This window comes from Nostoc sp. LEGE 12454 (assembly GCF_056620565.1).
The window spans coordinates 1-45,352 of the sequence record NZ_JBWQXL010000053.1 but is presented as its reverse complement, the minus strand read 5'-3'; the positions used below and the strand labels follow the sequence as shown (position 1 = coordinate 45,352).

Sequence of the window (45,352 nt, the reverse complement as noted above, 5' to 3'; positions counted from 1 at the left end):
GTCGTACACCACACAAGCGTTTAAAGTCTTCTGGCTTTAAGATTTTTACTTGTTCGTATGTCATCAATGCTACCCAACTCTAACCTACTTGTCCCACGTATTTGGGACTTTTGCAAGAGGTCTAATATCGGCATTGATGAACTTCGCACCGCTATTTTGCAGCAAATCGCCAACCTCAAAGAAGTCTACGACCTTTTACCCCTCTCATGGTTTGAGGTTAAACAACAACTCGAATCCATGACTGAAGACTTCATCACCTACAGCAGCTATATCGGCATCTGCTACAAAAACAATATTCCCGAAGAACAAAACCAAGATCAACTCATCGATCTGCTCCATCGACTTGGCTTAGTTCTCAACTTCCGCGAGCATCCCATCCTCAAAGATACCAAAGTCCTCAAACCCAACTGGGTGACAGAAGGCATTTATGCGCTCCTGAGCGATGAAAACCTCAAAACTAAAAACAAAGGCATTTTCACCTCTGATGATCTCCCCTTTATTCTCAATCAAAAGCGCTACCCCACTGAGCGTCACAAATATCTGATCGGGCTGATGAAAGAATTTGAGCTTTGCTTTGAATTAGATTGTAAACCACCACAATTTCTAATTCCGGGACTTCTGCCCAAAGACCAACCAGACGAAACAGAACTAGAAGGCGAAACCCTGGAATTTCAATACCATTACAAAGTTCTCCCCGAAAGCATCATTTCCCGCTTCATCGTCAACACCCACGAAAAAATTTATAACCAAATCTATTGGCGCAGTGGCGTAATGCTGCAATATCAAGAAAACAACGAAATCTACAACATTGCTCGGATCAAAGCCGATCCAGAAGACAAAAAAATCTTCATCACTATTAGCGGACGCAAAGAAACTCGCCGCTTATTTCTCGGCATCCTCCGCGATGTCTTCCAAAAAATCCACAAAAGTCTCCCCAATCTCGAAATCACCGAATGGGTTCCCGTCCCCAATCACCCCAAACATCCGCCCCTCGACTACCAAGAACTACTCGGACTCGAAGCGATGGGCGTTCTTGAATATCCAATCGGTAAACTCAAAATAAACATCAATATCCGTCAACTACTAGATGGCTATGAATCACGAGAATCGCGTCAGAAAATACAAAAAGTTGATCCAGAAAGCGATCGCTCTCCAATTGTCAACATTTACAATAGCAATCACCAAGGAGATTTTAAACCCATGACAGAAAACACAAACAACCTTCAAGGTGCAAACATCGCCAACTTTGCCAACCAAGTTAAAGACAACGCCACTCAGCAAGCCTCTAACTTCAACCAAACAAGCGGCGCAAACATCAGCGAAATTCTGCAACTGATCGGCAACCTGCGCCAAACTGCCGCCCAATTCCCACCAGATATCCGCGACGACATCACCATTGATATTGATGATGTAGAAGCAGAAATTCAAAAGCCAGAAAAAGAACGCAATGTACCCAAACTCAAAAAGCGTTTAGTAGCTTTACTAACTGCTGCTACTCTAGTCGCTGGCGCGATCGCAGGTATGACAGATTTTACAAACAATGTTATGGAAATAGGGAACAAATTAAATATCGAACTAAAGCTTCCCTCTGCTAAATAGACTTTTCTAACTCCAGAGGCGATGCAACCTATTCTAGATTAATAATGATGGCATACAGCATTTTGCATTTAAATGAAGTACATCCTTTACCCCACCCTAACCCTTCCCTTGTAAAGTTGAAGTATTTGCTGTTAAATCAATTATCCATAGTACATCCTTTACCCCACCCTAACCCTCCCCCCTTCGACAAGCTCAGGGCATCGCTTGTAAAGGGGAGGGAACCAGATTTTTCTTGTTTCCCCCCTTTACAAGGTGGGATTAAGGGGGGTAATAATGTAATTAAAATTACAGCCAACTATTTTTCAAACAACCTCTTAGCAATGGGTTGACTATGAGGCTTATATTAGTTGAGGATGAAGTAGATTTAGGTGTAGCAATCAAAGAAGTCCTGAGCCATGAGGCATATATAGTTGACTGGTTTCTAGATGGTAATCAGGCATGGCAATATCTAGAAACTGGCTGGACTGAGTATACACTGGCGATTTTTGATTGGATGCTGCCTGGAGCTTCGGGGATAGAGTTGTGTAAATGGTTGCGCGATCGCCAATTAACTCTACCTATATTAATGCTAACGGCTAAAGACCGGATGGAAGAAAAGATTATTGGTCTAGATAGTGGTGCCGATGATTATTTAGTTAAACCCTTTGATATGGCAGAACTGTTGGCAAGATTGCGAGCATTACAACGGCGAGCCTCTTACGTCGGAGCAACGCTGACACCTCAAGTCCAACCGCGACGCTTACAAGTAGGTTGTCTGACGCTCAATTACAGCACTCATCAAGTTATTCGTGAGTATGTTCACGGAGAAAAGCAAGTGTTTTCACTAACTACCAAAGAATTTCAATTATTGGAATATTTCATCAGGCATCCTAACCAAATTATCAGCCGCGACCAAATTATCAATCAACTTTGGGAAATTGGTGCAGAACCAGTTAGCAATGTAGTAGCAGCACAAATTCGCTTATTGAGACGCAAATTAGGAGAAGAAGATAGCGAATCTTTAATTGAAACTATTTATGGTGTGGGCTATCGCCTAAATATTCATGCTGCTGATTTTTGCTAACTTGACAGCAATACTTTCAGCAAGGGTTTAAAAATATGGAACGCAATCCCATTTTCCACCAAACTCGGTTGCGGCTTGCAGCTTGGTATACCCTTGTCATGGGCGGTATTTTAGGGCTATCTAGTTTGGGAGTTTATAGTGTGGTTGCCCATACCTACTATGAAACCATAGACCAGGGATTGCAATCAGTCGCCAACGCACTCCATAAAAGTATTGAACCGGCTTGGCAACAACCCGGACAATTACAACGCCTTGCTAAAGAATTTTCTTTAGAATTATGTGTGGCTCAGACTAATTGTTTGCCTAAAACAACATCTATTAAAAAATCGATTGCAGAAGCGGCAAATCCAGTTAATTACTATATCCGTTTATTGGATCGCTCAGGAAAACTTTTTGCTAGTGGAGGCATGGAATTTGACAAATTACCGATGACCTCAACATTAGATAATTGGCAGATATTAACAGATTCCTCCGGCACTCGATACCGCGAAATCACTTTACCTTTGTATACTCAAAACCAGGTTTCGGGTTATCTACAAGTAGCGCGTAGTATCACTGATTTAGACCAACATCTTACTTATTTAAGATTAACTTTGGTATTGGGATTGCCAATTTCGATGATTTTCGTTGGTTTGTCTAGTTGGTGGTTGGCAGGAAGGGCAATGCAACCTGTATATCTTTCTTACCAACAAATGCAACAATTTACTGCTGATGCTGCCCATGAGTTTCGCACACCTTTAGCAGCAATGTACTCTACTATTGAAGCTGCTATCAAGTTACAGCAAGAACCAAAAGCCAATGGTGGAATTTTAGATGTACTCAAACGCCAAAATCGGCGCTTATCACAATTAGTTGGAGATTTGCTGTTATTAACGAGGATAGACCAGAAACAACTAATAGGAGAATATCAGCCTTGCTGTTTGAATGATATCATTAGCGATTTAATTGAGGAATTAGCATTTTTGGCGGTAGAGACTCAAGTCAATCTCTCTAAGCAAGTGCAAGTCTCAGAAAAATTGTATGTGATGGGAAATGAAGATCAGCTTTATCGCTTAATTTCTAACTTAATTGTCAATGCAATTCAAGCGACATCTAGCGGTGGAAAAGTCACGGTTTTTTTAGAAAAAAGTGAGCTTTATGCCATAATTAAAGTTCAAGATACAGGAATTGGTATTGCCCCAGAACATCAACAGCGAATTTTCGATCGCTTCTATCGAGTCGATCGCGATGCCTACGGTGGGCTGCGCCTACGCTCTCGCACCTCTGGCGGTTCGGGATTGGGATTAGCCATAGCGATCGCGATCGCCCAAGCACACAAAGGTAATATTCACGTTCAAAGTCAACCTGGGGTAGGTAGTACATTTACCGTTCGACTTCCTCTTTCACCGTGATTTATGGAAATAAATGTTGCTATTTGCAAATCTGCGATCGGCAAGGTGCGACTTTGAGTTGTTGCGTACATGGAGAGCGCACATTTATCTGTTAACAAATCCTAAAAGTGCTTTGATAGTTTTTCCACAGGATGATTAAGATATAGGTATTTGACCTGATCGGTGTCGATACTCATGGTGCAAGACCAGATTTTGCTGAATGATTGGCATGTAATAGCGCGATCGCAAGACCTCCAACCTGGAACAGTTCTGCACAAGCGCTTATTAGGCGAAAATCTAGTGCTTTGGCATAATGGCGACAAAGTTTTAGCTTGGCAAGACGTTTGCCCTCATCGTGGTGCTCGTCTTTCTCTAGGATATGTTGATAAAGAGACTCTTGTTTGTCCTTACCACGGTTTAGCCTTTAATAGCGAGGGAAAATGTGTACAAGTTCCGGCTAATCCCGAACAATCGCCCCCCACCCAAGCTTGTGTTAAAACTTACCAGATTCAAGAGCGTTACGATCTGCTCTGGGTTTGTTTAGGGACACCAAAACAAGACATAGCTCCGTTTTCTGAGTGGTACGATCCGGTCTATCAAAAGATTTTCTGTGGCCCTTACTACTATCACTCTAGCCCTCTGCGGGTGCTGGAAAATTTCATCGATCCGGCACACTTCCCAATTATGCATTCGGGATTATTTGCCCACGCCAGCCGTCCTGAGTTGACGCACTATGAATTAGAGTCTCTTCCAGATGGGATTAGTTTCAAATGTGGTTTGTGGGAACTAGATTTTAATTCCGGTAATCCTCTGTCAGCACCAATGATTTTCAACACTTACGATTACCGCATTTTCCGTCCGCTAGTGGCATACTTTAAACTTGGGCCTGGAGATCGTCGTTTAAATATCTTCTATACAATTACACCAGTCGATGAAGATGAGTGCGTGGTGCAATATTGGTTAATGGTAAACAGTGTCCGCGATCTAAAAGTGGAAGTGTATCTAGATATTCAAAATAAAGTTGCTAGTCAAGATATCGCCATTGTCGAGTCCCAGCAACCCCGACGCTTACCTTTGGATTTGCAAGCAGAAGTACATTTACCGAGCGATCGCTATTCTATAGCATACCGAAAGTGGCTCAAACAACAGGGTGTTACTTTCGGTACTATTTAGAACTTGGCGATGCTTGTCATTTGTATGATTAAGAAAAAATATTTAGATAAAATTGCTTTAGAAGCTAACTTCCTTAAAGAGTTTAAAAAACGGTAGATTGTTAATTAATCTACCGTTTTTTATGTATGTTGAATGCGGTAATCCAAACTCAAGTAATATTTTTGCAAGCTTTCATCTCAAGGTTAATTTTGGATATTTATCGATCCACAAGCGTTAGTTTTAAAGGATACAATGGCTCAGATCCATTTAATTGCCAAATTCTAAATACCAAGACAGCAGCTACAGTTAACCACACACAAGAAAATGATAAAGTCATTCCCGCTATAGGATTAGTTTGCCAATAAATTGCCGTCACCACTACAGCAGATAACCAAGGGCCTAAAATAACTACAGGTACAGCAGCACCTAATCTCCGTTCTACAGTAAAAATCGTATTCCAAGTATCCCCTAAAGCCAGATGTACCACAAATAAAATTAAAGGCAATACTAAAAACTGGTGATTCATTTGCTGCCAAACCAATACAGAAGAAATTACCCGCAAAACAGCAATTATCATCCAAACTATGGGAAATACTAAAGGTGGAGGAGACCATCTTGGTCTAACTACCTGGTCATAGGTCTGACGAGAACGGGTATTCTCTAAAAGAGAAAAAATTCGAGAACGGATACTTAATAGAGCAAAAAACAATCCAGTCAATAAAGTGCTAACCCAACTGGGAAAAGAAGAATTATCGATGAGCATTACTAATTTTTCCATTCCCAATAACACGAGAATCATAACTAATATTTGTAGGATAGTCCCTAGTGTATAAACTAAAACTGCCCTGATATCTAGTTCTTGTGTAGTAGCTATTGATGTGTTTAGAGACTGTGGTTTATTTCCAGTTTTTACCCCCATCACTGTATTAACAAACTGTTCAACTATTCCACTATTCTTGGATTTATTCATAATTAAGAGATGGCGCGTAGGTGGTAATTAGTAGTAATAAGTCATTATATGATACTCTAATAGGTAAAAATAATTTGGTTAGGCTCTTTTAATATCAGAGTTTATAAGTTCCGAATCTAATGTACAGTTTTTCGTAAGTGATGTTGAGGAAAAAACGTGGAATTTCAGAAGTTATTGTATATTTTTACTCTAGTAAATATTGCTACGTTTGCTCTGAGTGTACCTGTATTTGCTCAAATCGCGCAGACTCCCTTTAATTCTGCACAGTCAAATTGTCGTGCAACTAAAGTAAATACTCCAGTTTTCAAAGAACCTTCAACATCATCCAACGCTATCAGAATATTGTCGCCAAAAACAAGGATTACTTTAGCATATATACCAGCTAGTGGAGATAGATTTGTCAGAATTAAAGCTCCGACTTCAGGGTTTATTCAAACTGCTGTCCTGAAATTTTGTCAGCCGAATAACAACGCTCAAAATATATCGAGTAAACCTACTATTGGCAGTGTATGTCGGCAAATTGTACGACAGGAAACTATACGTCGCCAACCAAGTACACAAGAACCTTTTATTACAACACTTCCTCCAAACACAACTGTGTATGTGAACTTGGTTACAGGTAATGTTGTTAAGTCATACAAATCTGAAAATTATATTTGGGTAGAAATCGACCTTTCCAGAAGTTTCCCTGGAGAATTATCTGGTAATGGTTGGATAGTCAATACTGACTTAGTAAATACTCCTGGATTAAGCAGTCTGGCTTATTGTAGTTAGTAGCTTATTTATGAGTACAATGCTCTAGACAATTTTTAGTTGTGGGAATCGACAAGAAAGCCATCGAACCATTAAAGTGCTGATTAGAATAAACAAACACCTGCGGGTAGACTTTTCTATTGTGGTGGCCTATGAAAACGACCCGAAGCATGTTTTAGAGATTCTCAGGTAAGTATCCTAGCAATTGTATAACGAACCAGAATGGCGCGATCGCTTACCAGAATTGCCTGAAGTGCTAGGCATTGATGACCTCTCCCACACAGGTATGTTAGTCCGCGTCTGGATTAAAACGGCGAATGGCACGCTTGATAAGCGTAAATCCCTGATATTAGTGGCTTTTGGGTATAGGGTGTTGGGTGTAGGCTGAGTGTGTTTAAGAAAATTGAATTTTAGCGCATCAAATAGAACAACATCTTCTTCCAACCCTTAACCCCACACCCTACACCCTACACCCTGCCCTGACGAGGTTTCATCTTTTCTTAGTGCCATTCATTAAAACGGCACCGATGGAACAATGGCGCGTTGGGCGAGAGTTCTGTTTACGGGTGCGGCTAGCCTTTGAAGCAAACAATATCCAGTCAGTTACAACACTGATTTGGATGAATCTGTCTATAGCAAGGGATGCATTCATTGACTCCAAACGAGAGGAGCTACAGTAAAACTCTGGAGAATCAATTGTGAGGCAGACATACATCGTGCATTTCGATGGATATCGATGTCATTCTCGAATTAATCTGTGCTGAAAAATTTTTCCGCAATCGTAACTATTTCCCCTAGTTCTCCCCTATTTATTTCTAAATTCAAATCAGAAAAGCAGAGAACACCGCCCCAACTAAGCGCGCAATCTCTGCCGTATAAATAAATCAATAAAAATGGAGAACAAACCTATGCTACACCAAATTAAAGAATTGCTGCAAAACGCACAATTACAACAGCAAGTCAAAGCAGCAGCTAACCAAGCAGAAGCTATCAAAATGATAGCGATCGCCAGTGCAGAGAAAGGTTATAACTTCACAATTGAAGCTATTTCTCAAATGTTGGGAGAACTAACATTTGTGGACTCCAATGAACTGAGTGAAGAAGAATTACTTAGTGTTAGTGGTGGAATGATGGCTGATAGTGCGCCTAAGTTATGCCACACAGAAGGCTGTGGTGGCGGACACTGCTAAAAAAGGGATGTAGCTTCTCTTTCTCTTTGCCATTGTAGCTTCCAAGGTCAGTTGTTTTTCTAAAAGAGCTTTTTAGATCCAACTTTTCCAATATTTTAATTTGGATAATTTCCATACTTGGGACTGAGGTTAAACTCAGAAAAAGATGCTGCATAACAGATTTCCTCTTTAGTTTTTTAATCAAGGAAAAGAGGGAATTTTATTAACAACTACTATCATCAACTCGGAGAAAATACAATTATGTTGTCACAAATTCAAAGTTTACTCCAAAATAGCCAACTACGCGAGAATATGCAAGCAGCAGTTACCCAAACAGAAGCCATCAAACTGTTGCTAATTGCCAGTGCAGAAAAAGGTTATACTTTCACAGCCGAAAGCGTAGCTCAAATGCTGGCAGAACTGACCTTTGTGGATTCCAACGAACTGAGTGAAGAGGAATTACTCAGTGTTAGCGGCGGGATGATGGCTGATAGTGCGCCTAAGCTATGTCATACAGATTCATGCGGTGGTGGACACGCTGGTTGCTGCTAAAAAAGTATAGATCTCTTGCAAAAAGCACTTTTGGAAGAGGGGAGAAAAGGGTAAAGGTTTTTTCTTTTCCTTTTCCCCAAAACCCGACAAATATTGAATTCCTTCTTTGCTTTTTTATGAAGGTAAAGAGGGAATTCCATTCATAATTATCACCAACTTTAAGAAAATATAATTCTGACTTTTACCTTCTGCCTTATCCCATTGATATCTCTGTTTTAACTCCCACTATGAGAAATCCAGCTATGGTTCAACAAGTTGTTCGCTTATCTCCACAGAAAACATCAGACGATTTAAGGGCGATCGCAGCTAATGCTAGCTTTATTTGGGAACGGCTTGATGAAAGCAGATTTGCAATTAATGGCGATCGAGTCAACGAACAAGAAATTAACCGTCGTAGAAATCGCTGGTGCGAAGTTGCAGCAGAAGGTAAATTGGATACATTGCACAAACGCTTACAGTGGGAAGGGCTAAACCTCGATACTGTTAGTTCCAGATTGGGAACTATCGAGTTACTTGCCGATCGACCTTTGCCTGAGTGGGCAGAAACCTTGCAGCAAATCATCCAAACCGCTACAGGATTCAATTTTGCAACGCAAGTATTTCTACCAATCGATTCACAAAATCCGATCGCTTTTGAAGATGTCCTTTTGCCTGCTATCTTGGTAGCCAGACAGCAATTACTGACTCGCTGCGCCAGTCAATTCACCCAAGAGTCTCTTCCCTTATCGATTCTTTCCCAAGCTGCTTACACCTCTTTGGAACGTGGTCTACTGCAACGATTAGCAGGACTTTGCACTAAGACATTAGATTTTGAATTTTCTCAGGTGCGTCCCTTTGGTCAAAGCTTGCTCGGCTTACTGGGACTGGAGACAGAAAACAATAACACTCACTACACCAAGTTCGTCAATCAACTCCTAGAAGATGGAATGCTGACGTTCTTCCAGAAGTATCCAGTTCTCGGTCGGTTAGTGGCAACAGCGGTCAATTTTTGGGTTGAGTTCACTGCTGAATTTCTCCAACGTTTAGTTGCAGATAGGACAGATATTCAACGAACTTTTGATGAAGCGATCGCCCCATTTTCTGAAAACAAAGTTGCCGAAATTCAAGCCTCTCTTTCCGACCCACATAAACGCGGACGAACGGTGATTTTGCTCACCTTTGAGTCTGGACTTAAACTTGTTTATAAACCCAAAGATTTAGGACTAGAGGTTGTCTTTAATCAATTTTTGGATTGGTGCAATCAACACAGCAATCTTTTAGATTTTAAAGTCATTCAAGTACTTGAACGCAACGGTTATGGTTGGGTAGAACATGTTGAACAGTTGCCTTGTGTTGATGAAGCAGCTGCGAAACGATTCTATCAGCGTTCTGGGATGTTGTTGTGTGTGCTTTACGCCCTCAGAGCTACAGATTGCCATTACGAAAACTTAATTGCCAATGGCGAACATCTGGTGCTGATTGACATGGAAACCTTGCTACACCACGAACCGAATCTCATTGAAGACTCACCGCTTACCCAAGATTTAGAAACAACCGCCACACAACAATTTTGGGATTCCGTACTCCGCACCGGACTTTTACCGCGTTGGGACTTTAGTGGCGATCGCAGTGTCGCTTATGATATTAGCGGACTAGGCAGCACAGACCCCCGACTATCTCCCCGCAAAGTACCGCGTTGGCAGAACATTAATACAGATAATATGCATCTGTTGTCTGAGCCTGTAACCTTGCCGATTGGGAAAAATGTGCCGTTCTTGGGTGAAAATGCTCTGTCTCCAAACGATTATCAACTACAAATCACCACTGGGTTTGAGCAGATGTATCGCTTTTTGATGGCGCACAAAGATTTCTTACTTTCACGCCAAAGTTTGCTATCTGCTATGCAAAATCAGCAGGTGCGCTTTATCTTCCGCAACACCCGCATCTATGGCATCATCCTCCAAAAAGCTTGGGCACCCGATCACCTCAAACACGGTGTAGATTACAGCATTCAACTCGATGTTCTCAGTCGTGCCTTTCTAGTTGCTCAAAATAGACCGAACGCTTTTCCTGTTTTGAGCGCAGAACTCCGAGCGATGGAACAATTAGATATTCCCTTCTTCACGGCTAGCGCTGTGGTTGATGAACTGAGTTTAAACGGTTCTTCTTCCATTCCCAACTACTTCAAGCAATCCAGTTATCAAGACCTGCTCAACCAGTTACAATCTCTAGATGAAACCGATTTAGCTCGACAAGTAGCGATTATTCAAGGCTCCTTCGATGCCAAGATCGCAACCACTTCCAGCCGCCAAGGTGGGCAATGGCAAGGGGAATCGTTACCGTTGCTGAATTCGGAACAATTGATTGCTGAAGCCAAAGAAATCGCCACTCAACTGGAAACCAGAGCCATTTTTGATCCTGATGGCAGCGTTAACTGGATTGGCTTAGACTTTGTGCCTCGCGCCGAACGATATCAACTGCAAGTATTAAACAATTCTCTTTGTGACGGACGCTCTGGAGTTGCCTTGTTTTTAGCGGCACTGAGCCAAGTAACTGGTGATTCCCGTTACCGCGATCTAGCATTTAGAACAGTGCAATCTCTGCGTCGCCAAATCCACACCATCGATCCCGAAACTTGGGAACGCATGGCTCGTTTCATGGGCGTTGGGGGTGCGACAGGTTTAGGATCGATGATCTATAGCCTGGTGAAAATTAGTCAATTCCTCAACGATGCAACGCTATTGCCAGACGCTCAAGTATTAGCCAATTTGATGACACCAGAACTAATTGCTGCCGATGAACACTTGGATATTATGAGTGGAGCAGCTGGGGCAATTCTAGGGTTATTGTCCCTGCATCAAGCCACAGGAGAAGCAACCGTTTTAGAAAAAGCGATCGCCTGTGGACAACATTTACTCAACCGTCAAGTTAGTCACAATGGTGCGCCCAAAGCTTGGCATACTTATTGGGATAAGCCCTTAACTGGCTTCTCTCATGGAGCCGCAGGCATCTCTTATGCCTTGCTAAGACTTTATGCCGCCACCTTGGAGGGCAAATTCTTAGAAGCAGGTTTAGCAGGAATTGAGTATGAGCGTAGCGTCTTTTGCCAGTCCACTGCCAACTGGCCCGACTTCCGCAGAATGGGACAAGCAGGACAACCTGACTTTGCAAATAAGTGGTGTCATGGTGCAGCCGGCATTGGTTTGGGACGCTTAGGCAGTTTGAGAATCGTGGAAACGCCGGATATTCAACAAGAAATTGAAATTGCTCTCCAAACTACTCAGAATTTTGGCTTACAAGCGATCGATCACTTGTGCTGTGGCAACTTCGGCCGGGCGGAAGTGCTGTTAGTCGGTGCAAAAATCTGTTCACGTCCTGATTGGCATCAAATTGCTCGCCAGAATGCAACAAATGTCGTGGCTAGAGCCAAGCGAACTGGAGCTTATCAACTGTTCCCCAACTTACCCAATTCTGTATTTAATCCTGGCTTTTTACCCGGTATATCTGGAATTGGTTATCAATTGCTGCGTCTGGCTAACAATGATTTACCTTCAATATTGTTATGGGATTGAGCTTGTTATTCGCATCTTGAGTGCCAAGTAATACGCAAAAATTGCTTTGGCCGCTCACACCCTATTACCTCACTAGACGTTAATAGGGTATCTTTACAGGTAAGACTAATTCCAATACGCTTGGGTTAAGGATAATTGTAAGTTGGGTTGAACTTTAGTGTTACCCAACAAATGTTCGAGAATGTTGGGTTTCGTTGCTCAAACGCCACTTGCTAAGTAAGCGGGAACGCTAAGAGCGAACAAGTCCGGAAACCGCAAGGGCGCAGTGGCTACCCAACCTACGCAAATTTATTTTTCTGGCTTAACCCAAGCGCATTGAGACTAATTCATCATTAAGCTTTAGACGAAAAACCTTTTTTTGTATAATCCCAGCAATCCAACTACGCTAAGACCAAGTAATGCCGATGGATCGGGTACAGAAGTTTTTTGTGCTGTAAAGCCAGTTTCGTAAGAAATACTAGGGTTGGTAGCTGAAGCAACTGTGTAACTAGCCTCTATTTGTTGTAATCCTTCATCACCAATAGGAACCAAATAAGTACCATCTTGGTCGCCACTTAACTTTTTGCCCAAATATTCTACTGTCACATCTGGAATTTGTTTTCCTTGATAAAGAACTTGAACTTTCAAGTTTTCTCCTGGTTTGACTGCAAGAGGATTCTGTAATGAGATAATTTCTAACGGCAGATTGAATGGTTTAGCCAGAGTGTCAGACCAATCGTAAAGAGCTTTAGTATACTTCAGATAATGGCTAACGTCTTGATATTGTCCAATTTCTTGTTCGGAAATACTGCGAGATTCACCGCCTACATTAGCATAATAGCCATTATCAAAAAATCCAGTTAATGCTGCGATTTCACCATTAGAAGTTAGAGATAGCCCGTCTTTTTTCTGATTGATATCAAACGGAATTATTTGTCTATTAAAATCATAAGCTGTAGCTTGCTTAAATTTAGATGTCTGGTAAGGTTCTGGCCCGTCTTCTGGATGACCAAACAAGAGATTATATTCTCCATTATCATAGTCAAACCAGATAATATGTGCTGAAACTGGTTGAATAAACAAAGGTAACATTGCCACTGCTAATAGCAACTCTTTCCATTTTTTAATTAGCATCTAAATGTTCCTAAATCAGGTGTTAGATAATTAAAACCATAATATTTAATAACTTACAATCCCCCCGTCAGGGATATTTATGATTAAGGATAGGAGCTTTTTTATTTATTAATAATAAGTAAACTTTTTCTGTTAGCTGAAATACAAGACATACCTCTAAATAAATACGTCGTTTAGGGTATTGTATTTTTAGTATAAATAGGGTATGTAAAAAGCTATGGCAGGATACAGCAATCTTATTTAAAGACTTTGATTAATGTAGGCATTTGTTGGATTGAAGAACAAAACCCAACCCCAAAATCGTTTCGTACCCTTCTCTACGAGAGGCTGCGCCAACGGGAACACCAGGGGCGAACGCAATGACATGCAAAAAAGTGGGATACTCCCTAATTGAGGCAGTAAAAGCGATCGCTTCCTTAATTCTCCCCTAGTTCTCCCCGATCGCACTTTAATCTTAGAAGTCTAGAAAACTTGAGGCTCTAGGTGCTGTCAGCAAGAAGGAGAACAATGCAACTAAAACACAGCCACATCTTCCGTCAAGAAGCCCTAGAGCGCTTATCTTCACCAGAACAACTGGATCAAGCGATAAATGTGGTCAAGCCCCAAGCTTGGTTAACTTTATCTACTTTGAGTTTTGTAGTTGCTGTGGCTGGCGTTTGGAGTGTGTTCGGCAGAATTCCCCTCACCGTCACAGGTCAAGGTATTTTGATTAAACCGCACCACATTGTGGAATTTCAAGCACCTAGTTCTGGCCCGTTACTAGCTCTCAAGGTCAAGCCGGGAGATATTATTAAACAAGGTGATGTGCTGGGTATTATCGACCAATCAGCGCTAAAGCAGCAACTACAGCAAGAGCAAGTAAAGTTGCAACAACTGCAAACCCAAAATCAAGAGACTGACAGGCTACAAAAGCTGCTGATTGACCAACAAATTATCACCCTTGGGCAGCAAAAACTTGATCTGGAAAATAATCTGCGCCGAGAGCAGGATGCGCCAAAGTTACGCGATCAAACACAAAGAGCGATCGCTCAAAAACGCCAAAGCATTAATTCCCGCAAAGAACAAATTAATTACTTACTCAAAACTCTTAAAGGACGTGTTGATAATCGTCGTCAGCTTTTTGAGCAGCATGTGATCAGCCAAGATATGCTGGTGCAAGCCGAACAAGAATATTTTAATACTCAAAGTGAACTGTCGAATATTGATGTGCAACTCAAGGATCTCGAAATCCAAGAAACCACCACGCAACGAGAATATCTAGAAAATCTCAACAGAATTGACGAAATTAAAACCAAAATTAAAGATATTAATACTCAAAATACTAAACTACGCGAACAAGACCTGAAACAATCAATTGACAAAATAAATCAAATTCGGGAAGTAAAGCGGCGAATTGCCCAATTAGAACTGCAATTATCTCAAGAAAGTAGAATTATTAGCAAATATAATGGTCACATTCTCGAACTGAGTGCTGTCCCTGGACAAATGATCAATCCGGGTAGTCGCTTGGGGTCAATTGAGGCTGAACAGCCAAATTCAAAACTTATGAGTCTTGTTTACTTTGCTAATAAAGATGGTAAGCAAATCAAGCCTGGGATGCCTGTACAGGTAACTCCCAGCTTTGCTAAACGTGAGCGCGAAGGTGGCATTGTCGGAACCGTTGCAGATATTTCTTCATTTCCGGTAACTACACAAGATATTACAGCGATCGTTGGTAACAAAGAAATTGCCGTTAGTCTTGCAGGTAAAGGTGAAAATCAGGTGCAAGCTTTTATCCAACTTCAAGAAAACCCGACATCAGTCAGTGGCTACAAATGGTCATCCTCTGATGGCCCAGCCCTAAAAATATCTTCTGGCACAACTACATCAGTTCAAGTGAAAGTTGGAGAAAAAGCACCGATTTCTTATGTTATTCCTATGCTGCGCTCTTGGACGGGAATTTATTAAGGAGGCAGAATTAATACTAATTTGAAAAAATAATGCGACAAATAAACCATTTGTAGAGACGCGATTAATCGCGTCTTTACCCAATAATGTGTTGCAATTAATAATTGAATTGGTATAAGAATATTTAAAATTATCCATTAGAAATCAAAGTTTAAAATGGTCGCTTTCCCTCTATTTTCACAAATTAAACCAAATCGTGTCCGTACTTCTACACTTTTGCAAATGGAAGCGGTCGAATGTGGTGCAGCTGCTTTAGGAATAATTCTGAGCTATTACGGCCGAATTGTGCCACTGGCTAAACTGCGTGAAGAATGCGGTGTCTCGCGGGATGGGAGTAAAGCTTTTAATATTCTCAAAGCTGCCAAAAACTATGGACTCAATGCTAAAGGTTTAAAACTGTCTCTGGAAAACGTCAAAACTACTCGTCTCCCCTACATTGCCTTTTGGAATTTTAACCATTTTCTCGTAGTAGAAGGATATAGCAAAAAACGCGTCTACCTCAACGATCCTGCCAATGGTCGGAGAACAGTAAGTTGGGAAGAGTTCGATCGCGCATACACGGGTGTTGTGCTGACAATGGAACCAGGAGCGGATTTTGAGAAGGGAGGCAAAAAAAATCACATTCTCTCAGCCTTAAGTAGCCGCTTACAAAACTCACGAGTTACTATCTTATTTTGCTTGCTTGCGGGGTTATTACTAACACTGCCTCGGTTAGCTGTACCAGCCTTTTCTCAGGTATTTATCGATGAGATTTTAATCCAAGACCGACAAGATTGGTTACGACCTTTGCTGTTAGGAATGCTGTTAACTACTTTATTACGGGCATTCCTTGCCAGACTGCGACTTACCTACCTGCGGCGATTAATGGTTAAGTTGTCAGTCAGCACATCAGGACAGTTTCTCTGGCATATCTTACGATTGCCCATCGGGTTTTATGACCAACGGTTTGCTGGGGAAATTAGTAGCCGGGTGCAACTCAATGACCGGGTGGCAGAAGTACTTTCAGGGTCTTTGGCAACTACAGTAATTGACGCGGTGATGATGATATTTTACCTGCTAATTATGATTCAGTATGACCAATTGCTGAGTGCGATCGCAGTCGGTTTTGCTTTAATCAACATTCTCGCTCTCTTATTTTTATCGCAAACTCGTGTAGATGCAAATATGCGCCTAGCTCAGGAATATGGCAAAGTGGGCGGAGTAACGATTAGCGGCATCCAAACGATAGAAACCATCAAAGCTTCTGGGCTAGAGTCAGACTTATTTGCTCGGTTTGCGGGTTATTACGCTAAAGCCTTGAACGCCCAACAACAATTAGGCTTACAAACTCAAATTCTCACCACATTACCCACAATTTTGACAGCCCTAACCACAGCTTCTATTTTACTAGTTGGTGGTTTACAGGTAATGAAGGGCAATCTCAGTATTGGAATGCTGGTTGCCTACCAAAGTTTAACACTGAGCTTTTTAGAGCCAGTTAATAGCCTCGTTAATTTCGGCAGTACACTCCAAGATTTAGAAGCTGATTTAAACCGCCTTGATGATGTATTGCAAAATCCCGTTGATTTGGAAGTGGAGGGGAGGCAGGAGGCAGGAGGCAGGGGGCAGGGGGCAGGAGGTAGAGGGCAGGGGGCAGGGGGAAGAGAGCAGGAGGCAGTAGCTATTAGTGATTCTCCCTCATCTCTTTGGCAATTACAGGGTCACGTTGAGTTACGGAATGTCACTTTTGGCTATAGTCGTGTAGAACCTCCGTTGATTGAGAATTTGAGCTTGAGTGTCAAGCCAGGGCAAAGAATAGCGCTTGTGGGGGGAAGTGGTTCTGGTAAATCCACAGTTGCTAAATTAATTTGTGGGCTTTATCAACCGTGGGATGGGGAAATCTGCTTTGATGGTGTAGAGCGATCGCAAATTAAGCGTTCTGTTCTGGCTAATTGGTTGGCAATGGTTGAACAGGATATCTTTTTATTTGCCGGGACTGTGCGTGAAAATATCACTCTTTGGGATTCAACTGTACCAGAAGCTGATTTAGTGCAGGCTTGCCAAGATGCAGCGATTCATGATGCGATCGCATCTATGCCTGGGAAATATGACTTTGAGTTGATTGAAGGCGGTATGAATATTAGTGGTGGACAACGCCAGCGTTTAGAAACTGCCCGCGCTTTGGTGAGAAATCCCACAGTCTTAGTACTGGATGAAGCAACCAGCGCCCTGGATGCAGAAACCGAGTTGATTATTAACCGTAACTTGCAACAGCGTGGTTGTTCGTGTATTGTAGTAGCCCACCGCCTCAGCACAATCCGCGATTGTGATCAAATTATTGTGCTAGAGCAAGGTAAAATCGTGCAGCGTGGCACTCATGAAGAATTATGGCAGCAAGGTGGAACTTATCTTCGCTTACTTCACGCGGCAGAGGCATAATAATATAGAGTTAGAAGACGTTGCTGAATAATGAGATGATTGAGCCTGATGCGGGGACGCTCTTACGTGGAGAGTTTTGAATAATAAGTAATTATCCGAACTTGATATCAGTCCTAATTATAAGTCTTTAACCGAACCCGATCTGCATAGCTTAGAGCTTTTCAAGCGTGCCATTCGAGTCAGGATGAGATTGGGTAAAGTTAAAAGTTTAGCGTTGCGGTCGCTATGGTGAACTGAATAATCAGGTATTCAATCCACCATTGTTGAGTTGCTAATGATTGCCGAGGCAGTTAAACCTTGACTCAGCGTCAAAATCAGCTTTACTCTTGATCGATTTTTTCGATATCATCAGGTGTACCAGTGGCAGAAATTTTTGATGTGCCAGATTTACCTGCACCCGAGTTGCCACCAGAAGCGCCAGCACCGCCTGAATGCTTAGAATCAGTGTTGCCTTGTTCTTCTTGAAGCTGTTCAAGGCGGTTTTTTTCTTGAGCTTTATCTTTTTGGTCAGCCATATCTTATTTACATTTTTCGCTATGCGATCGCCTTTAACTCTATCATTTTCCTTATTCAAGCGACATGAAAGGCAAATCTTCTTCAGCAATTCTAAATTTACGTGAGTCTCCAACGGAGGCGCACGTTAAATTACTCAATTTTTCCATCCAAGACGATTATCAGATTTTTCTTGCCCTGCTTTCCTTGCTGACTGAGCAATTAATTATTTTTATTTGCAAGTCCCTTATACCAATTCTTTCTGAAGCTGCATAGAATTCGATCCCCCCTAGCCCCCCTTAAAAAGGGGGGAATTCAAAGTCCCCCAATTTATCGGGGGATTTAGGGGGATCAAGATATGTGCAACTTCACATTAAATTGGTATTAGGCTGATGTCCTCTAAAGTAATATAGCAATCCTAGATGAGTCGTGAAAATCCCCGATTATTCTCTCTGCGTTCTCTGCGTCTCTGCGGTTAATTTATTTTTACAAATAATTTAGGACTGCTATATCATCATCACAAAAAATCTGTGTTACATTCAGCCGGGATACAATAATTTTTCTTATATCTTTTTCCAATCGTCGAACTCACATCGATTTACCTTAAGTGAATCCTCTTTCCAAACCATACCTCTCTCAGGCAAACGAACCATTACTGTTGAATAACCCAGAAACATTCTGGATAGTGCAGTCTGGAACATTGGCAGTGTTTGCGACTATTGAAAACAGTTTACCAAAGGAGCATCGCCGCTATCTGTTTCATGTCAACACTGGTGAAGCATTGTTTAGTGCAGCGTTATTACCGGAAGTAATAACACAAAGCCAATGGAATTTTGTAGCGATCGCAATTGAACCTACCCAATTATGCCAGATGTCAATGGTTGATTTGGTTAAGGGAATCGGAGCGGCTGACTCTCAAGCCATAGAACTTTTAGAAGGTTGGATAAATCATTTAGGACAATCTCTTAGTGCCCAGCAAACAGTTGTGACAACGCCATTAAACCTTGTGCAGACATTAGGGCAGGATTTTTCATTATCCCCTGGTGAAACGCTACAGTGGAGGCAACCAACACTTCTATGGGTGAAGTTGCAGCAAGGCAATACTCACTGGATGGGAGTTGAGGAATTAACCTTGAATTCTACCTCACCAGCGTTTCCACTCACGAGTGATATGTGGCTGGAGGCAGAAAATACGGTTATCGGAGAGATGTTGCCAACGGCAGATTTAGAAAATTTCGAGGAACTTCTGGCAGGTTTAGCCAGTTTGCATACTTATTTCTTTCACTATTTCAGTTTGCTGGCAAACAAAGAAACAGAAGCAGAATTTCGGCAGTTTCAGGAACGCGAACAATTTAATCAGCAAGTTATAGAGGGGGCACTCTCTGATTTAGCAACAGTATTGCAGCCACAGCAGGAGGCGGTTTTTTCTCAGGAAGGGCCGCCCTTATTGGTAGCATTTGGTGCAGTTGGACGATCGCTGGGAATAGAGATTCGTCCACCAGCAGAGGATTTGAATTCTATTAAAGACCCTGTAGCCGCGATCGCACAAGCATCGCAAATTCGGATTCGGCGTATAACTTTAGCAGATGGCTGGTGGCGTCAAGACCAAGGGGCAATGTTAGCTTATACCCAGTTGGAAAAGCGCCCAGTGGCATTGTTACCTAAAGAGAATCGGGATTATCTAATCTTTGACCCCGTAGCGCGGACTCGGACACCTGTAAATGAATCAATAGCAAAAACACTGTCACCATTAGCTTACGTTCTGTATCGACCATTACCTCAAATTGCGCTCAACGCCATCGATCTGCTACGGTTTGGGGTCAAGGGTTATGAAAAAGACATCGCCAGTATTTTAGTGGTAGGGCTACTGGGCACAATATTGGGGATGGTTGCACCACAAGCAACAGCAATTTTAATCAATCATGCCATTCCAGATAGCGATCGCGCTTTGCTGTGGCAGATAGGATTAGTAATGTTTGCAGTCGCCTTTGGACAGTTAGCTTTTCAAGTTGCCCAAAGCATTATTACTCTACGAGTGGAAAGCGCCACTGATAGCATATTACAGCCAGCCATCTGGGATCGCCTGCTGAGATTAAGTCCTAGTTTTTTTCGTCAATATACTTCTGGTGATTTAGTCAACCGCGTCATGGCGGTGAGGGAAATTCATCAAAAACTTAGCGGTGCTACCCAACGGACTTTGTTGAGTGGAATTTTTGCTCTATTTAACCTAGTGCTGATGTTTATTTACAGTTGGCAACTAGCGCTTGTGGGCGTGGGTTTAGCAATATTTGCCGCTGTGGTTACGACTATTGCAAGTTTCCTCTTGGTGAAGAAATCGAAAAAAGAGCAAGAACTCAATGGTGCAATTCAGGGACTCACGGTACAACTAATCAACGGTGTTGCCAAACTGCGAGTCACAATGGCAGAAGAACGCGCATTTGCAGCTTGGGCAAAAAAGTACAGCCAGCAGATCCGACTGAAAGCGAGTTGGCAAGAGATTAAAGATGGTATTTCTATATTTAACGAAGCACTCCCTTTGATAAGTTCTATACTGCTGTTTGGGTTTGCCATGCTGTTGATGCAGACACGCCTAACACTGGGTACATTCGTTGCTTTTAACTATGCTTTGACGATTTTTATCAAAGGAGTAATTGACCTGAGCAATACTGTATCGGAAATTTGGAGTATTGTGCCAATATGGGAACGAGCAAAACCGATTTGGCGATCGCAGCCTGAATATGACTCAACCAAGGTTAACCCCGGTCAATTAAGCGGTCGCATTGCCCTAAATCGTGTCAGCTTTCGCTACTCGGAAAATGGCAGCTTAATCCTCAATGATGTCAGCCTCCATGCCGAACCAGGGGAATTTATCGCGATCGTTGGGTCTTCTGGAAGTGGGAAATCAACGATATTGCGGTTGTTATTGGGGTTTGAAACTCCATTGACAGGTAGCATCTATTATGATGGCAAAGACTTAGCAGAGATGGAACTCCAGGCTGTGCGAAGACAGTTAGGAGTGGTACTGCAAAATGGTAAAATCGGCACAGCATCAATTTTTGATAACATCAGCGCCGGGGCTTTGGTTTCGCTAGAAGAAGCTTGGTCAGCCGCACAAATGGCAGGTTTTGCTGATGATATCAAGAAAATGCCAATGGGGATGCATACGATCGTTGCCGAGGGTGGTAGTAATCTTTCCGGTGGACAACGGCAAAGATTATTGATTGCGCGATCGCTTGTTTCCAAGCCTAAAATTATCTTGATGGATGAGGCGACTAGTGCTTTGGACAATCGCACCCAGGCAATTGTAACTGAAAGTTTAGCTAAGTTAAATGCTACCAGAGTGGTAATTGCCCATCGCCTCAGCACGATTCGTAATGCCGATCGCATCTATGTTATTGACGCAGGTCATGTCGTACAGGTAGGTACTTTTTCGGAATTGATTGCCCAATCAGGGTTATTTACCAAACTGGTAGCCCAACAGTTAGAAGGGGAGCTTTAGTTTTGCTTCAGCATGGAATTAGTAGCTTGGTATAAAGATTGGCTGTTAAATCCATCATTAAGATTGAAATAAAAATTGCTTTCTCTCAAGGGTGACTAATATCAAGTCCGGCTAATTAATACTTTGCTCCCGTTCAAAGACAAAAATAATGGAAATCGGTTTATTTGTCTTGGGATCGGATGGCTCATATAAATTTAGCAATCGGTAATTCAAAGCATGGAATTCGTCGATCCATGATTCCAGGGTTCTGAAATACCAAGGAGTAGGGTAAAATGGTCGATCTGCATTTGGTTGCCATGAAGTTTCGCGCCACCCATTAGAGTATGGAGAGTCACCGCAAGCAATTATCGGATGAAGTGTTTGAATGATTATTTTGCCTTTGTCCTCTAACAGGCTATGACCTGCCTTAGCGATCTCATCAAGAGCGCATTCGCCTAGAATTGAAAAGTTGCAGATCAAGCAAGAGAAATAGTTAATAGTGCTAAATCTTTGTGATGCAAGATCCGAGTACGAACAGACAACAAAGCGATAATCACCACTATCCTTTGCTGTCTCAATGAGATCGGTGCAAAAATCAACACCCCAACCATCGATTCCTAAAGAAAAAAGCTGTCGAGACAACCATCCCTCACCGCATCCAATATCTAAGAATGTTTTTGGATTAAGTTTGGTTATCGCTTTAACTATAGCGGCATCTGTGGCGATCGCACGGCTTTCAATTTGTTTATTACGAATTGCTTGTGTCCATAATTTAGCATTCATCTGCCATGAGTCAAGGATTCGTTTTTCATTTTCGTCCATAAACACCGCTCAAATAGCACGAACAATCTTCTCTTTTAAAACATAAGCGATAATGCAGCCAGATGCAGGATTTACACTATTTCCAATAATCGCAGTTGTAACTCATGCCTATACATGATTACAGCAATTCTTTAGTGTTCTATCGATTAGCTATAGTACACATTAAATCCGTAGTTGTTTACGCAATTTGAGTATATTGTGTTACACAAAATTCAGTACAAAAATTTTTTGAGTCGCAGGAGAAACTGAAGGCTTTTTAGGATTTTTCGAGTTTAATAGACGAGCGTATCATTAGTAATTGCAACGCTATGTTAATTAATGAATTAAGAAATATTAATTTGATTATTTTTCCTGACTGGTCTAATTTAGAAACTGCGATGCCTTCGGCGAGCTTCGCTAACGCAGAAGACTTGACGAATGTTCTCAGAACTCTTTTCACACATCCAGCTAGACAAGATATACTATGCATTGCTGGACTCCGTTTAGCGCCGATTCAATGTATGGCTTGGGGGCAACCTGTAACTTCTGGATTACCCACCATTGACTATTTTTTATCTAGCGAACTGATGGAGCCTGTGAATGGCCAATATCACTACACCGAAAGCCTTATACGTTTGCCTGGTGTTGGGATTTCCTATCCTACGATCGAAGTTGACTCAGTTAAGCGCAACCGATTATTTTTTGGATTACGAGAAGATGCTATCGTCTACATCTCTAGTCAAGCTGCTTATAAATATCTACCGCAGTACGATTACGTTTATGCAGAAATTGCCCGTCAAGTTCCCAATGCTCAGTTTATGTTTCTTCGCTCTGGGATTTCTCAAGAACGTCTGAAACGGGCATTTGCGGCTGTCGGGTTAGATAGTCTTGACTATTGTGTATTCTCTCCTGTTCTACCGCGTGATGATTATTTTGACTTGCTTTCTTTGGCAGACATTTATTTAGATACCTTTGACTGGGCGGGTGGTAACACAACACTGGATGCGATCGCCTGTCATTTACCAATCGTCACTTGTCCTGGTGAGTTTATGCGGGGGCGTCATTCCTATGGTTTTTTGCAAGCGATCGCTGTAACACAGACAATTGCAGATGATACCTCGCAATATATTCAGATTGCAGTGCGATTAGCCAGAGATATTGATTGGCGATACTCAGTTCGTGAAGCCCTAAAACTCTCAAGCAAGGTTCTGTTTGACAATCCCACTGCTACCCAAAATTTAGAAGCATTCATCAAACAGGCGATCGCTGCAAGAAGTTAAAGAAAGTATATTTTGACTTTAACTGAAAAATAAGTAAGTATTAACAGTGATATTCAAAGGCTATGAAAGTCGAAAATGAAACGTCCAAATCGCCTTGCTTGGATGGGAGCGATCGCACTCGCTGCGATCGTTTTACTGAGTTTGTTCGCGGCTCCCAATAATACTAAAATTAACACTGGCTCTACCTATAACCGTAACTCTGATGGCTATGGTGCTTGGTACGCTTTTATGCAACAACAGGGAATTTCTATCAAGCGTTGGCAAAAGCCTTTTAGTGATATTCAGCCAGAGAACAGCCCAATTACCTTGCTCCAAGTAGGCGGCTATCCCAGAGAAACCACACTGGATAGTCAAGAGCGGGAATGGGTAGAAAAAGGGAATACTTTGGTAATTTTGGGTGCGAAGGCGCGGGTTACAGAAGCGGAGTTTAGCACTATGCAAAAATCTCCTGAAGGTGATATTAAAATTGATACACGTAGACGATATAAAAAAGCTAACTCCCAGCAAGTTAATTTAGGCGATCGCTTTGGTGCTGTTGTCTGGAAAGAAAATTACAAAAAAGGAAAGGTGATTTTTTCTACCACTCCTTATTTAGCTGCCAATGCCTACCAAGATTATTTAAGTAATTTCAAGTATTTAGCTAGTTTGGTTACTGAAAAAAGTAACACAGTCTTTGTCGATGAATACATCCACGGCTATAAAGATGCCGATATCAGGAAGAAAGAAAGCGAAGGAGATTTATCTAGCTTTTTTGCCAAAACTCCTTTACTTCCAATATTGATACAGGTAGGTATCCTGCTATTAGTGCTAGTTTGGGCGCAGAATCGCCGCTTTGGCAAGCCAGTAGCTTTAGATACACCAGTTGTAGATAATAGCGAAGCATACATCCAAGCTTTAGCCGGGGTGTTGCAGAAAGCTGATACCACCGACTTTGTTGTTGAAATGGTGGGTAAACAAGAACAACTACAACTCCAAAAAGCCTTGGGGTTAGGGCAAATACTTTTAGAACGTCAAGCCTTGATCGAATTCTGGATGGAAAAAACAGGTGCAAGTGCAGCAGAACTAGATGCAGTTTTAAAGCTACAATCTCGCAAACAACCCATCAGTGAAGGAGACCTGTTAAGCTGGTTGGGGAAATGGCGAAGCATTAGGGAAATTCGTAATTCGTAATACTTCGGCTACGCTCAGTACAAGTTCGTAATTCGTAATTAATTTTTTGGAATTGTGCATAATATCTCTGTGCCTGAGTACTTCTAAGTAAATAATTTATAAATACAAATATGAGCGAAACTCATCCTATCTTAATTCGTCTAGGTCAAGGTCTTAATCAAGTAATTGTCGGACAATCTAGCTTAATACAGCAACTCTTAGTAGCACTGCTAGCGGGTGGGCACGTAATTTTAGAAGGAGTACCGGGAACTGGGAAAACTCTACTCGTAAAAGTGTTAGCGCAGTTAATTCAAGGGGATTTTCGCCGGATTCAATTAACACCAGATGTTTTACCTTCAGATATTACTGGTACAAATATTTTTGACTTGAATAGCCGCAATTTCACTTTGAAAAAAGGGCCAATATTTACTGAAGTATTGCTAGCAGATGAAATCAACCGTACTCCGCCCAAGACACAAGCGGCGCTGCTAGAAGCAATGGAAGAGATGCAGGTAACACTGGATGGTGAAAGTTTGCCTTTACCAGATTTATTTTGGGTAATTGCAACCCAAAACCCCCTAGAATTTGAGGGTACTTATCCTTTACCAGAAGCGCAGTTAGACAGATTTTTATTTAAGTTGGTGGTAGATTATCCAGATCAAGCTGCTGAAAAGCAAATGTTACTCAATCGTCAGGCGGGTTTTGCAGCACGACGTTTAGATATTAGCCGTTTGAAACCAATCGCAACAGTAGCCGATATTTTGCAAGCACGACAAGCAGTCAAAGAAGTTAAAGTATCAGAAGCGATCGTTGATTATTTGTTAGCGTTGGTGAGAACATCGCGTCAATATCCTGATTTAACTTTGGGTGCATCACCCCGCGCTACCGGTGCTTGGTTGCAGACATCTCAAGCTCTAGCGTGGTTAGCGGGGAGGGATTTTGTAACGCCAGATGATGTAAAAGCAGTTGCATCACCGTTGCTACGTCATCGTCTCATATTGAAACCAGAAGCGATGCTGGATGGTTTACAAATGGATGCGGTAATTGCGTCGGTAATTAATCAAGTACCAGTTCCCAGGTAAAAAAATTAAACCTCTAACGTAAATCCCCTTTCTCCCAAAATTGGGACAAGGGAGTTGTTTCACCAAGACATAGCGATCGCCATCACAACATTACTGATAAAATATGCAAAATGCGAGAACTTTACCCAGCGATCGAGCCTTACTTAGAAGGTAGTTTACAGGTTTCCGAACTTCATACCATTCATTTTGAAGAGTCAGGAAACCCGCAAGGTCAACCCATCGTTTTGCTGCATGGGGGCCCTGGTGGTGGATGTCCAGCTTTTTATCGGCAATATTTCCACCCCGAAAAATGGCGGTTAGTGATGTTTGACCAGCGCGGTTGTGGTCAAAGTACGCCCCATGCAGAATTACGAGAAAACACCACTTGGGATTTAGTCAGTGATATCGAAAAACTGCGCCAACATTTAGGTATAGAAAAGTGGGCGGTTTTTGGTGGTAGTTGGGGTAGCACTTTGTCATTAGCCTACAGTCAAACCCATCCCTCTCGCTGCGCGGGATTAATTCTCCGTGGGATTTTCATGCTGAGACAAAAAGAGTTGCGCTGGTTCTACCAAGAGGGTGCTAGCTATATTTTTCCTGATGCTTGGGAAGAATATCTCAAACCAATTCCCATAGATGAACGTAACGATCTGATCGCAGCATATTACAAGCAGTTAACAGATCCAGATTTAGAAATTCAATTAACAGCAGCGCGTGCTTGGTCAATTTGGGAAGCTAGTACCAGTAGACTTTTCTTCGACCCAGAACTCATGCAAAAGTTTGGCGAGAGTGAATTTGCTTCAGCTTTCGCTCGGATTGAATGCCATTACTTTATGAATAAGGGATTTTTGGAAACTGAAGATCAATTACTCTTAAATATAGACCGCATCCGCCATATTCCGGCTGTAATTGTTCAAGGACGCTATGATGTAGTCTGTCCAATGATCTCAGCTTGGGAATTACATCGCGTTTGGCCAGAAGCGGAATTTATAGTGGTTCCTGATGCCGGACATTCGATGAGCGAACCAGGAATTCGTAGTGCTTTGATTGAGGCAACAGATAATATTTAATTCGGTTGAATATTTAGTCTGTGGGACGGGGGAGTTTGCTAAAGGAGTGGATGTAAGACAAACTCACGACAAGGAAATCCTTAGCAAAATGCGAAGGGATTATGCAGCAATAAGGTTCAGTTAACGCCAAAAACCTTAAACTGTGTAGCGACTGTTTTAAAAGTCAAGCGTAGGCGTAGCCCGCACCTGTGTACTCTATGCGGTGCGACAAAGTTTGAAGTACTCCAACACGACTTCGGAGTACCTCAAAACGACTTCGGAGTACCTCAAAACGACTTTGGAGTACCTCAAAACGACTTTGGAGTACTTCAACACGACTTCGGAGTACCTCAAAACGACTTTGGAGTACTTCAACACGACTTTGGAGTACCTCAAAACGACTTTGGAGTACCTCAAAACGACTTTGGAGTACTTCAACACGACTTTGGAGTACCTCAAAACGACTTTCAAGTACTTCAACATGACTTCGAGGTATCTGTTGCTTATATAGCAGCCCTAAATCATTCCTGAGAAATTGAGATCGTTTTAACCCCCCTGTAGTCCCCCCTTGGTAAGCTACGGTGTACACATAAGTCTGAAGTAGTTTACGAGTCTGGTTTTTACCCTACCCTAACCCTTTCTTTAGAACTACAGTGTATACACAAGTCCTTCTGATCCCCCTTAATCCCCCCTTATCAAGGGGGGAAACAGAAAATTTAGTTCCCTTCCCTTGACAAGGGGAGGGTTAGGGTGGGGTAAAACCGTGATTTATCAGCTATTTCAGACTTGTGTGTACAAAGTGCGATGCCTGCTCTGGGGTACGCCATCGCACTTGACATTCAAGACAAGTCGCTACAATTTTTCACAAAGCCAAGCGTATTGAATTATGCAGTACCTTCACTTCGGATACTGGCTCCCTTCAAATTAGCTTCGATTGTAAATTTGGAAACTTACAATGTATATGAAGCATCAGTGTAAGTAGTTCACTACAAAAAAAGAAGATATGCGAATTCTAATTGTGGAAAGCAGTATGTTGTTGCTCCTAACTGCGATGACAACTGGCTGTGTCGGTTCTTCCTCTGTTACAAAACAGCCGCAAGCCTTACCAGCAAGCACTGAACAGCCGACGAAAGAAGCTGTGTTGAACTCAACAGCTACACCGACTGCAAAACCTATAGAGCATTCTACCCCCGAAGCCACTACTGCCACGAATCTGACACGCTGTGAAACTAGTCAATTGTCAGTGCGTCGAGTCTCTGAAGATGCTGGCGTTGGGAATGTTGCACTTACCTACGCCTTCACTAATAACGGCTCATCTCCTTGCACCCTCAACGGTTATCCGGGATTGGGACTACTTGATGCAAAAGACCAACCTTTGCAAGGGATTAAAGTTATTCGCTCCAAGGATACTTACTTTTCGAGTAAGCAACCTCGACAACAAGTAACTCTAGCTCCTGGAAAACAAGCCTCATTTCAGATAGCTTACAACCACATTAGTTCTCCAGATCAAAACTGCCCAATGTCTAGTAAAATTCAAATCACACCTCCTAATGCTTACGAGCACTTTACCCTTACAGAACAAATCAAGCCTTGTACAGGCAAAGTTAGAGTGACTCCAGTACGAGCCGTTAACACTCAACCCTAGTAAATTTCTGTAATTTACTCAAATACCCAGAAAAAGCATAAATTTAATCAAAGCCTCTGATAGTTCAGGATTGTACTAATCAAAAAGGTTAAAAAATTTTATGGAAGGAATTGATGTTGCCGATCAAGATGGCAGAGTAGATTGGACGGCAGTAAAAAACTCTGGTAAAACCTTTGCGTTTGTCAAAGCCACAGAAGGAGTAAGCATCAAAGATTCTGCTTTTGCTCATCACTGGCAAACCATGAAAGCTGTTGGTCTGATTCGGGGTGCTTATCATTTCTTTCACCCCCATACATCTGACCCGGTTCAACAAGCGAAGGAATTCTTAAAAACGTTGGGGAAATTAGAACCGGGAGACTTGCCACCAGTTCTGGATGTAGAAGTAACTGATAAAGGAAGTAGCCAAGCTGTAATTAATGGAGCGAAGTTGTGGTTAGCAGAGGTGGAAAAAGCCCTTTTGCAACAAACAAAAAAACCAATCAAACCAATTATTTATACCTTCCCTAGTTTCTGGACGGAACTTGGTAATCCATCTGATTTTGCTAGTTATCCTTTATGGATTGCCCACTACGGAACTAGGAACCCAACTATTCCTGGTGCTTGGCAGGGACAATACTTAATCCATCAATATGAAGGTGATATATCTGGTGTAACTGGTGTTAGTGGTCGAGCCGATTTGAATAGATTTAATGGATTGCAGCTAGGAGATTCTGGGCTAAGAGTAAAACAATTACAACAGCAATTAAAAGATATTGGTTTATATACTGGTGCTATCGATGGGCGTTTTTCTGAGTCAGTTAAGAATGCAATTGTTAGTTTTCAAACATCTAAAAAATTGCAAGCCGATGGAATTGTCGGTATAAAAACTTGGATAGCTTTGCTATGGATTTAAGTAAGTAGGTGTGAATAAACAAAGGTTTGCGATCAACGGCTCCAAACCTTTAATTAATTTTACGTTGTATATAATAGTTGGATTGATTGTAGTTATTACTTAACATCGTAATGAACAAAATTGAGATTCGACCTGGAAAAAACCTTTAAGGATTCGTTTGAGTGAATTAAACTTAACCCGCCTAATAGCTTTATTCACTTCTACCCACTGCCGTTTTCTTTTAGTTGCTTCTGGATAATCTTCACTCAGCATATCAACTGATAGTAAATACATCTTGACGCAGTAAATTTTGCCTTGTTTGCGGTACTTGTAAGTTCCCAGTTCATTTGCATCCACTTGCCCAATTATCCCTGCTTCTTCCCACGCCTCTTTGGCTGCGGAATCAGGTGGACTCATGCCGTTAGGAATATCTCCTTTTGGAATCACCCAGTGTTGAAAGTCACGAGTTGTAATTAGCAAGATTTCAACTTTACCATTGTTTACTCTGTAAGGAATTACCCCAGACTGTATAAACACTTTACTGGCTTTTCGACTCATGTAATTTACATCCTGTACGTCCTAGCTTTTTTGTACAATGTTTACTTCAGAAATTCTAGAGCTGATACCGGATAAATTTGGGTTAATCTTAAGTTATGAAAAGGTTAAAACTATTTTTTGCTTATAAGAGTTAATTATTCAAAAAACTTCCAGCGTAAGTGTTTGCGCGGGTAATGATGGTTTTGATGCCGCAGTTACATCTATTATCAAACTGGTTTTATAGCAGGAGGCAGGAGGCAGGAGGCAGGAGGCAGGAGGCAGGAGGCAGGAGGCAGGAGGCAGGAGGCAGGAGGCAGGAGGCAGGAGGCAGGAGGCAGGAGGCAGGAGGCAGGAGGCAGGAGGCAGGAGGTAAAAACCTTGCTATTCCTGAGATTTACGCTTGTCATTATGTCCTAATCTACCTGGCAACTGCTATATGTTGAAGAGTCAGACCCCTATTCGTCAGTTGTCTCTATAAAAGTTATCAGGAATCTGGGCAGCACTTTTGTTCAACTAACTGTAATAACTGTTCCCGCACTCTCGTTAGCTAATCTATCTACTGCACACACGGCATAGCTTCCCGCTTGTTGGACGGTAGCAAAGGTTGTGCCAGCAGATAAAATTCGCTGAATTGTCCAAGTATCGCCACTCAGCCGATAAAGTGTCCAGGAACGAACTGGCTGATTATCACCAGGCTGCCAACTCAGTTTGCGGTTATTGACTTGTAGTCCAATGGGTGGAGATGGTGGTGTTGTATCTTGCCAGGGCAAAGTTGGCGGTAGCGCGGGTTTGTTATACAGCAGACTTTGAAATTTATCAGCAATGCCCTGACTATTTTCTGTCAAAACACTGAGATTAAAGAAAATATTCCCCAGTGACAACTGTCCAGCTTGGCTACGACTAATTTTCACCTGCTTTTCAATCTCATCACTTTCCCGACTCTTGTTGCTTGGTTCTGTCAGATTATTACCAGTGTAAACGTGTCTTTGTTTTGTGTTTACTTGTGTCCACCATTTTAGCAACGCCGGATAACTTTGTTGTGGTTGGTCTGTGCGCCAGTAAAGTTGAGGAGCGATATAATCAATCCAGCCTTCTTCTAACCATTTTTTTGAGTCAGCATACAGCACGTTGTAAGCATCCAATCCAGTAATACCCGCCGGTTGTCCGGGGCGATAAATCCCAAAAGGACTAATACCAAATTTAACGTCGGGTTTGGTTGTTTTAATTCCCTGCCAAAGGCGCTGTACCATTTTGTTAACATTATCCCGTCGCCAGTCGCCAAGGCTGAGTGTACCACCAGCTGCTTTATATGCAGCGTAGGTTTTATCATCGGGGAAAGGTTGTCCCTCGATGGGATATGGATAGAAATAATCATCTAGGTGAATGCCATCAACATCGTAGCGCTTCACTACATCGAGAATTACGTTATACGCCCTATCCTGAACTATTTTTAGTCCTGGGTCCATCCAGCGTTGTGTTTTCCACAAATAAACGCTTTCTGGATTGGTAGCTGCAATGTGGGGACGGACTGTTTTTGCTGGGTCGGTGGAAGTGCTAGCGCGGTAAGGGTTGAACCAAGCATGGAGTTCAATATTGCGCTTGTGACATTCTGCGATCGCAAATGCTAAAGGATCGTAAAATGGTTCCGGTGCTTTCCCTTGAGTTCCTGTAATCCAAGCACTCCAAGGCTCTAATCGAGATTCATACAAAGCGTCTCCCTCTGGTCGCACCTGAAAAATCAGGGCATTGAAGTTTAGCGCTTGCAATTTAGTAATAATCTCGGTAAGTTCTGCTTTTTGTTGAGCAACAGAAAGTCCCGGTTTGGAAGGCCAATCACCATTCCACACAGATACTACCCATGCCCCCCGAAATTCCCGGCTATGATTTACCCTAACGCTGCCGATAGGTGTGGGCGTTGGAGTTGGAATTGGAATTGGCGTTGGAGTTGGCGTTGGCGTTGGTATTGGAATTGGCGTTGGAATTGGCGTTGGAGTTGGTATTGGCGTCGGCGTTAATATTGGCGGCTGTACTAGGTAACTAGAGGCGATTTTTTCTGCCTGACCTAAATACACCAAGGCTTGATAAATAATCACTGCCACATCTGCACGGGTGGCTGCGAGATTAGGATTGAGCAATTTAATATTTGGAAAACTAACCACCAATCCAGCGCTGGTGGCAATAGCTACGTGATTTCTACCATACTCAGGAATCTGAACAGAATCCTGATAAATTTGTGAAAGTTTTGAAAGCAGGTCAGGTTTTACCTTGGTAGCAATTTCTAAGCCTGCTACCAAAGAAACCAAGACTTCTACTCTAGTAATTCGGTTAGCAGAACGGAAAGTTTTATCAGGGAACCCGCTAATAAATGCTTTTTCGTAAGCTGTTTTAATGGCTGCTGCTGCCCAATAATTCGTAGGTACATCAACAAAGGGAACATACTGCCGCTTCTTGGAAACTGTCCCAAATGCGTTAGCGATAATAGCGGCAAATTCAGCACGGGTAAGTGAATTATCGGGGCGATAAGTGCCATTAGGCAACCCACTGACAATACCGCGTTGGGCTAAGGCTGTAATAAATAAACGTGCCCAATGGTTTTGAATATCCGAAAATGGAGTAGCAATAGATACCATTGTTAATTGCAGCTAGCTGGCCTTGATTTTGATTTCCTTTGTTAATTTAGCAATTTTGTTGGCGTAGGCATAGCCAGCACTTCGGCTGCGCTCAGTGACCACCGTAGGCATCGCTGCTGCAATGTCGTCTTCTAAACTTTGACTACTTAAGTTTGGGAATGGGGTATTGGGCACAAGAGGGAGAGGGGCACAAGAGGCAGAGGAGCAGCACGCCTTTACGAGAGGCTGCGCTCTGTTACCGAGGTGCAGAGGAGAAAACTGACTGTAACTTCTTTCTTGCTCCCCTGCTCCCCACTCTTATCTACTAAGTAGGATTTGCAGCTTCATTAGTAGGATTCGAGGTAGAACGCGTATTCAACGCCAGCATCACGCGTGAAATGCCAGTGAAAATAATGCTCACACCAACTAGTGTACCCAGAAGCCAGGGTGCATTGAAGGGCCACTGGAACCAAATCATTGCGCCTAATACCAGCGTAATAATCCCATCACCGAGTATCCACGTCCAGTTTTCTTGTGGACGCAACTTGAATGCCAGAATTAACTCGAATGTACCTTCAGCCAGTAAAAAGCTGCCAAGCAACAGAGTTAGTGTGAGCACACCTGTAAAAGGATAAACAAACAGCATAATGCCGGTTGCAATATAGAGTCCACTCAATAGAAGTTTCCAAATAAAACCTCCTTGGTGGCGGGTTTGAGTGGCATAAACTAGTTTTGTAAATCCGGCGAAAATTAAAATGACTGCAATCCAAGTTTCGGCGAATATGGTGGCGAAATTAGGTGCTGCGATCGCAATAACCCCTAAAATACTCAAGAGAACACCTGTTATCAGTGACCCATTCACATTTTTGTTAGTATTTCTAGAAACATCGGTTGTCATAAAAATCCCTTTCCTATTCTTAGACTAAACTCTACATTTAGGTTAGGGAATTTTTAATTAACACAGTATGAACCCTAAGATAGACTCATCAGTATTAACTTCATTGCGATCGTGACTAAAATTTACGACTATTGAGATACTAAATCAATCATCAGATCGCAACTGCATTGTCTCTAAGTAACTCTTATAAGAGTTCTGCAAGATTGCTTAGACGTTCATAAACAGAAATAAGACGATCTCCTTCAAGTTCAACAGAAGTATTTGGATAATTCTGAATGGCTCCAAGTAATGTAACTTCACCATTTTGTTGAATAGATGTACTTAAAGCACTTCGCAACGCTTGCTGGTCTAATTGTCCTGCGGGAGGGTGAACTACCTCACCAATTTGGTTAACTAAAATTGGCCCTGCCCAACTAGCTAGTAAGCTATTTAAAAAAGCAGCATCAGCTTTGATTGGGGCTTTCAGTGCCTTACGAGCTATTGCGGGGTCTTGTTGCGCCGCCTCTAAATAAGCTCTTAATGTTGGGGTAGTCTTGCCAGTTTCTGTAAACTGACTTAATTCTTCAACAGATACTTGTCCCTGAAAAGTACCGTATTTTAAAACAACTTGCTCGGCAGCATTAGCATTAGTAGTTGAGAATAGAACAATAGCGCCTACACCTAAAGCTACTGTCTGTGTGAGTAACTTAGTAAATTTCTTATTATTTAATCGATTGAAAAGTTGCGAAATCTGCATTTTTTAAACTTGATAATGGTATGGAGCAGACATAAGCAAAAAATGCCTATGTCTTAGGATTAAACTTTGTCATTAGGCGAAGCTGCATGAGGTAGAATTGATTGATCTGCGTCTAAAGTTGGTGCAGGTACGCCCAAATGCTTCCTTGCAGTTTCTTCAGCAAGCTTTCGGTCTTGTTCAGTCTCGAACTGGCTCTCATCTAACAAATGAGGATTTTTTGCTGCTTCGTCTCGGCTTGGTCGATAACCATTTTTCCACCTGTACTTCCAGTCCATAATTAAAAAGGCAGATATACTGCAATTTGATTTCCTAGTTGTTTATAGTAGACGCTGAATGGAAAGTGATACTCCTGCTATGGGTTGAAGAGGCTCATTCAGAAGGTATAAATTTAACTTACTAGAGTAAGAATACTTGTTTATGTAAATTTTAATACTTTAATAAGTAAATAACAAGTCATTAGTGGCGATCGCAAATGTAATAACTATTGTCACGAGATGCGATCGCTACTGGTATCTAAGCGTCGGCTTTGTACCCTTCTCTACGGAACGCTAAGGGCGAACGGGAAGCAAGCTATGTACAGCCGTAATTTTTAATCGTTAGGTATATTTATTGATTACTTTATCAAAAAACCTAATTGCTTTATCAAAAGATTAAAATACTTTCTCAAAATACTGAAATGCTTTCTCAAAAGGCTTAACTGTTTTCTCAAAAGGCTTAAATGCTTTCTCATTTCGGTGTTTTCAGCAAGCAAAAGGCTTAAATGCTTTCTCATTTCGGTGTTTTCAGCAAGCAAAAAGCTTAAATGCTTTCTCATTTCGGTGTTTTCAGCAAGCAAAAGGCTTAAATGCTTTCTCATTTTGGTGTTTTCCGCAAGCAAAAGGCTTAAATGCTTTCTCAAACACCAGTTTAGTTATTCATTTCAGTGTTTTCCACAAGCAAAATGGCATTTGACTTTTTCAAAATACTTAAATACTTTCTGAGTAAATAAATCGGCGAGAATAAATCAAACTACAAAATTTCAGCGAAAACCATTTTAAAACCTCGTTTCTAGACTCTAGCTAGAAATGTTCCTCATTGCACTGCTGCCGCAAATCAGGGAGGCGGCAGCCCCAAAATAGTTATTTCCCACTGGAAAGTCAGCAGTTACCGATTGCCGTGTAGTATGCCTGCTAAGTTATGATTTCATCACCCTAAAGTTACAGAGGCAGTTTGAATTTGTGCCAAATTTATCAAATTTATGTCTAAAGAAATAAGCACATAATTAACCTGACTATACTTAAAAAGGCCCTATGCACAGAATAGTCATTCTCAACAAATATCTCTATAGATATAACTAAAAAAGATAGTTTTATTATAATTACACCTTTAGGATCACGCAATTTAAACTAAAAAGGTTAATACTAAAAAATAACTTTATCAAAATTAAATCTGGTCGTAATCAAAAATTGCAGCCCAGACAACAAACAAATAGATAAATACAGAAAAAAGTACAAACAATGGCAACTTCTACAGACCGGGATCAACAGATTCAAAAACTGCGTGAACTCATCAAGGATATTGATTATGGTATGTTTACCACAGTCGATGATGATGGCAGCTTGCATAGTTACCCCATGTCCAAGAGTGGTGAGATTAACTCTGAGAGCATACTCTGGTTTTTTACTTATGCTGGTTCCCATAAGGTGACTGAAATTGAACACCATGAGCAGGTGAATATTAGTTTCTCATCACCCGAACAGCAGCGATACGTTTCTATCTCAGGTACAGCACAACTTGTGAAAGAGCGCAACAAAATGCGAGAGCTATGGAAGCCGGAACTTCAAACCTGGTTTCCTAAAGGGCTAGACGAACCAGATATTGCTTTGCTAAAAGTGAATATTAACCAGGTTGATTATTGGGATAGTGTATCGAGTTTCAAACCACAAACAATTAGTTTTTTGACAACATCACGTCTCTAAGTAATTAATGATTCGTAATACTTTGGCTACGCCCTTCTCTACGAGAGGCTGCACTTCGACTACGCGGTAGTTGAGCGCAGTCGAAACTCAGGACAAGCTCAGTACAAGTTCGTAATTCGTAGTTAAGAATTCAATGACGAATTATTTTAAGACGTGTAATTGTTGAAAAAAATTAGCACTCAAGAAGCCATCTGCGATGCCATGAGTTTACCGATCGCTACACTTGTCAGTGGTATTGATGCTCTGAAAATACTAAGGCAAAATTTAGCGATCGCCGCTCAGATAGCCTACCCCGATCGCCAGTGTGTTGCCTTTGTGGGCGATCGCGGTTTTTCAATGCTGATGGCAGAGTTTGCCACCTGTGTGAAATATCGTTTGCCCATCAAGATAGTGATTATCAAAAATGGCACATTGGGGCAGATTAAGTGGGAACAAATGATGTTTCTCGGCAATCCAGAGTATGGCTGTGAATTGGAATCAATCAACTTTGCAGCCTTTGCCCAAGCTTGTGGTGGTGTGGGGATGACGATTGAAGATCCGGCTGAATGCGGTGAAATTTTGGATCGAGCACTTGCGACACTAGGGCCAGTAATTGTAGAGGCGATCGTTGACTCTTTGGAACCACCTTTACCTCCGAAAATTACCCTACACCAAGCAACTAAGTTTGCCGAATCACTTGCCAAAGGCGAACCTAACCGCGAGAAGATTGCTCTGACAATCCTCTCAGATCGAGTGCGACAACTGATTTAAGTATAAATTTGGAATTTAATTCAGAGGTGTATTTTATGCCTTACAAACAGATTGCAGACTTACCTGATTCAGTCAAAGAGCATTTACCTAAGCACGCCCAAGAAATTTTTCGGGCTGCATTTAACAATGCTCAAGAAGAATATGGGGGAGAAGAACGTGCCTTTCGTGTTGCTTGGAGTGCGGTAAAGCGCGATTACGAAAAAGGCGATGATGGGCATTGGCACAAAAAGCCAGAATAGTTCATACCATTTGGGATTTTGGATTTTAGATAGGGAAGGAGTTCCGCGAGGTCTTATGAATTACCTTGTTGCAGTTTTACCAGATCGAATACAAGCAGAAACCGCCTACTCTGCTTTGGAAAAAGCAGGCTTGCCAACTTCACGAGTCAATATTTTGGGCGATGGTTATCTAAGTGCTGATGAATTTGGACTAATCGATCCCGAGAAGCAAGCCCGCAAACAATCAACTCGGCTCTTTTGGTGGCTTGTACCCTTTGGATTTGTTGCAGGTTATGCCTTCAACTATCTCACACAAATTGAAATATTTCCCGAGGTTACTCGATTTGGCAATGAATTTCTTGCTGGGATATTAGGAGCTATAGCCGGTGCCTTGGGCGCTGGTTTAGTCGGTCGAGGAGTCGGCTTAACAGTTGGCAGTGGCGATGCTTTAGCGTATCGTAACCGTTTGAATGCTGGCAAATACCTAATTGTAGTTACCGGAAATGAGGATTTAATACGCGAAGCTACCCGCGTACTGAGTCCATTTGAACCAGAAAATATTCAAGGCTATACAGACTATTTACAAAATAGCAAACTTGTAGGGAAAGAGATGGGCAAACAAATCTAAATGGCAGGTATTTCTGAATCAAAATATAAATCATGGAGCGATCGCCTTAAAAAAAGCGATCGCTCCTTTAAGGTATTTTTTATTTAGAAAAACCTTGTAGTTATGATGGATAAGGAATCGCTTTTGCTTTATAGGATAATGTAAATACATAGCACTGCTATGTTTCTACAAGGGTTATGGATAACACATATTTAATTTTACTCATATCTCTTTTATCTAAACTCGTAGTCTTTTTAAACGCTAAGAGGCGTAAAGTAAACGCAAAGTGTTTTGGAAGCAATGTTGTATTTAGGAAGTATCAGATGTCACACAAACAATTGATTTATTGCTGGCAAAAATGCTTACTTCCCATCTTGATGTCTGCTACTGTGCAAATAGTGGTTCTAACATTAGGGGTGTTGAGCATCTTGGGAAGTACTGCTCCGATGAGTCATGCTCAAGCTGTTTTTAGCAGTAGTCACATCCAGGAGCAACAGACACCATCAAAATCAACAGTACTAAATGCCACTGTATATCACAGTCCCGATTGTAACTGTTGTGGCGGGTGGATTGAGCACTTAAAGACACAGGGTTTTAAAATCACAGATTTTTCTACGCCTGACATCGAAACAGTCAAACAAAAGTACAACGTGCCGGATAACTTGTCATCTTGCCACACAGCAATTGTTAATGGATATGTTATTGAAGGACACGTCCCAGCAGACGACATCAAACGTCTGCTTCAAGAAAAGCCAAATGTTGTTGGTTTGTCTGTTCCTCAAATGCCTGTAGGCACTCCTGGGATGGAAATGGGGAATCGAAAAGACCCGTTTTCTGTGCTTTCTTTCGATCGCAAGAACTCAGTTGCAGTATTTAATAAGTATCCTGGTGAGTTTTGAGTGAATTAAAAGGGTCTTTTAACTCGAAACTCAGCACTCTTTATTTAGAACCAGTTTTGATCGACTGGGACAAATGACTTAACCATCTCCTCAACCAGAAAGTAGATGGTGCGCTTGCAACATTTTGAGAAAGAAACTCAATGGCATGGTTACAATCTTGCAGGCTGGCATCGAGTCCCATTGCGCGATAAATTTCACGAGCATTGCAAAAGGCATCCATCGCTTCTGATTCTCGATTGATTTTTTCTAACACCAAACCCAAATTAAACCAGGCATTTGCTTCCCCATTTCGGTCATTAAGATCCCTTCCGATCTCTAATGAATGCTGATAAAACTCCAACGCCCTTTGGTATTTTCTTAAAGCCTTATAAGCACTGCCCAATCCACTCAAGGCCATGCTTTGACCATTGCGATCGCTGATGAATTTCGCCAGCCCTAACCATTGTTGGTAAAATTCAATAGCTAGTTGGTAAGATCCCAACGATTCATAAGTGTTGCCCAAACTTCCCAGGCAAATGCATTCCCCAGTCCAGTCGCCAATTTTCTTCGTTACACTCAACCATTGTTGGTAAAGCTCTATCGCTTGCTCGTACTTACCCAGGTATTCATAAGTATTACCCAAGCTTCCCAAGCAAATGCCTTCCCCAGTGCGATCGCCTATTTTCCTGGTAATACTCAACCACTGGTGATAAAATTCAATCGCTCGCTGATATTTGCCCAGTGATTGGTAAGCGTTACCCAACCCAGATAAAGATTTGGCTTCTTCTAAGCGATCGCCTATTTCTTTAGCTATATCTAACCACTGTTGATAAAACTCAATTGCTAGGTGGTACTCGCCTAGTGACTGGTAAGCATTGCCCAAACTTGCCAAAGAAATGACTTCCCGATTGCGATCGCCTGTTTCTCTAGCTTTTTCTAAGCACCGCTCTTCATACTCAATGGACTCAATATTATTTAGTCCCCCGGATCTTATTACTTCTGCCATTCTCTATAGAAATTTTTGATCGATAAGCTGTCGATTATACAATTTTCTGTGGCTTTAGCACAGGATCAGTGCAACTTATGTCAAAATCGAGAAATTCTCTTCAATATCAAACTTGATTATAAGTAGGTCGGTGTTGAAAATTGTCGTTATGACAAGGCAGGAGGCAGGAGGAAAGAGCTTTTTGAGCAACTTTACTTTTCGTTATATATTTTGGCTTTTTTGCACCATGTTACTTATACGCAACATCCCGATGTATAAAAGGCTTTTATTTGTTTGCTAATAATTACACGAATATATCATACTGAAAAATTTAGCTTTCTTAAACAATATAAGAAAAACCAAATTAATCAGCAGCAGCATAATCTGGCAATACGTTGAGTTCTAGATTAACAGCACTTAAATAATTTTGATCGTTTAAAACTTGTGATGGTAATTTATCTGCATTCACAGCAGCTTTAACCAAATCTTTCGCAAGAATATTTCTATTCAGAGTTTTAAGTACTAGCGCTTCTCCGCTAGGAATACCATGTTGTTGTAGACCTCCTTGATAAGCAAAAGTAACTAGATTCAAAGGCTGGAGGTAATTCGCAGAAGTCGAGTTAGTGGATACATTATTAGAGTTAACAGCTATTGTTTCACTGTTGTTAGTAGTAGCTGTTTGAGCGCCAGCAATTCCAGGTACAAAAGTAATAGAAGCAAAAATCAGTGCAGAATTTATTAAGTTAATAAGTTTCATAAGTTATATTTAGGTAAAATGCGATCGGTGTTCCTTAGTAATAGAGTCCTCTTTATTATTAATCTCAGCTTCCTTCAGTCAGGTCATCTGATCGGTTGATCTATGGCTCACCCAAAAGGGTGAGCTAATCGAGTGACACAAAGAGCAATAGAGACTTGTTAAGCCTAGACACAGAAAAGATTGGCTGAAATTTTCAAGTACTGAACTGAGGTGAGTTGCACATTTATACAATTTTTCAATTCGCCTCTTGAGTTCCCCTAAGAAAGCAGAGATTGCTGCAACAGGTGACTCAAACACGCCCATTCTCTCAAGCTGAATTGTGAGTATTTCCCAGGATGTCAGAGAAAAACACTTCCTGCTGCTTTGCTAAAGCGTCTCTACACACCTAAAATTTTCCCTTGGGAGAAAAAACTTGACGGCAAAGTGCTTTTATAGTATAAACGTACTATAAAAACACTTAAATGTTGCATAAAACTTTAACACTCCCGAATATGCTAATAGGAGAGTACAAAAGAAATGAAGCTATCTAAGGTAGACTTGAGCAGTTTAGTAGCGATCGCTCACTCTGATGGATATTTGCAGTTGTTGCTCGACCGAGGCAACGAACTAGAGTTTTTGGAAATTCCGGCACCGATACAAGCTTATGAAGGATTGCAAGAACTGAACGAGGCGATTGCCGAAACGACTGCATTACCCTTTGAAGAAGAACCAATTGTCATGCTACCAGTTGTCTCATCAATGGCGATGGCTGTAGGCTACGATCGCAACGAACAGATTTTGCAAGTTGAGTTTCAAAGTGGAGCGGTTTATCAGTACTTAGGCGTAGACGAGGATACTTGGGAAGATTTACATTCCTCGGACTCGATTGGCAGCTTTTTCAATCAAGAGATTAAAGGTAGATATGACTGCGATCGTCTAGATTGTGCAGATTAGTGACTAATAACTGTATGTAGGGTTTTTAAGAATTCTTGCGTTGTATAAGGTTTAGGTAAAAAGGCTGTAAAAAACTGGTTCACAAACTACTGTTACTGTATTTCCTAAACCAGCAATCTGATGTAATTTAGGTTCTCTGAAACGGGAGAAGTTTTTATAATTACTATGAAAGCTCCTTTGTTGTGTACAAAAACATAAATTATTATCGATTTGCGGTTAATTTAAGTCTAACCAAAATACTAGATTTGAGTGCGTGGTAAAGTTCGATCTAAAAGATAATTAGTCAGAAAGTAGAATAGGGCAATTAAGATAATTGCAGGTAATGTAACTGATAACAAATTTCTTGTTTTTTCTGAGCCTGCTACTTCAATAGCAACTGTTAACAAAATTGCAGTCATGCCATTTTGATGACCAAACATAACTCTTGCTTTGTTTGCCATAGACTCTTTTAAAAACAGGAGGGTGACAATAACTTGTCCTAAGAAAAATGTGGAAAATCCCAGGATTCCCCCAGAAAGCCAATCGAAGGTTAGATTAGTAGACAATAAACCAATAACAATCACACTAAAATAAAAAATAGGAGAAACCATTATTTCTAGTTTATCTGATGCAGGTGGTCTAAGAAAGAGTCCGGCAAATGCAGATAAAATAAATGAATCAGATAAAACACTATAAACAATAATTATGATTACACCAATTATTTCTAAAAAGTTTTTTAGATTAGGACGTATTGTCTTTATCCACTTGCTCAAGTAATAAACTGTAAAACAACCAACAATATCAGCACCCATCCGTACAAAATATTGACTCCAACTAAAATTAGTTGAGACTAGTAGTGGTAAAAAAATATAAAAAGCAAATAGTATACTAATTGGGTCATCAAAACTAGTCCAAGCTCTTAAAATAGTTTCCGACTTTTTGCTAATATTGCTAGTATCAAGAGATTTAGCTGAGGCAATTGGGTCTATTTGAGCAATCACTGTTGCACATAAGTAGGCGACAGGAGCTAGATTTGGTGAAAGAAGAGCTAGAATAAAACCCGGTAAGACAATTTTTATTGGGACTCCAAGAACTAAAATCCTGATAATTAATCCTAAATGTCTTTTAAATAAAGTTTTATCAATATTTAATACATTGATGTATAGGCTTAATGCGATGGCAGTATTCATTATTTCTTCAAGATAGGGAATGGTTGTAGCATTGATCCCAAATGCAACTGCAAACCAATGAGCTGCAAATCCCAATCCGAGTGACAAAATACTTAATTTAAGCATCACATTTTAACAATAGTAGTAGAGATGGTAGGCCAGGGTAGCCGCATCATGTTAACAAGAAGAGTATATTATCAACAGAGTCTAAATTAATTTCATTAATCTATGCTTATTACTAAAGGTTTAAGCGAGTCCTCTGAGTTCTGTAAACTAAACTAAGCGAGAAATACTCATTCTTTCGTTGATTCTTAATCTTGGTCGAGGTATCACCTTGAGAGTAAGCCAAAACTATTTTTTCTCGTAAGTCGATAGAGTAAGCTTTTCTTTTCTGAGTTGATGCACCAAATTGTTACTGTACCTCATTTACCTGCAATATGCTGTATATCTTGCAATGTGCGAATGGTTGTTGCTCCATCCATCTTAGCCACTCAACATAGACTAGTAATGCTTTCTTCAGAGACAATAGAAAAAGCCTATATAATATCAACGCAGTTATGACAACCACACTTACCTCTGCTGTTAAACCAAGAGCCGAAGATAGTTTTGCCATTACCTTTGCACCGTTATCTCTGGAAGAAATCTACGCCAAATCTGACGATCCAGCCAATGGTGCTGTGGTTGTGATGAGTGGCATGGTTCGCAATCAAACCGATGGTAAACCTGTGATTGCTCTAGAGTATCAAGCTTATGAACCGATGGCGTTGCGGATATTTTATCAAATTGCTGCTGATATTCGCTTATCTATGTCTGATGTGAATCGAGTCGCGATTTATCATCGCGTTGGACGTTTGCGAGTTGGGGAAATCAGCGTTTTAGTAGCTGTGGGTTCTCCTCATCGGAGTGAGGCGTTTGAAGCTTGCCAATATGCTATTGATACGCTCAAACACAATGCCCCTATATGGAAGAAAGAACATTGGCAAGACGGTTCTAGCACCTGGGTGAGTATTGGTGCGTGTGAAACATCAGGAGAAAATTGTTGATTTGAAAAAGAATTCAGAATTCAGAATTCAGGAGTCAGATTGATAAAATTTTGACAAGCACAGGTAAGATCCTATGCTCTTTTTCCAAATGTATTGAACTCATCGACACCTCTCGCCAGAACCTTGAAAACCGTTATAACTTCTCTACGAGACGCTGCGCGAACGTTGACTGGTGTCGATTGGTTCTACAGTAAGGGTTTCAGGCTACAAAATCGATTGTTTGTCGCTGTCCAAAAGTACTCTTAACGAACTCTGCAATCTCTATACGATTCCCGCCGGGATCTCGGAGGAAAAACCGCACGCATCCTGGAAGTGGTCGTCGATCGGGAATAATTTCTATTCCATGCTCTTTTAGGTGTTCTTCAAAGGCGTTCAAGTTATCGACTTGGAAACAAAAATGCCGTCTAGATGCTTGGTTATTGGCGTTTTTCTCTCTACTAACGTGCAGTTCAATGTCTCCCAACTTGTACCATGCTCCTGAATCAATTTTGATGACATCAGGTCTGGGAATTTCAGTCAATTCTAAAACTTTACTATAGAAAAACAGCATTGCATCCTCCACTTCCAGAGGATAGGTAACTTGAATATGATGAACTGCATTAAGCTTCATAAATTTTTTCCTAATTTAGGTTTAATTTGGTAATGCTACAACCACTTTTTGCCATAATACTGGCGTATTTCTAAAGTTTTTCTGTTCCGACTCCCCAAACATCTATACGATAAGCTTGCCCATACTGATGCGTTCTTCAATGAGATAGCCAAGTTTTCTATAAAACTCAACTACTTCTGCGTTGGAGACACGAACTTGGAGATTGATTTTGAGGCATCCCATCGCTATCAATACCTTCTCTGCGTGCTGCACTAGCTTGCTACCAATACCCTGCCGTTGATACTGAGGACTGACCGCAACTGTGTATAGCCAACCGCGATGCCCGTCATATCCTGCCATGATAGTGCCTACAATTACAGAGTTCATCTCAGTAACGAAAAATAACTCAGGCTGTACAGCAAGCTTCTGACTGATTACCAATTTTGGGCTGCTGTGCGACGGGTTATTAGGAAACACCTCATCCCACAAAGCACTGACTAATTGAGCATCAGATTGTTTGTATGGTCTTATATTCATCTACATCTCTAAATCGAATGGCACTAAGAAAAGCCGAAACGCTTGTGTATTAAGCAGTTTGCAACTGCTTTCGTAATTCGTGCCGGGGTTTGGTCATTAAGGGATAAGCTTTCGGGCGGCGTTTACGGACTCGTGGTTCGTTTCTAGCAGGACGGTCAGGAACAGCCTTGTGAGCAATAACTTTGAGTAGAGTGCGATAAATTTTAAGACGTGTTGTTGAAGTTGTAGTTAATAATTTGGGAATAAAGTTAATTAAATGGTGGTGAGTACCTTGCAACGATAGGCGTAATGGAGGAGTGGTGTAAGTAGTTCCGGCATCCCACATCAAACTACGAAGTAGATTATAAGCAAGCAAAAAAACGTAAATTTCTTTGCGTACCATTGAGGGGCTTTTACACCGCAAAATATCCATACCCAAGGTAGTTTTGAGATGTCTTAAATTTAGTTCAACATCCCAGCGTTGGCCGTAAAGCCCAACAATTGCCAGAGTAGAATAAGTTGCTTCATCTAAAAGAGTGGTAATTAAGCTAACTTGTTGAGTCCGAAAACCAGAAATAACAATATAATAGTAAATCTCTCGCACAGTTATGGAAGGAGGTAAAGCATTAAATTCATCTTTATCCAATCCTTTGGGGCAAGTTTTTGGCTTATACCAAGTAACTAATTTGTCGCAATCTCCAACAATT

42 protein-coding genes and 1 pseudogene are annotated in these 45,352 nt (G+C 41.4%); 26 read left to right on the top strand and 17 right to left on the bottom strand.

Annotated features, from left to right (window positions below):
• Positions 1-117: 117 nt before the first annotated feature.
• From AC1F2U_RS30380 to AC1F2U_RS30365, 4 genes and pseudogenes are all read left to right on the top strand, one after another.
• Positions 118-1,599: pseudogene (locus AC1F2U_RS30380) on the top strand (COR domain-containing protein); the annotation flags it as partial.
• Between the two features lie 331 nt (positions 1,600-1,930).
• On the top strand, positions 1,931-2,662 hold the full coding sequence (rppA, locus tag AC1F2U_RS30375) for a two-component system response regulator RppA (RefSeq protein ID WP_480264514.1): 732 nt from the start codon (positions 1,931-1,933) through the stop codon (positions 2,660-2,662).
• A 35-nt stretch (positions 2,663-2,697) separates the two neighbouring features.
• Positions 2,698-4,053: a two-component system sensor histidine kinase RppB gene (gene rppB, locus AC1F2U_RS30370; RefSeq protein WP_480264513.1), complete on the top strand. Its 1,356-nt coding sequence runs from the start codon at positions 2,698-2,700 to the stop codon at positions 4,051-4,053.
• A 174-nt stretch (positions 4,054-4,227) separates the two neighbouring features.
• Positions 4,228-5,205 carry an aromatic ring-hydroxylating dioxygenase subunit alpha gene (locus tag AC1F2U_RS30365; RefSeq protein WP_480264512.1) on the top strand — a complete coding sequence of 326 codons (978 nt, stop codon included), beginning with the start codon at positions 4,228-4,230 and terminating at the stop codon, positions 5,203-5,205.
• A 196-nt stretch (positions 5,206-5,401) separates the two neighbouring features.
• Here the strand turns inward: AC1F2U_RS30365 and AC1F2U_RS30360 are convergent, their stop codons facing one another.
• Positions 5,402-6,154: a TspO/MBR family protein gene (locus tag AC1F2U_RS30360; RefSeq protein ID WP_480264511.1), complete on the bottom strand. Its 753-nt coding sequence runs from the start codon at positions 6,152-6,154 to the stop codon at positions 5,402-5,404.
• A gap of 156 nt (positions 6,155-6,310) precedes the next feature.
• Here AC1F2U_RS30360 and AC1F2U_RS30355 point away from each other — a divergent pair, with 156 nt between their 5' ends.
• The 6 genes from AC1F2U_RS30355 to AC1F2U_RS30330 all read left to right on the top strand — a co-directional run bounded on the left by AC1F2U_RS30355 (position 6,311) and on the right by AC1F2U_RS30330 (position 12,179).
• Positions 6,311-6,928 (top strand): hypothetical protein, encoded by a 618-nt coding sequence (locus tag AC1F2U_RS30355; RefSeq protein WP_480264510.1) that lies wholly within the window; start codon positions 6,311-6,313, stop codon positions 6,926-6,928.
• A 184-nt stretch (positions 6,929-7,112) separates the two neighbouring features.
• Complete coding sequence (locus tag AC1F2U_RS30350; protein ID WP_480264509.1) at positions 7,113-7,295, top strand: hypothetical protein; 183 nt, start codon at positions 7,113-7,115, stop codon at positions 7,293-7,295.
• A gap of 139 nt (positions 7,296-7,434) precedes the next feature.
• On the top strand, positions 7,435-7,587 hold the full coding sequence (locus AC1F2U_RS30345; protein ID WP_480264508.1) for a hypothetical protein: 153 nt from the start codon (positions 7,435-7,437) through the stop codon (positions 7,585-7,587).
• Positions 7,588-7,815: 228 nt separating this feature from the next.
• Positions 7,816-8,097 carry a Nif11-like leader peptide family natural product precursor gene (locus AC1F2U_RS30340; RefSeq protein ID WP_480264507.1) on the top strand — a complete coding sequence of 94 codons (282 nt, stop codon included), beginning with the start codon at positions 7,816-7,818 and terminating at the stop codon, positions 8,095-8,097.
• 240 nt (positions 8,098-8,337) lie between these two features.
• On the top strand, positions 8,338-8,628 hold the full coding sequence (locus AC1F2U_RS30335; protein WP_480264506.1) for a Nif11-like leader peptide family natural product precursor: 291 nt from the start codon (positions 8,338-8,340) through the stop codon (positions 8,626-8,628).
• A gap of 242 nt (positions 8,629-8,870) precedes the next feature.
• Positions 8,871-12,179 (top strand): type 2 lanthipeptide synthetase LanM family protein, encoded by a 3,309-nt coding sequence (locus AC1F2U_RS30330; protein ID WP_480264505.1) that lies wholly within the window; start codon positions 8,871-8,873, stop codon positions 12,177-12,179.
• A 339-nt stretch (positions 12,180-12,518) separates the two neighbouring features.
• Here AC1F2U_RS30330 and AC1F2U_RS30325 read toward each other — a convergent pair whose 3' ends face one another.
• Positions 12,519-13,292 (bottom strand): DUF4198 domain-containing protein, encoded by a 774-nt coding sequence (locus AC1F2U_RS30325; protein WP_480264504.1) that lies wholly within the window; start codon positions 13,290-13,292, stop codon positions 12,519-12,521.
• Between the two features lie 507 nt (positions 13,293-13,799).
• Between AC1F2U_RS30325 and AC1F2U_RS30320 the strand changes: the two genes are divergently transcribed.
• On the top strand, positions 13,800-15,239 hold the full coding sequence (locus tag AC1F2U_RS30320) for an NHLP bacteriocin system secretion protein (RefSeq protein WP_480264503.1): 1,440 nt from the start codon (positions 13,800-13,802) through the stop codon (positions 15,237-15,239).
• A gap of 156 nt (positions 15,240-15,395) precedes the next feature.
• Positions 15,396-17,657 (top strand): NHLP family bacteriocin export ABC transporter peptidase/permease/ATPase subunit, encoded by a 2,262-nt coding sequence (locus tag AC1F2U_RS30315; RefSeq protein WP_480264502.1) that lies wholly within the window; start codon positions 15,396-15,398, stop codon positions 17,655-17,657.
• A 320-nt stretch (positions 17,658-17,977) separates the two neighbouring features.
• Here AC1F2U_RS30315 and AC1F2U_RS30310 read toward each other — a convergent pair whose 3' ends face one another.
• Positions 17,978-18,172, bottom strand: a complete 195-nt coding sequence (locus AC1F2U_RS30310; RefSeq protein ID WP_138502135.1) for a hypothetical protein — start codon at positions 18,170-18,172, stop codon at positions 17,978-17,980.
• 584 nt (positions 18,173-18,756) lie between these two features.
• Here AC1F2U_RS30310 and AC1F2U_RS30305 point away from each other — a divergent pair.
• A complete protein-coding gene (locus AC1F2U_RS30305) occupies positions 18,757-21,648 on the top strand; it encodes an NHLP bacteriocin export ABC transporter permease/ATPase subunit (protein WP_480264501.1) in 2,892 nt (963 codons plus the stop codon).
• A 111-nt stretch (positions 21,649-21,759) separates the two neighbouring features.
• Here the strand turns inward: AC1F2U_RS30305 and AC1F2U_RS30300 are convergent, their stop codons facing one another.
• On the bottom strand, positions 21,760-22,449 hold the full coding sequence (locus tag AC1F2U_RS30300; protein ID WP_480264500.1) for a class I SAM-dependent methyltransferase: 690 nt from the start codon (positions 22,447-22,449) through the stop codon (positions 21,760-21,762).
• A gap of 308 nt (positions 22,450-22,757) precedes the next feature.
• Between AC1F2U_RS30300 and AC1F2U_RS30295 the strand changes: the two genes are divergently transcribed.
• The 4 genes from AC1F2U_RS30295 to pip all read left to right on the top strand — a co-directional run bounded on the left by AC1F2U_RS30295 (position 22,758) and on the right by pip (position 26,988).
• Positions 22,758-23,708: an O-linked N-acetylglucosamine transferase family protein gene (locus AC1F2U_RS30295; protein WP_480264499.1), complete on the top strand. Its 951-nt coding sequence runs from the start codon at positions 22,758-22,760 to the stop codon at positions 23,706-23,708.
• A gap of 75 nt (positions 23,709-23,783) precedes the next feature.
• Positions 23,784-24,878 (top strand): DUF4350 domain-containing protein, encoded by a 1,095-nt coding sequence (locus AC1F2U_RS30290; protein WP_480264498.1) that lies wholly within the window; start codon positions 23,784-23,786, stop codon positions 24,876-24,878.
• A gap of 110 nt (positions 24,879-24,988) precedes the next feature.
• On the top strand, positions 24,989-25,939 hold the full coding sequence (locus AC1F2U_RS30285; protein WP_480264497.1) for an AAA family ATPase: 951 nt from the start codon (positions 24,989-24,991) through the stop codon (positions 25,937-25,939).
• A gap of 110 nt (positions 25,940-26,049) precedes the next feature.
• Positions 26,050-26,988: a prolyl aminopeptidase gene (pip, locus tag AC1F2U_RS30280; RefSeq protein ID WP_480264496.1), complete on the top strand. Its 939-nt coding sequence runs from the start codon at positions 26,050-26,052 to the stop codon at positions 26,986-26,988.
• Positions 26,989-27,151: 163 nt separating this feature from the next.
• Here pip and AC1F2U_RS30275 read toward each other — a convergent pair whose 3' ends face one another.
• Positions 27,152-27,556, bottom strand: coding sequence for a hypothetical protein (locus AC1F2U_RS30275; protein WP_480264495.1), 405 nt, complete (start codon positions 27,554-27,556; stop codon positions 27,152-27,154).
• Between the two features lie 414 nt (positions 27,557-27,970).
• On the opposite strand from AC1F2U_RS30275, the gene AC1F2U_RS30270 reads away from it, so the two are divergent.
• Positions 27,971-28,612, top strand: coding sequence for a DUF4232 domain-containing protein (locus tag AC1F2U_RS30270; protein ID WP_480264494.1), 642 nt, complete (start codon positions 27,971-27,973; stop codon positions 28,610-28,612).
• A gap of 100 nt (positions 28,613-28,712) precedes the next feature.
• Positions 28,713-29,504, top strand: a complete 792-nt coding sequence (locus AC1F2U_RS30265; RefSeq protein WP_480264493.1) for a GH25 family lysozyme — start codon at positions 28,713-28,715, stop codon at positions 29,502-29,504.
• 99 nt (positions 29,505-29,603) lie between these two features.
• On the opposite strand, the gene AC1F2U_RS30260 is transcribed toward AC1F2U_RS30265, so the two are convergent.
• From AC1F2U_RS30260 to AC1F2U_RS30235, 6 genes are all read right to left on the bottom strand, one after another.
• On the bottom strand, positions 29,604-30,041 hold the full coding sequence (locus AC1F2U_RS30260; RefSeq protein WP_480264492.1) for an NUDIX hydrolase: 438 nt from the start codon (positions 30,039-30,041) through the stop codon (positions 29,604-29,606).
• Positions 30,042-30,529: 488 nt separating this feature from the next.
• Entirely contained in the window at positions 30,530-32,650 is a 2,121-nt protein-coding gene (locus AC1F2U_RS30255; RefSeq protein WP_480264491.1) for a glycoside hydrolase family 10-like protein, read from the bottom strand.
• A gap of 304 nt (positions 32,651-32,954) precedes the next feature.
• On the bottom strand, positions 32,955-33,527 hold the full coding sequence (locus AC1F2U_RS30250) for an HdeD family acid-resistance protein (protein ID WP_480264490.1): 573 nt from the start codon (positions 33,525-33,527) through the stop codon (positions 32,955-32,957).
• A gap of 184 nt (positions 33,528-33,711) precedes the next feature.
• The gene (locus tag AC1F2U_RS30245) at positions 33,712-34,263 is read right to left on the bottom strand and encodes an alpha/beta hydrolase (RefSeq protein WP_480264489.1); all 552 of its coding nucleotides are present in this window, start codon (positions 34,261-34,263) and stop codon (positions 33,712-33,714) included.
• Between the two features lie 59 nt (positions 34,264-34,322).
• Positions 34,323-34,538, bottom strand: coding sequence for a bromodomain-containing protein (locus AC1F2U_RS30240; RefSeq protein ID WP_480264488.1), 216 nt, complete (start codon positions 34,536-34,538; stop codon positions 34,323-34,325).
• Between the two features lie 338 nt (positions 34,539-34,876).
• Positions 34,877-35,119, bottom strand: a complete 243-nt coding sequence (locus tag AC1F2U_RS30235; protein WP_480264487.1) for a hypothetical protein — start codon at positions 35,117-35,119, stop codon at positions 34,877-34,879.
• Between the two features lie 640 nt (positions 35,120-35,759).
• Between AC1F2U_RS30235 and AC1F2U_RS30230 the strand changes: the two genes are divergently transcribed.
• From AC1F2U_RS30230 to AC1F2U_RS30210, 5 genes are all read left to right on the top strand, one after another.
• Entirely contained in the window at positions 35,760-36,221 is a 462-nt protein-coding gene (locus AC1F2U_RS30230; RefSeq protein ID WP_480264486.1) for a pyridoxamine 5'-phosphate oxidase family protein, read from the top strand.
• Between the two features lie 162 nt (positions 36,222-36,383).
• Positions 36,384-36,971, top strand: a complete 588-nt coding sequence (locus tag AC1F2U_RS30225) for a thiamine pyrophosphate-dependent enzyme (RefSeq protein ID WP_480264485.1) — start codon at positions 36,384-36,386, stop codon at positions 36,969-36,971.
• A 35-nt stretch (positions 36,972-37,006) separates the two neighbouring features.
• Complete coding sequence (locus AC1F2U_RS30220; RefSeq protein WP_480264484.1) at positions 37,007-37,210, top strand: ChaB family protein; 204 nt, start codon at positions 37,007-37,009, stop codon at positions 37,208-37,210.
• Positions 37,211-37,265: 55 nt separating this feature from the next.
• Positions 37,266-37,817, top strand: a complete 552-nt coding sequence (locus AC1F2U_RS30215; RefSeq protein WP_480264483.1) for a hypothetical protein — start codon at positions 37,266-37,268, stop codon at positions 37,815-37,817.
• Between the two features lie 302 nt (positions 37,818-38,119).
• Entirely contained in the window at positions 38,120-38,695 is a 576-nt protein-coding gene (locus AC1F2U_RS30210) for a DUF411 domain-containing protein (RefSeq protein WP_480264482.1), read from the top strand.
• Between the two features lie 40 nt (positions 38,696-38,735).
• On the opposite strand, the gene AC1F2U_RS30205 is transcribed toward AC1F2U_RS30210, so the two are convergent.
• A complete protein-coding gene (locus AC1F2U_RS30205; protein WP_480264481.1) occupies positions 38,736-39,680 on the bottom strand; it encodes a tetratricopeptide repeat protein in 945 nt (314 codons plus the stop codon).
• A gap of 343 nt (positions 39,681-40,023) precedes the next feature.
• Positions 40,024-40,416, bottom strand: a complete 393-nt coding sequence (locus AC1F2U_RS30200) for a hypothetical protein (protein ID WP_480264480.1) — start codon at positions 40,414-40,416, stop codon at positions 40,024-40,026.
• Between the two features lie 516 nt (positions 40,417-40,932).
• Between AC1F2U_RS30200 and AC1F2U_RS30195 the strand changes: the two genes are divergently transcribed.
• Positions 40,933-41,349 (top strand): KTSC domain-containing protein, encoded by a 417-nt coding sequence (locus AC1F2U_RS30195; RefSeq protein WP_335179998.1) that lies wholly within the window; start codon positions 40,933-40,935, stop codon positions 41,347-41,349.
• Positions 41,350-41,588: 239 nt separating this feature from the next.
• Here AC1F2U_RS30195 and AC1F2U_RS30190 read toward each other — a convergent pair whose 3' ends face one another.
• Positions 41,589-42,626 (bottom strand): hypothetical protein, encoded by a 1,038-nt coding sequence (locus tag AC1F2U_RS30190; RefSeq protein ID WP_480264479.1) that lies wholly within the window; start codon positions 42,624-42,626, stop codon positions 41,589-41,591.
• Between the two features lie 428 nt (positions 42,627-43,054).
• Here AC1F2U_RS30190 and AC1F2U_RS30185 point away from each other — a divergent pair, with 428 nt between their 5' ends.
• Positions 43,055-43,540 carry a molybdenum cofactor biosynthesis protein MoaE gene (locus tag AC1F2U_RS30185; protein WP_194047461.1) on the top strand — a complete coding sequence of 162 codons (486 nt, stop codon included), beginning with the start codon at positions 43,055-43,057 and terminating at the stop codon, positions 43,538-43,540.
• A gap of 199 nt (positions 43,541-43,739) precedes the next feature.
• Here AC1F2U_RS30185 and AC1F2U_RS30180 read toward each other — a convergent pair whose 3' ends face one another.
• The 3 genes from AC1F2U_RS30180 to AC1F2U_RS30170 form a co-directional block, all read right to left on the bottom strand.
• On the bottom strand, positions 43,740-44,150 hold the full coding sequence (locus AC1F2U_RS30180; protein WP_480264478.1) for a VOC family protein: 411 nt from the start codon (positions 44,148-44,150) through the stop codon (positions 43,740-43,742).
• 102 nt (positions 44,151-44,252) lie between these two features.
• Complete coding sequence (locus tag AC1F2U_RS30175; protein ID WP_480264477.1) at positions 44,253-44,666, bottom strand: GNAT family acetyltransferase; 414 nt, start codon at positions 44,664-44,666, stop codon at positions 44,253-44,255.
• Between the two features lie 49 nt (positions 44,667-44,715).
• A partial coding sequence (locus AC1F2U_RS30170) for a transposase (RefSeq protein WP_480264476.1) occupies positions 44,716-45,352 on the bottom strand: 637 nt, incomplete at its 5' end.

Coding starts and splice junctions, on each gene's coding strand:
- AC1F2U_RS30290 (WP_480264498.1), top strand. CDS start 23,784: ATGAAACGTCCAAATCGCCTTGCTTGGATGGGAGCGATCGCACTCGCT.
- AC1F2U_RS30285 (WP_480264497.1), top strand. CDS start 24,989: ATGAGCGAAACTCATCCTATCTTAATTCGTCTAGGTCAAGGTCTTAAT.
- AC1F2U_RS30315 (WP_480264502.1), top strand. CDS start 15,396: ATGGTCGCTTTCCCTCTATTTTCACAAATTAAACCAAATCGTGTCCGT.
- AC1F2U_RS30240 (WP_480264488.1), bottom strand. CDS start 34,538: ATGGACTGGAAGTACAGGTGGAAAAATGGTTATCGACCAAGCCGAGAC.
- AC1F2U_RS30365 (WP_480264512.1), top strand. CDS start 4,228: ATGGTGCAAGACCAGATTTTGCTGAATGATTGGCATGTAATAGCGCGA.
- AC1F2U_RS30260 (WP_480264492.1), bottom strand. CDS start 30,041: ATGAGTCGAAAAGCCAGTAAAGTGTTTATACAGTCTGGGGTAATTCCT.
- AC1F2U_RS30220 (WP_480264484.1), top strand. CDS start 37,007: ATGCCTTACAAACAGATTGCAGACTTACCTGATTCAGTCAAAGAGCAT.
- AC1F2U_RS30320 (WP_480264503.1), top strand. CDS start 13,800: ATGCAACTAAAACACAGCCACATCTTCCGTCAAGAAGCCCTAGAGCGC.
- AC1F2U_RS30210 (WP_480264482.1), top strand. CDS start 38,120: ATGTCACACAAACAATTGATTTATTGCTGGCAAAAATGCTTACTTCCC.
- AC1F2U_RS30310 (WP_138502135.1), bottom strand. CDS start 18,172: ATGGCTGACCAAAAAGATAAAGCTCAAGAAAAAAACCGCCTTGAACAG.
- AC1F2U_RS30195 (WP_335179998.1), top strand. CDS start 40,933: ATGAAGCTATCTAAGGTAGACTTGAGCAGTTTAGTAGCGATCGCTCAC.
- AC1F2U_RS30345 (WP_480264508.1), top strand. CDS start 7,435: ATGGAACAATGGCGCGTTGGGCGAGAGTTCTGTTTACGGGTGCGGCTA.
- AC1F2U_RS30235 (WP_480264487.1), bottom strand. CDS start 35,119: ATGAGAAAGCATTTAAGCCTTTTGCTTGCTGAAAACACCGAAATGAGA.
- AC1F2U_RS30255 (WP_480264491.1), bottom strand. CDS start 32,650: ATGGTATCTATTGCTACTCCATTTTCGGATATTCAAAACCATTGGGCA.
- AC1F2U_RS30330 (WP_480264505.1), top strand. CDS start 8,871: ATGGTTCAACAAGTTGTTCGCTTATCTCCACAGAAAACATCAGACGAT.
- AC1F2U_RS30340 (WP_480264507.1), top strand. CDS start 7,816: ATGCTACACCAAATTAAAGAATTGCTGCAAAACGCACAATTACAACAG.
- AC1F2U_RS30250 (WP_480264490.1), bottom strand. CDS start 33,527: ATGACAACCGATGTTTCTAGAAATACTAACAAAAATGTGAATGGGTCA.
- AC1F2U_RS30200 (WP_480264480.1), bottom strand. CDS start 40,416: ATGAAACTTATTAACTTAATAAATTCTGCACTGATTTTTGCTTCTATT.
- AC1F2U_RS30265 (WP_480264493.1), top strand. CDS start 28,713: ATGGAAGGAATTGATGTTGCCGATCAAGATGGCAGAGTAGATTGGACG.
- AC1F2U_RS30360 (WP_480264511.1), bottom strand. CDS start 6,154: ATGAATAAATCCAAGAATAGTGGAATAGTTGAACAGTTTGTTAATACA.
- AC1F2U_RS30205 (WP_480264481.1), bottom strand. CDS start 39,680: ATGGCAGAAGTAATAAGATCCGGGGGACTAAATAATATTGAGTCCATT.
- AC1F2U_RS30245 (WP_480264489.1), bottom strand. CDS start 34,263: ATGCAGATTTCGCAACTTTTCAATCGATTAAATAATAAGAAATTTACT.
- AC1F2U_RS30215 (WP_480264483.1), top strand. CDS start 37,266: ATGAATTACCTTGTTGCAGTTTTACCAGATCGAATACAAGCAGAAACC.
- AC1F2U_RS30185 (WP_194047461.1), top strand. CDS start 43,055: ATGACAACCACACTTACCTCTGCTGTTAAACCAAGAGCCGAAGATAGT.
- AC1F2U_RS30230 (WP_480264486.1), top strand. CDS start 35,760: ATGGCAACTTCTACAGACCGGGATCAACAGATTCAAAAACTGCGTGAA.
- AC1F2U_RS30270 (WP_480264494.1), top strand. CDS start 27,971: ATGCGAATTCTAATTGTGGAAAGCAGTATGTTGTTGCTCCTAACTGCG.
- rppA (WP_480264514.1), top strand. CDS start 1,931: ATGAGGCTTATATTAGTTGAGGATGAAGTAGATTTAGGTGTAGCAATC.
- AC1F2U_RS30175 (WP_480264477.1), bottom strand. CDS start 44,666: ATGAATATAAGACCATACAAACAATCTGATGCTCAATTAGTCAGTGCT.
- pip (WP_480264496.1), top strand. CDS start 26,050: ATGCGAGAACTTTACCCAGCGATCGAGCCTTACTTAGAAGGTAGTTTA.
- AC1F2U_RS30325 (WP_480264504.1), bottom strand. CDS start 13,292: ATGCTAATTAAAAAATGGAAAGAGTTGCTATTAGCAGTGGCAATGTTA.
- rppB (WP_480264513.1), top strand. CDS start 2,698: ATGGAACGCAATCCCATTTTCCACCAAACTCGGTTGCGGCTTGCAGCT.
- AC1F2U_RS30300 (WP_480264500.1), bottom strand. CDS start 22,449: ATGGACGAAAATGAAAAACGAATCCTTGACTCATGGCAGATGAATGCT.
- AC1F2U_RS30295 (WP_480264499.1), top strand. CDS start 22,758: ATGTTAATTAATGAATTAAGAAATATTAATTTGATTATTTTTCCTGAC.
- AC1F2U_RS30335 (WP_480264506.1), top strand. CDS start 8,338: ATGTTGTCACAAATTCAAAGTTTACTCCAAAATAGCCAACTACGCGAG.
- AC1F2U_RS30180 (WP_480264478.1), bottom strand. CDS start 44,150: ATGAAGCTTAATGCAGTTCATCATATTCAAGTTACCTATCCTCTGGAA.